This is a genomic window from Rubritalea tangerina (assembly GCF_042683245.1).
GTDB classification, from domain to species: Bacteria; Verrucomicrobiota; Verrucomicrobiia; order Verrucomicrobiales; family Akkermansiaceae; genus Rubritalea; species Rubritalea tangerina.
This window is the reverse complement of sequence record NZ_JBHUJB010000080.1, coordinates 1-57671: the sequence shown is the minus strand read 5'-3', so window position 1 is coordinate 57671 and position 57671 is coordinate 1. Positions and strand designations below refer to the sequence as shown.

Here is a 57671-nt window from a genome sequence, read left to right as displayed (position 1 = left end):
CATGACACCCGCCCTCACCGGCATGCTCTCCATCGGACAAGGAGATTCCGAAGCCACCCCACTACAAATGGCCGCTGTCGTCTCCGCCGTCGCCAATGGCGGCAAACTCTACCAGCCCCGAATCGTCCGCAAAGTCAGCCACCCAGACCTCGGAATCCAAATCTCCAATAAACCAAAACTAAAAGCCAACCTCATCCAGCAAGGCCTCGCCCCCAATCACCTCGAATCTATCAGAAAAGGGATGTTCCTCGCCGCTAACAAAGTCGGCGGCACCGCCCGCCGCGCCGCCCCAGATGAAGTCGAAATCGGCGCAAAAACAGGCACCGCTCAAACCTCCGACCTCGGTATCAAAACCCACGTCGCATGGACCGTCGCCTTCGCCCCATACGATAACCCTCGCTACGTCGTCGCCGTCGCCGTCAAACGAGGCGGCAGCGGTGGTAAAGTCGCAGGCCCTCTCGTCAAACTTATCCTCACCGGACTCTTCGCCCAAGAAGCCGGGGACACCCTCCCACTCAAAAAACAAACCCCCTATGTCGGAAATACCGACCTCATCGAAGAAATATCACTCCCTGATGACAACCCACTCGCCGCAGCTTTCATGGCCGACGGCGAAACGGGAGACGAAGCTTCATCCATCGTCATCATCCACCCAGAACCCGAAGAACCTGAAGAACTTCCACAACCCACCATCCGCGCAGAAATCGACTCCCGAGGCTCAGTCATCCCCCGCGCAATTCCCATCCAAGAATAAATCTCACATTTTGGGCTATCAAGAGCCCCTAACTCCACCTAATTACTAATCATTCAAAAGATTTCAAACACCCAACAAAACACTTCTAACCAATTTAATCGAACTATTTATCATGATCAAAAAAATCAAAAAAGCACTAGGCATCGGTGAGCCAAACCCTCGTGAGGGTGTCTCACTCGTCATTAATGCAGAAAAACTTGAACGCCGTGTCGCTCTCATCGAAAACGGCAGCCTCGAAGAATACGAGGTCGAGCGTGAAGGCGATGCCAATATCGTCGGCGGTATCTTCAAAGGTACCGTCAAAAATATCGAACCTGGCCTCAAAGCCATGTTCGTTGATATCGGCATGGAGAAAAATGCCTTCCTCCACTTCTGGGACGCCATCCCTGCCGCCCTCGACGGTGGACTCGAAGAAATTGAACGCGAAGGACGCCCAAAGAAAAAACAAAAGAAAATCACTTCTAAGGACATCCCTAATATCTACCCAATCGGATCTGAAATCATGATCCAGGTCTCAAAAGGCCCCATCGGCAATAAGGGCCCACGCGTCACCACCAACGTCTCACTCGCTGGCCGCTACCTCGTCCTCATGCCCTTCTCCGAACAATTCGGCATCTCACGCAAAGTAGACGACCCGAAAGAGCGCCAGCGCCTCCGCCGCATCATGCAAAAGCTCAAGGTCCCAGATGGCATGGGCATCATCATGCGCACCGTCGCTCAAGGCCAGCGCGCCCGCCACTTCGTCCGCGACCTTGCCATGCTCCTCGAGCAATGGGAAGAAGTCGAACGTAAGCGCGACGCCAAGCCTGCCCCTGTCTGCACCTTCCAAGAACCCGGCCTCATCGAGCGCACCGCGCGCGACTTCCTCACCGATGAAGTCGACCAAATCATCTGTGATGACCTCGAAACTACCGAGTTCATGCGTGAAGTCGCCGGCAAAATCTCCCGCCGCGCAAAACGTCGCATCCACCACTACCCGTCACGTCGCTCGATCTTTAATAAAATCGGCGTCCAAAAACAAATTGATGAAGCCTTCCACCGCCAAGTCTGGCTCCCCTGTGGCGGCTACCTCGTCATCGATGAAACCGAGGCCCTCATCGCCGTTGACGTCAATACCGGCCGCAATAAAGGCGCCAAAGATGTCGATAAAATGATTCTCCAAACCAACGTCGAAGCCGCTGAAGAAGTCGCCCGCCAATTGCGCCTGCGTAATATCGGTGGACTCGTCGTCGTCGACTTCATCGACATGCGCCACCGCCGTGACCAAATGGCCGTCTACCGCGCCATGAAAGAACGCCTCAAGCGCGATAAGGCAAAAACTCAAGTCATGCAAATCTCGCCAGTCGGCTTGATGGAAATGACCCGCCAGCGCCTCAATGAGTCACTCCGCGACACCATGTACGAACCCTGCCCATACTGCCAGGGCCGTGGCCGCGTCAAAACCACCATGACCATGTCCGTGGAAATCCAACGCCGACTCAATACCGTCATCCAACGCAACAGCGAACAACTCGGCGACCTCATCGTCATGGTCAACCCTGACGTCCTCAACCGCTTCAAGAAAGAAGACTCTAAGCTCCTCATGGAACTCGAGCGCACACACAGCGGACGACTCATCTTCCGCACCGACGCCACCCTCCACCGCGAGCGATTCGTCGTCATCGACGCCCAAACCGAGAAAACCATCTTCCAGAGTAACTAAACCATGGCTATGGATCGTAAAGTCGTTGAGGCGAAGGTCGACGAGGTCCTCAGCGCCAACAACAAGAAATCTGCCGCAACGCGTCAGGCCAAAACTCCTGGCCCGACACCGAGCGATATGCCAAACATCGACCCGAATAACCCCTTTGCCGCTTTCGGGGCCATGGGCGGGATGGGAGGCATGCCAGATATGTCAGCCATGGCTGGGATGCAGGGGGGCAAGCTCCCCCTCAAAATGCGCATCATGGCCAAGCTTGCCCAGCTCGCTACCAACCCAAAGTTCGCTCGCTTCCTCCAGAAAAAGTGGTGGCCGCTTTGGGTCGTCGTTGGCATCCTCTTCTCAGGCGTCATTGTCGTCGCAGCATTGCTCTTCCTCATCTATAAGTTGGTGATGAGCATCGTCTCCGCCTACACCGACATCTTTAAAAAATAATGAAACCCCTTCTCCTCATCGCAAGCCTTGCTTGCTGGCTGCTCACTCTCGCAGCCAGCCAAGCACAGGCTTTGCTCTCCCCACCCTTCGGGCTCAAGTGGGGAGATACCCCCGAAAAACTCTTCGACTGGGCCGAACGCCATAAGCTCGACGTTACCCTCAGCCTCCCCGGCCACCAGATCGATGAACGCCACGTCATTATCAGTAACTCCAAGGGCAACCTCCCTTCCCACCAAGCCTCCTCACTCGAGGCCCGCTTCAATAAAGGTAAACTCTATGAAGTCACCCTCAACTTCGCAGATCCCAAAATGAGCTTCGACCTCGCAGAACTCAGATTCAGCGAAGCCAAACGCGCCCTCACCGCCCAACACGGCCAATTCAAGCTCACCAAGAAAAAGCGCAATACCGATAAAGATAATTTCACCACCGACTCGATATCTTACCACATCGAACCAGTCTCCGGTCTCTTCCTCATGATCACCAAAACCGAAGTCCGCGATGGACTCCGCAACCAACGCCGCTCGACCTTCTCGATCATCTACCACAATGATAATGTCATCCAGCGTTGAGTCCCTCACCAATTTCTGAGTAATAGAATCCCTGCCCCAGCCATAGTAGGGATATGCAAACTCGGCTTCTATTTCTCCTCGCTACCGCCATCGGCATCGTTCTCGCTCACGCTGCTCCCCAAAAGCCGAATATCCTCTGGATCTACACCGAAGACCTCTCCCCCTGGATCGGTTGCTACGGTGATAAGGTCAATGCCAAGCACACGCCACACATTGACGCACTCGCGGCGCGTGGCACATTGTTAGAACGCTGCTATACCCCCGCACCAGTCTGCTCAGCTACCCGCTCAGCCCTCATCACCGGAGCCATGCAAACCACCAGTGGCACCCACAACCACCGTTCCTCACGCAGCCCTGACGCCTACATCAATCTGCCCAAAGGCTGGAAAACTCTGCCCGAAATCATGCGCGATAATGGCTACGCCACCATGAACCGCGGGAAAGATGACTATAACTTCCACTACAACCGCAGCACACTCTACACCATCGGCTCCACAGAAGCAGGAAACAAACGCATCGCCAAACCCGGCGGTGGTAAACTTGCTGACCTCCCCAAGGACAAACCCTTCTTTGCCCAAATCCAGCTCCGCGGCGGAAAGTCCAATCCTAAAGCGGCCCCTTCCAAAGTAGATCCCACCACCCTCACGGTTCCCGGATATTACCCGAACACCCCCATCTTTAAACAAATCTGGGCTAACCACTACAACACCGTCCGAGTCACCGACAACGATGTTAAAAAAGTCCTCGACGAACTCGAAGCCACCGGCCGCGCCGATAACACCATCGTCTTCTTCTTCTCAGACCACGGAAATAACCTCTCGGTCCGCCATAAACAATTTTGCTACGAAGGCGGCGTCCATGTGCCCTGCATTATCGCAGGCCCCGGTATCCCCCAAGCCAAACGCCGCTCCGACCTCGTCAATGCCCTCGACCTCAGCGCCACAACCCTCGCTCTCGCCAACATCCCCCAACCCACCTGGTTCGAAGGTCAAAACCTCTTCGCACCAAACTTCTCCCCGCGCAAATTTGTGATCTCCGCCCGTGATCGCTGCGACTTCACTATCGATGTCACGCGCACCGTACGCACCGAATCATTCCGCTACCTCAGAAACTATAAAACCGACCGCATCTTCCTCCAACCCCAATACCGCGACGGTAAAGGCGTCGTCAAAGAACTCCATAAAATGCATAAGGAGGGCTCTCTCGATCCCAAAATCGACCACATCTACTTCGGACCACGCCCAGCTCACGAACTCTATGACCTCAATAATGACCCACATGAGCTCAATAATCTAGCAGAGGATCCAAACTATGCCGACGTCCTCCTACAACACATCGCAATCCTCGAACAGTGGCAAAAAGAAACCGGAGACAAAGGCATGCAGCCAGAGCCCGAAGCCAGCCTAAAAGCCATCTACAAACGTTGGAAAAAACGCTGCGTCAACCCAGAGTTTGATGCGTTCAAGAACTAATACCATTGATCGAAGCGGAATGGACGAATGGTCGGAATGAGCTTGCAGAATATCAAGGCAGAGTGAAGGCGTCCCGCACGCGCGGGACAATTGAATGACAACGATGAGATTATGCTAGATAATCCGATGCTCTCTGAAATCGCGCAGCGCAAAATCACAAGACTTTACCACACCTCATTCGTCTATTGCGAGTCGAGAGATGGTATCCCCCCCTAACACATCGATCGCCCCCACAGCTCTCCCCCTCTAATTCAACCAACATAGAACCAATCTCTTTTTGCCTGTCATACATCTGCGCAATCCGTCCCAAAATTAACGTAGCCTCCCCTTCTCATCGTTCCCGAGCATCCCCTACAATCCATGCTCCTTGAACCCCAACATAAATAAACAACGATGAAACAAACTAAAATCCCAGCTTTCCTTATCGGAGGGCTACTCGCTGCACTCAGCTCAAGTCACGCGGCCACACTCACTTGGACTGATACAGCTTTCACGAACGCCAACCAAATCGTCAAAGGCACAACCTTGCTCGCATACAACTTTGGCAGCTCCACCGACGTCACTATCAACGGTGTCACCTTCAGCGGAGACCCAGGCGCCGCTCAGGCTATCGCAGGAAACATCAAGTGGGGCAGTAGCGATGTCTCCTCCGGAGACTCCGCTGCCGGCTACTCCGAACTCGGCCTCGCAGGCTTCCAAACAGGAGACGAACTCGCCTTGCTCAATTCCTTTACCTATGGAAATTCTCAAGGTGATGGCTTCGCTATCGAGGGCCTATCCATCGGCACCACCTATACCATCCAAGCCCTCGTCGTCGATAACCGAGGTAGTTTTACCGGCCGCTTCCTCCACTTCTCACGCGATGGATCCACCTGGGATGACCTCCTCGTAGACTATACTTCGTTCAGCGACGGAGGACAGAACTATGCTCGACTCGTCGAAACTACCTTCGTCGCCAACGCAACGACCCAAGCATTCCGCCAAGGAATCCAAGGGACAGGCGAAATCCATTTCAACGCCCTTCAGGTCACCGCCGTTCCTGAACCCAGTTCTCTCGCGCTCAGCGCACTCGGCAGCCTAAGCTTACTAGGACTCCGCAGAAGGAAGTAACCCTCACTCTGCGAGTGGAGGACATGCACCTCCGTCCTCCACTCCTCTCTCACTCAGCGCTTCGGATCAAAATACGGGTACAGCTTCACCCGTTTTGCCCATTGTTCCCACTCACCTAACAATTCACGAGCCTTCTCAGGATGCGCATCTATGAGGTCCTTTGTCTCGCAACGATCTCTATCAATGTTGTAGAGCTCCCACTTCCCACCATTGTATCGCCTGTTTCCCCTAACAAGCTTCCACCCACCTTTGCGCAATGCGCTCGAGCCGAAGTGATCAAAACCTAACACCCTCTCAGAAAAGCCGCCCACGTCTCCCGAAAAGAGTGGCACTAAACTCATCCCCTCCACCTCTTGAACTTCCCTGCCCTCGTACTGACTCGGATAATTAACTCCAGCCACCTCACACACTGTGGGCATAATGTCGATCAAGTGACTGGGCTCACGCACCCACCTGTTAGCCCTTTTTATCCCCTTCGGCCAATGCACCACCATTGGACTACAATTGCCACCCTCGTGGTTGAAGTGCTTGTACATTCTCAGTGGGGTATTGGATAGGCATGACCAACCACTCCCCACCGAGTGATAACTGCCCCTTCCCCCCATTTGTTCTAGCTCTTCCCCGCGGTGCAACCGCGTCACCCCTCTGCGGCTCGGCCCGTCAAAACCATACGGCCCCCACTCATAACACGCACCATTGTCGCTGGTGAAAAATATCAAGGTGTTCTCTAAGGCCCCTGTCTTCTCCAAATGAGCAATGATTTGGCCAACCCCTTGATCCACATGATCCACCATCGCAGCAAAGGTGGCCATCCTATACGCTAAATCTTCCCGCCGGTCCTCAGCTAAACTAGACCACGCTGGATTGGCCTCTCCCGCATAACCATTGGCAATCTCTGACTTGTCCTTTGGAACTTCTGATATCTCGGTATAGCTCCACGCTCCTGTTACTAAACCACTCTGCACCTGCCTTTGGTAACGTGCCTCTCGCAGCTTATCCCACCCCTGCCGATAGCGCTCAACATACTTGTCGCGCAGCCCTGGCCTCGCCTGCAGTGGAAAGTGGGGTGAGGAATGCGCCAAATAGAGAAAGAATGGCTTCTCCCGAGCCTGGCCTTGCTTGATGAACTCTACAGCGTAGTCGCTAAATGCATCAGTCGCATAATAGGGTTGCCGGTGACGCACCTCTTCTTTCCTCCCCCTTGGCAATCTGTAATGCTTTTTTGCCGACCACTGGTCCGCCTCATACCCCTTCAAATACCCATAATATTCATCAAAACCACGCTCTGTAGGCAGCACCTTCTCACCCACATGCCACTTGCCTACCCCATAAGTAGCATAACCCGCCGACCGCAATACCTCTGCCAAAGTCACACAATCACTCCCCAGATGATTGCGATACGCTGGCCCCTTCTTGGCCTCCTCAGAATGAGGTTTCGTGAAGTCCGCAATCCCCGCCTGCTGCGAATACAATCCCGTCAACAACGCCGCTCTCGATGGACAACAGCGTGCCGCATTGTAGTTCTGCGTGAAACGCAAACCATCCTTCGCCAGCCGGTCGAGATGAGGCGTCTCAATCTCCCCCCCATACGCCCCGAGGTCGGAATACCCCATGTCATCTACCAATATGAAAATGATGTTTGGCTTCTGAGCCGCCCACCCCGAAAGGCACAAGGCCCCTGCTAAAATCCATTGCTTTATCCATTGCATACCCAACTCTACGCAATACCGCCCAATCATTCTCTCCAATGTGCATTCTGCTACATCGCATGTGGAATGCACGCACCTCCCGTTCCTAATCTGAACAGAAGTTTGACGATTTTTCGGAATTCAACCTATAGATTTCGCGATTTATTGGTAACTAATGATGAAATATAGGTATGTATCCTGTATCATTTGCTACCCACCATGAACCGATCCATCAAACTTACCCTTCTCACGACCACTGGTCTCAGCCTCTGTGCGGCACAAGCCGAGGATACCTACCTCACCTTCCAAGGTGATCCATCCAAGCCTGGCAAAAACAAACACATCGTCCTCCTCGCAGGTGACGAAGAATACCGCTCAGAAGAGGCCATGCCCATGCTCGCCCAAATTCTCTCCAGCCAGGGTTTTCGTTGCACCGTCCTCTTCTCAATGGACGCCAACAATAAGTTTGTGGACCCCACTAACCAAGCCTCACTCTCCAACCCCAACGCCATGAAAGATGCCGACCTCTTCCTCATGGGCCTGCGCTTCAGAAACTGGGATGAGAAAACCATGGCCAAGTTCGACTACAAATTTAAACAAGGTCTGCCAATCGTCGCCCTTCGCACCTCCACTCACGCCTTCAATATTAAGGACAAGAACAACAAGTTCCATAAGTACCATTGGCAGGCAGCCGTAGATACGGGCTGGAAAGGTGGCTTCGGAAAGCAAGTACTCGGAGAAACTTGGGTCAATCACCACGGCCGCCACGCAGTCGAAGGAACCCGCACCGTCGTCGAAGAACCCAATAAGCTCCACCCCATCCTCAACGGCGTCGACACAATCTTCGGCAAAACCGACGTCTACGGCGTCAATGTCACCCAACCCGCAACCATTCTCCTCCGCGGCCAAGTCACCAAGACCCTCGCCCCCAACTCTCCCGCTGTCGCAGGCAAAAAGAACAACCCCATGATGCCGGTCGCTTGGACCCGCAACTTTAAACAAGCGAATGGGAAGACCAACAAGATCTTCACCACCACCATGGGATCGGCCGACGATTTACTCGACGAAAACCTCCGCCGCCTCGTCATCAATGGCGTCTACTGGGGGCTGGGAATGCAAGTCCCCAAAAAGGCAGATGCCAGCCTCAAGAACCCATACGAACCACTCATGTATGGCTTCAATACCTTCCGAAAAAATAGGCAACCCGAGGACTTCATCTCCCTCGAATCGCCTGAAACCATCCGCAAACGAAAACTCAGCAAAATCAAAGGTAAGCCAGGTAACGTCCAATTCGTCCGCATCGAACTCCCCGGCCAAGGACGTATCCTCACCCTCACCGAAGTAGAAATCATCTCCGGTGGCAATAACATCGCCCCCAAAGGTACCGCCACCCAATCCAGCCTCCTAAAGCCTGGAACACCCGAGAAAGCGATCGACGGTAACACCGCTGCGCACTGGGGCGCCAAATCAATGACCCACACTGCCGAGGTCACCGATAACCCATGGTGGGAGCTTAACCTCGGTGCCAGCTACGAAGTCGATGCTGTCAAAATTTTTAACCGCGTAGAGAACAACTTCGGCGAGCGACTCAATGGCCTCAGCGTCCTCCTCCTCGATAAGGACCGTAAGCCCATCCTCGAAAAGAAATACCTCGGAGCTCCCAAAAACAGCATGACCATTACCAAGTCTGGTTCTCTGAGCTACGATAATGGGTCCTACCCAGCTCCCGAACCTCCAGCTCCCAAAGTCGAAGGCCCAAAACACCCAGCTGTCGTCAAAGGTGCACCACCAAAATCGCTGCAACTCACAAAAAATGCACGTCTCGCCCTCATCGGTGGTGGACTCGGTTCTCGCATGAACATGCACCACGAGTTCGAAACCGAACTCCAACGCCGCTACCCTAACCACACCCTCTTTATCCGCAACCTCTGTAAGGAAGGTGACACCCCAGCCTTCCGTCCACATCCATCACGCAATAACCACTTCGTCATCCCTAACGGCCGTGACCTGGTCAAAGAAGAATTCCGCAAACAAGGTGGTGGTGCCGGTCACTATGAAATGCCAGACCAGTGGCTCGAACGCCTACAGATTGATACCGTCATCGGATTCTTCGGCTACTCAGAATCCTTCGATGGCCTCGAGCGAATCGATGGATTTAAAGAGGAACTCCGCGCCTGGATTCGCCACACCCTTGCCCAAAAATACACCCTCAATGGCCCCCAACTCGCAGTCGTTGGCCCAGCCGCATTCGAGGACCTCTCAGCCACTCGCCACCTTCCCGATGGCGTCGCAGAGAACCAACGCATCAAGGCCTACTCACAAGCAATGGCAAAAGTCTGTATGGAAGAAGGAGTCCTCTACTTCGATACCTTCGACTTTACCAAAAAACTCTACGACTCAAGTGAGGATGATCAGACCCAAAATGGCCACAACCTCACAGCAGCATCCTACAAAGCACTCGCTCCTGCACTCGCCAATGGTATCTTCGGCAAAACCACACCCACTGCGGACTACGAAAAAGTCAAAGCCGCAGTCGCCGAAAAAAACCGCCTCTGGTTGCTCGACTATAAAATTCCTAACGGTGTCCACGTCCATGGCCGCCGCCATAAACCATTCGGTAACCATAACTACCCAGATGAACTGAAAAAAACGCGCCAGATGACTGCCATCCGCGATCAAGCTCTCTGGGCCACCCTCCAAAACAAACCCTTCGATATCCCAGCCGCCGATGCCAAAACCATCACACTCAAAGATATCGAGCCCGATGGCGTCAGTAGACAACGCGGCAACAAATACCTCTCCGGTGAAGACACCCTCTCGCACATCAAACTCCCAGAGGGCTATAAACTCCAACTCTTCGCCGACGAAAAACGCTTCCCCGACCTCGCAAATCCATCACAAATGGCTTTCGATAACCAAGGTCGCCTCTGGGTCGGATGCATGGGTTCCTACCCACATTACCGTATCGGTGACCCACTGCCGAATGACAAGATCCTCATCTTTGAAGATACCAATGGCGACGGTAAAGCGGATAAACAAACCGCCTTTGTCGAAAATATCCACATCCCAATGGGCTTTGAAATCACCCCTCAAGGCGGTGCATACGTCTCACTCGGCAACGACCTCGTCCTCCTCGAAGACACCAATGGCGACAGCAAAGCCGATAAAAAAACCATCGTCCTCAGCGGCTTCGATGACCACGACACCCACCACGCTATCTCCGCATTCTGTGCCGATCCCTCAGGTGCCATCTACATGGGAGAAGGCGTCTTTTCCTTCTCAAATGTTGAAACCCCCTATGGTACAGTCCGCGGTACCAATGGTGGCTTCTACCGATTTGACCCCACCAAAGGTAAACTCGAACGCACCGCCCAATATGGTATCCCCAACCCATGGGGAATCGCCTTCGATGACTGGGGCCAAAACTTCTTCCTCCACACCTCTGGCCCAGCACTCAGTTGGATGCAACAAGGTGCCGTAAAACCTCTCTATCACCATAACCTTAAGGCTCCTAACATCCTAGGAGGACACAATGTCCGACCAACCTCCGGTCTTGAATTCGTCTCCTCCCGCCACTTCCCTGACGAAGTCCAGGGCGATGTCATCATCTGCAATAACATCGGCTTCCTCGGAGCCAAACAACATTCCGTCAAAGCGGACCCCAATACCGGCTTCTTTAAAGTCCAGTACCGACAAGACCTCTTCGTCTGCGATGGCGCCTATAAAGACCGCTTCCGCCCAGTCGACCTCGAGTTCGCGCCAGATGGCTCCCTCTATTTCATCGACTGGAGTAACGCTCTCATCGGCCACATGCAACACAACGCCCGTGACCCACACCGCGACCACGTGCACGGCCGTATCTACCGCATTACCTACCCGTCCCGTCCACTCGTCAAACCAGCCAAAATCGCAGGTGCCTCCATCGAAACCTTGCTCGACAACCTGAAACTTCACGAGTCTCGCAGCCGCTATCGCACCCGCAGAGAACTCCGTGGCCGCGATGTCACAGAGGTCACCCTCGCTCTCAAAAAATGGGTCGCTTCACTCGATAAAAACGACCCTAAGTTCGAACACCACCTGCTCGAAGCACTCTGGGTCTCATGGGGCCTCGGCAACATCAACACAGACCTCACCCACCAGCTACTCAAGGCCTCTGACTACAGAGCGCGCACCGCAGCTGTCAGGGCTGTCCGCTATAACCCTGAAGCCTTCTCGGACCTCGACGCCATCATGCTCAAGGCAATTGCTGACACCCACCCGCAGGTGCGTCATGAAGCACTCGTCTCCGCCACCTGGCTCGGAGGCTCACTCGCAAAGCAAATGCTCGTCGAATTCGAGAAACAACCAGTCAGCTCGTGGTCACAAACCGCCTACAACCATGCAAAGTTCATCATCAACCAAATCAAAGTCGAAGAGAAGAAGCCTGAAGTCCCAGTGCCTGCTCACATCGCCAAAGATAGAACTGCCAGCGAACTCTACCGCAAAGGCTTCGAACACTTCGGCCACGGTGAAAGCTGCGCAAGCTGCCACCAAATGAAAGGGGAAGGCGTACCCAATGCGTTCCCACCACTTGCTGGCTCAAAATGGGTCACTTCAGATAAGGACCTCCTCATCAAAATCACCCTCCACGGCATCATGGGCGAAATCGATGTGAAAGGTAAAAAGTACAATGGCGTCATGCCAGGATTCGCTTTCCGCACCCCTAACAAAGAGCTCGCTGAAGTCCTCACTTTCGTCCGAAACGCCTTCGGCAACAAAGCTCCAGACGGTGACTTCGTTATCACAGAAAAAGATATCGAACGCGTGCTCAAAGCCACCGAAAACCAAAAGGGAATGATGCCTGCCAACGAATTACTCAAAGCGCATCCCCTCAAAAATTAATACCATTGATCGAAACGGAATGGTCAGAATGAGCTTGCTGAATATCAAGGCGGAGTGAAGGCGTCCCGCACACGCGGGACAACCGAATGACCACCCAATTTCAGAAAGCCTGAGCGCCCCCAAAAGCTCAGGCTTTTTTTTTGCCCCAAACCCACAGCGTGGAGCCACTTTTCATGCTTCACACCCAACTTTCGGTCTCATAAAAGACCACTCAAACACATTAGTAGCAATAGTGCAGCATCCCCTAGCATTCCCTTCCGTCATAATACCCAGACCGATGAGAACCTTCTATCTAGCACTACTCACCTACTGGCTGAATATCTCCCTCACCTCAGCTACCCAACCCAACGTTCTATTTCTTGTTGTCGATGACCTCCGCGCCTGGACTGGTTGCCTCAATAAAGGGTACCCAGGAGAAATCTTCACTCCCAATATAGACCAATTAGCCAAACAAGGGCGGCTCTTTACCAATGCCCATGTGCCTTCACCAAAATGCGGCCCATGCCGCGCCTCCGTTCTCACAGGCCAACTCCCCTCACAACTCGGAATCTACGGTAATGGCCAATGGCTTCACCCCAACCACCCCAATCTAACAAGCCTGCCAAAACACTTTAAACAAAACGGCTACCACACCGTCGGCGCGGGAAAAATCACCCACCATACCGCTGGCTTCAACCCTCCCAATGAATGGCACGACTTTCAAGAAATTGAATGGGAGGACCCCTGGGACCGCCCAAAGTCCACCTACCCAAATAAAACCCAACGTCCCGCACCTGAAATCTATCCCATCTCGGGCCTAAACCAACGCCACCACGAGCTAGACTGGGGCTCACTTCCTCACACATACGAATACCACGACCCCAAAACCACCAACTACGCTAAGCATTTCCTTTCTAACTATCAGGGAAATAAACCCTTCTTCCTAGCCTGTGGCATCTTCCGTCCACACCTCCCGTGGTATGCCCCTAAAGAATATTTTGACCTCTACCCACTCGATAAAATACGCATTCCTCTGGGACTGAAACCTAACGACCGTGACGACCTACCACCCTCCGCAAAACGCATCACTCACTCCAAACACTTCGACCTCATTTCTCAGTCAGCCAAGTATAAACAAGCCATACAAGCATACCTCGCCTCGATAAGCTTTGCTGACGCACAAATCGGCCGCGTCCTAACAGCGCTGAAAGCATCCAAACACCACAAGAACACCATCATTGTGCTCTGGAGCGACCATGGATGGCACCACGGAGAAAAGAACCATTGGCACAAATGGACACTCTGGGAGAATGCTACACAGATTCCTCTCATCATTGCTGCCCCTGAGCTTCCTCAACCCGGTATCAGCACAGATGCTCCCGTCTCGGCCCTCTCCCTCTACCCAACCCTCGTCGACCTTTGCCGACTCCCAATGCCTAACCAAAGCTTTGACGAAGAATCCCTCCGGCCGCTGCTAGAAAACCCATCAGCCCCATGGAAACATGCCGTCGTCATTCAGCACGCTCGAGGCTCCTGTGCCGTCCGCAGTAGAAACCACCGCTATATCCTCTATGCCAATGGTGACGAAGAACTCTATGACCATACAAAGGATCCCTACGAATGGACAAACAAAGCCCACGAACCATCCAGTAAACCAGTCATCAATAAACTGAAAAAATTTGCCACTACCCAATGGCATGACAACGTCCCATCAAAAAACGCATTCCATTTCGACCCTCACTCCTACACCTGGAAACGAAAAACAAACTAATCGCCTTCCTCCCACTTTTAGCCTCAGCCCCACAATCCCCACATCTAACTCTGTGGTAAAACCCATTCCTGCCACGGTCCCACTGGCACATCCTCAGCTTCCACAAACTTCCAAGAAACGCGCTGTCCGCTCTTCACTCCCAAAAAATCGCGTACCGCCGGACTGATGTCTAAGCCAGCATTGCCATTCCGATTCGGCTTTGGCTGCTTGTTCTGAAACACATACTCGTAATCGTCGGTGTAAAATGGACCACAGTCCTCCCACTGCGCGTAACACACCTTCTTACCGCTGTGAATCGCTAACCAGCGCCCCTTGCATACCGACTTTCCAGGTGCCTTCGCTGCGCGCCAAAACCACTTGATCACATGGGACGCCTCAGGCTTAAACCGCCCACCACCACGCGCCACATCATTATAGGGTAAAGCAATGTAAAATGGATTCATCTTCGGCCGAAACTTTGCCGGAAAATAACCATTCCTATTCACCGGGTCGTCTACCCCACCATAACTGTGAATCCACTTCGGATCCCAAGAACTCGCATGATTGTGCGTCGGGTTGTTCGCCGATGAATCCTCACCAACCCAAAAAATCGTCACCGGAATGTCTCGCTTCCAAGTATAGCGATACCGCTCAGACACCCCATCAAAATCCTCAACCACAATCTTCCCCTTCGGCGGTATACGATACGGGTCCCTCAATGAATGAAAACTCACCCTTACCTGCTCCAGCTGCTCCTCGTGCGCCAACTTCAACCTCTGCTGTAATGACATCTGCGCCGTAGCACCTCCAGCTACCGCCATCCAGATCATCCCTAATGCCACCAGTTTTTGCCTCATTGCAGCACCTTACTACCACGACCCATTCCCCCACGCAACCCAACATTCCCCCCACTCCAGACTCACCCTCAAACACTTTAAACAAACGTACAAAATTTACCTTGCAAACGACCTAACAGACCACTAGTTAGTCTAACATTCTTAATGTTACTCAGATGAAAAATTGCTATCTCACATGGTTCTCGCGGATCGGATTTCTCGGAATCCTCATTAATCTAGGCTTTGTCATACCATCATTTCTGATGCCTGGCATGCTCCAAAGCATGATGGGGCTACCTTTTGATGCCTCCCACGAGTGGATGCAAAACGCGGGCATGCTCGTAGCCGCTGTGAGTCTGTTTTATATCCCAGCATTGGTGAATCCCGCCAAATACCCAATCTATGCATGGCTGGTAGCGATCTCTCGCCTCATCGCTGGCGTCTTCTGGATTTATCTCGTCAATACCTCCGCTTTCCCAGACGCATTCAAACCGATGATGTGGGTAGACTCCAGTCTCGGTATTATCTTGAGCACCCTACTCATTCTAGGCCTAGGCAATGAGCGCGGTGCCTTCTTCAAAGCCCTCGGCACATTCTTGACCGCCCCCTTCAGATGGTTTGCCAGCCGTTGGCAACAATCCCTCGGATTCAAAATCACCAGCTCCCTCAGTATTCTCATCCTCAGCTTCCTCGGCTTTGAAACCTGGAATAACCTCCTGCGCAAACACCCAGATACCGTCTATCAAGACGATGCCGACCAATACAAATACGGCGCTATCGGACTCGGCATGCAAGCGCGTATACCCCTCTACCTCTTCCAAGCTCTCCCTAACATCTTCGGAGATAAATTGCCCGACCCAGAAAAAGGCTATGCCTCCCTCGGCCTAATCTATGAAGAAGGTAAAGACCTCCCTATCGGCCTCGCTGAGAGACATATCGGCTACAAAAGTGTCGAACCTAACTGCGCTCTCTGCCATACAGGATCCTATGTCGACGAAAACACGAACAAACGCATCCCCATTCTCGGAGGCCCCGCTCATGAGTTCGACCTAGAAAAATTCCAATGGTTCCTCTACGACTGCGCAAATGATGAACGCTTCACAGCAGACATCCTCATGCCTGAAATCGAGAAAATTGCCGACCTCACAGCCTCGGAAAAACTCTACTACCGCTACGCAATCATTCCCTTCGCAAAAGAAGCCCTGCGCCAACAAGGCAAAGACTACGCCTGGCAAAAAAGCCGACCAGAGCAAGGACGCGGACGTACAGACACCTTTAACCCAACAAAAATTAACGTCTTTAAATTCCCCGATGACCACACCATCGGCACTGTCGACCTCCCACAAGTCTGGAACCAAAAACCCCGTGAAGGCATGTGGCTCCACTGGGATGGGAACAACGATGAAATCAGAGAAAGAAACTACGCCGCCGCCATGGCCGTCGGTGCGACCCAAACCTCCGTCATCCCAGATAACTTCAAACGCGTCACAGACTACCTCCTCACTCTCCAACCACCTGCATTCCCAGGCTCAGTCGATGCCGAACTCGCCAAAACAGGACAAACCATCTACGAGAAAAACTGTGCCAGCTGCCATGCCTTTGGCGCTGAAAAAGTCGGTCAAGTCACCCCACTTGAAGAAATTCTAACTGACCCACACAGACTGGATTCTTTCACCACCATGTTGGTTGATAAGTTCCACACCTTCCAAAAACCTCCATTTGACTTCGAGGCATACCGCAAAACCTATGGATACGCTAACACGCCTCTCGATGGCGTCTGGGCACGTGCTCCCTACCTGCACAACGGCTCCGTACCAACCCTCTGGCACCTCCTCCAAAAACCTGAAGACCGCCCCACCCAGTTCTACAAAGGCTTCAATAAATACGACTACCAAAAACTCGGCTGGATTAGCTCAGGACCAGATGCCGAAAGCATGGGCTTCCTCCTGAAAACTTCAGACCCAGGTAACGGAAACCAAGGCCATACTTACGGCACAGAGCTCAGTGAAGACGAAAAGCGCGCCCTCCTCGAATACCTCAAAACAATCTAATCATTTCATATGAAAATCTTACCTAAACACTTCTCAGACGCTAAACGATCACTCTTCCAGTCCGCTGTCAGAGAAGCTCGACAAGCTCTTGGCGCCACCAAACAAAAAGGTCTTGTTAGAGACGACCCACATGTCCAAGCCGCAGCCAATGTCCTAGCGGACGAAAATGCAGAACAAAAAGACGGCACACTGGAAGTCTGCGCGAAACTCGCATGGGACCTCGTCAAAGCCCACCTCTCTGGTGATAAAGACAGAATTGAAGCTCTCGAAAACCAACTTAAGTACAGTACCTGTGACGCCGTAGGCTGGGCAAAAGTCGTCGAGATCTACCTCTCCTACTACCACGGAGGAAAAGAACCAGAATACCGAACTTATAACCCTAGCGACATCTCCACTGCCTCAGTCTACTCCATGCCTGACACCCCGCTCACAGTCGGCGTTATCGGGGACTGGGGCACTGGCGAAGAAGTCGCCTCCGTCGTCCTCGAAGAGGTATTCAAGCACGAACCCGATATCCTCATCCACGTCGGAGATATCTACTACGCTGGCACTCCTAACGAAGCCCAAACAAACTTTCTCGACATCATCAATGCCGCAAGACTCAAGCCTAGCCAGGGCAAGTCACGCGCCATTCCCGTCTATAACCTACCAGGAAACCACGACTACTACAGTGGCGGCCAAGGCTTCTTCCATACCCTCGACCAACTCAACCTCCCCCCATACGTCGCCGAAGGTACTGAACTCCAACAAACCAGCTTCTTCTGCCTCCGCAATAATCACTGGCAGCTCCAAGGAATGGATACCGGCTACTACGACCATGACCTCTTCAAAGTTGGTGAGGACGTCACCCACCTCCACGATAGCGAAATCCAATGGCATAAAGACAAAATCCAATCTGCCGATGGGAGAAAAATTATCCTCTTCTCCCACCACCAACTCTTCTCCTCCTTCCTAGCAATCAACAAACAAACCTACAACCCCGCCCTGTTGAGCCCATTCCAAAACGCCATCGATTCCGGACAAGTTGCCGCGTGGCTCTGGGGCCACGAACACCTACTCGAACTCTACGGCCCACACCTCAACCTCAAAGCCGGACGCTGCGTCGGTAACGGTGCCTTCCCTGAACTCGCCAGCGGCAGCCCCTATACCGAACTCGATCCCACCAAATACCAAGACATCCCACCACTCCTCCAAGATCCCAATACCGGCACGTTCTACCAAACTGGAATCTCCGAAGAAGTCATCAACCACGGCTACGCTATCCTTAACCTTAACGAAACATCCGCCGAAGCAGCCTATTACCAAGTGCCCGGTGATGGCATGTCGCAGTCCAGCTCACTCGTCTTTAAGGAATCACTCTAACACAACCTAACACTCTCTCAGAAAAAATCTCATGAACAGAATCTCCACACCCGTAGAACTTATCGAGGAAAGCTACGACGTCGTTGTCGTTGGATCCGGTTATGGCGGCGGTATTGCCGCATCCCGTCTCTCAAGAGCTGGAAAAAAAGTTTGCCTACTTGAACGCGGCAAAGAATGGATACCTGGCGAGTTCCCTAACACCGACGTCAAAGCTGCTGAAAACATGCAGCTCGACCTCCCCGAAAAAAAGGTCGGATCCTCAGTAGGTCTCTACAATTTTCACCTCCACAAAGATGTGCAGGTACTCGTCGGTTGCGGACTGGGTGGCACCTCCCTTATCAATGCCAACGTCTCCCTCCATGCTGATCCGCGCGTCTTTACCCCAGAGCTCTGGCCAAAAGGCTTACTCGATGATCGCGACACCCGCCTCGCTGATGGCTTCAAGCGGGCAGAAGAAATGCTCAAGCCCAATCCCTACCCAGAAAACTTCCCACCTCTCAAAAAGTTAGAAGCTGCCAAAGTCGCCGCCGAAGCGACCCAACAGCCCTTCTCTCTCCCCCCGATCAACGTCACCTTCCAAGATGGCGTCAACCACGTCGGAGTGGAACAAAAAGCATGTAATAACTGCGGTGACTGCGTCTCAGGTTGTAATAACCTCGCAAAAAATACCACCCAGATGAACTACCTTCCAGATGCTTGGAACCACGGTGCAAAAATCTTCACAGAATGCTCCGTCAAGTATCTCGAAAAAACAGAGGGCAGTTGGCTCGTGCACTTCCAACCACTGCAATCCGGCAGAGGCCGATTCGATGCCCCCACCCAGTTCGTAAAAGCCGAAACCGTCATCCTCTCCGCAGGAACCCTAGGTTCCACCGAAATCATGCTGCGCACAAAAGCCCATGGTCTCGATTGCTCCCCAATGGTTGGAAAACGCTTCTCAGGTAATGGCGATGTCCTCGGCTTCTCCTATAACGGAAAAGATCGCGTCAACGGCGTCGGATACGGCACCCACAAAGTAGATCCCAAAAACCCATGTGGCCCTTGTATCACCACCCTAACAGACACTCGAAAAACTGCTGAAAACTACCTCGATGGCATGGTCGTAGAAGAAGGCTCCATCCCCGGCGCCCTGGCCCCAGGCCTCCCATCCATTTTCTCCGCTCTCGCTAAAACGATCGGTGAGGACGAAAATGAATCCTTCCCTAACGAACTCAAAGAAGAAGCACGCAAACTCGACAGCCTTCTCCGCGGTGCCCACCACGGAGCTATGGCACACACCCAAACCTATCTCGTCATGTCCCATGACGATGGTGACGGCCAAATGACTCTCGACAACGACCGCATGGTACTCAACTGGCCCGGCTATGGAAGAGAAGACGTCTTCAAACGCGTCAATGACTTCCTCAAACGCTGCGCCCTTGCCCTCGATGGCACCTTCATCAAAAACCCAATCTGGACCAAACTCTTCGATAAAGCCCTCATCTCAGTCCACCCGCTCGGTGGCTGTATCATGGGCGAAGACGCCTCAAAAGGTGTCGTCAATGACCGCGGACAAGTCTTTGCTGGAGCCTCAGGAACTGACCTCCACGAGGGACTCTATATCACCGATGGATCAGTCATCCCGACCTCCCTCGGCGTGAACCCACTCTTCACCATTTCGGCCATTTCTGAGCGGAACATGCGTTACCTATGCGAAGCTCAGGGATGGCCACTCTCTTACCAACTCCCCTCAGCTCCTACCCAACAAAGCTATGTGCCAAAACTCGGTATCGAATTCACCGAAACCATGAAAGGGTTCTGGAACCCCGGGAGCACCGAATTCCAAGAGGGCTACAACATCGGCAAAGAAGGTGATACCCGCATCGAGTTTACCTTACAAATTGACTCCGACGACCTCGATACTCTGATCGATACGCCCGCACACCCAGCTCGTATCTCTGGCACCCTCACCGCTCCCGCGCTATCACCTGAACCCCTCACCGTCACCGACGGCGTCTTCCAACTCTTCAATGAAGTCAAAAATGAAGTCGAAACCCGCCACATGACCTACTCCATGTGCGCCACTTCCGAAACCGGCCATACCTACTTCTTCCATGGCTATAAGGAAATCCGCGCCGACGGCTTCCTCGATATCTGGCACGATACCTCCACGCTCTATTCCTCCATCTATGAAGGGGAAAATGCCAACGGCAACCTCCTAGGACGCGGAATCCTCCATATCGCTCCAAAAGACTTCATGGTCCAAATGACCACCATGAAAGTCACCCACGCCGACTCCCTCGAACAACGCCTTGAAGCACTCACGCGCTTCGGAAAATTCTTCGCAGGCACACTCTGGGATATTTACGGTGGCGTTGCCGCTCCTCTCGAGTACTTCAACCCCGATGCCCCACCGCGTCAAAAACGCCCCCTCCGAGCACCCGCTCCTGAGGTCTACCCCTTCCAAACCGCCGACGGTAAAACCCTCCGCCTCACCCGCTACAATGCAGGTAATAAAAATACCGTCATGTGCTCACATGGCCTCGGAGTCGCCTCATCCATCTTCTCCACAGACCTAATCGATACAAACCTCCTAGAATACCTCTGCGCTCACGAATATGATGTCTGGCTCCTAGATTTCCGCTGCAGTATCGAACTCCCACAGCTCGCTGCCGAGGAATCTACTGGAGATGATGTCGCTAAATACGACTACCCAGCAGCAGTCGCAAAAGTCAGAGAACTCACCGAGAAAGAAAGTATCCAAGTTGTCGTCCATTGCTACGGAGCCGCCACTTGGACCATGTCTATGCTCAACGGCCTCGAAGGGGTGAACTCAGCGGTCATCTCCCAAGTCTCCGCCCACATGAAGGCCCCCTTCATGACCAACCTCAAAACCGGACTCCACACCGCAGAAGTGCTCAACCTCCTCGGGGTCGACACCCTCACCGCCTACACCAGTAGCGATGCAAATTGGAAAAATAAACTCATTGATCAGGCACTCAAACTCTACCCAGTGGGCAGCAGCCAACATTGCCATAACCCAGTGTGCCACCGCATCACCTTCCTCTACAGCCTCCTCTACGAACACCAACAACTCAACGAGACGCTGCACGAAAACCTCCATGAACTCTTCGGAGTCGGAAATATCGAACAATTCGAACACCTATCAACCATGGTCAGAAAAGGCTATGTCACCGCCTTCAATGGTGATGACATCTACCTCCCACACCCTGAACGTATGGCCATCCCCATTACCTTCATCAGTGGCGCCAAAAATCAATGCTACCTCCCTGAAAGTACCGAACTCACCTTCGAATACCTCAGAAATGCCAATGATCCAGACCTCTACGAACGCCACGTTATCCCAGAATACGGCCACATCGATTGTATCTTCGGTAAAAATGCCGTCCACGATGTCTACCCAACAATCCTAGCGGGACTCGAACGTGGCGCAAAACTCGCTAACAGATCACTCACTGCCACCACTTAAACCACCATCAATCTAACGTATTCACCATTTCTTTATCCCATTTCAGAAATGGTGATAGTTAGGTTTTGTTTAGAAAAAATCTCCGCAAGACCCACAAACCATTCAAAAATATAGGATTCCTTTATTTCTGGACTAACAGCAAATACTGGACTACTAACACACCAAGCCTAACAAATCATCGTGACAATTCTTGCACAACATGATGGAAACGGTGCAGCTCAGCCCGCTCACAACACACTGTGAGTGGGCTGAGTTTTTTCTAATACTTCTACTTCTGCCCCTCTCGGCCAACCACAAACTCCACATGCTTACTCGGCACAGGCGTCACGAGAGCAAACTCAATGACCTGCCCAGTTTTTAATTCCCCCTCATAGTACCAATGCTGATTTGCTTCGACATTGTAGCCTGAACTTGAAGACCCACCACCTTGGGAGCGTACCTCACCAGAAGCATGAGTTGATCCATCAATAAAGACACAGGCCACAGCCTCTTCCCAGTCACCTACTCCCAAAGCCTTCCTTGTCCGCTGCATGCTCGCCGCATTCTTCCAGTGAAAATCTACCTCGAATTGATACCCGTCAGACTGACGCGCTGTCGAAAACTTCGTCACAGGTAGAATGGAGCTGTTCGTCTTCACTGACTGTAGCGCCCCCTTAGCTCCGACTTCCGCCCGAGCAAGCACTACCGCTCCTGTACGACTGTATGGATAACTATCAGAAGGGTCTAATCGATAGGATAAACGAAATACCCTATTCGCTGGATCCGCATACTCCCCCAAACTCCCAACATTCCCTTCCACCTTCTCAAGCGTCGATGTGTAAGCATCTAACACACTTTTACCACCTACCATAATCTTCGATTGCTGACTAAAGTCGGCAATCAGCTTCACTCCTTTTCCCACAACATCACGGTATTCTACAGACTCTAACACACATTCACATTCGGCATCACTATACTTAGCTGGCACACTCTGAGCACTCCAGGTCTTCACAGTGCTCGGAGTAGGATTCGAATGAGAAAACTCTCTCACTTCACCACCACTCTTCAAAACCCGAAAATCTAGCAACTTCTGCCCTCGAGGCCATGATCGAAAAATCACCGCGAATCTACGCTCGGGATCCTCGTCACTCCACTCCGATTGATAGCCGTCGAGCCACTCGCCATTGCTAGCACGCACCTGAAAAACATAGTCAGGAACTCCTGGCCCAGTGGCTCCAGCCATCACAGCTTCGGCCCCGACAAATTTCTCAAGCCGACTTCCTCCCCCCGACATCTCATACACATAGTCATTATAGTGGAGGTAGGGCATCTGTAACCTGGGTCGCCCCCTCTGCACCTCCATGACCAAGGCCCCCGGATTAGACGCCCGAAATGTGAGCTCCTCCAGAACACCATCCCTTTTCGCATACGCCACAGTGCTCCCCCCATTACCACTACTGCCACTCGAGCTGCCTCCACCAAAAAATCCACCACCCACACTCGCCTTCCCATCGACCACCTCACCCAACCCAAACTGCAAAACCTCAATGCTCTCACCATCAGAAAAATGGAGTGACTTCTGCGACTTCACAAATCCCGCCCCCCCCTTTGCACTACCAAACTGATAGCCTTCACTGACAAATAACATCGCCACACAAATAAGCACAAATACACCACACCCCGCTAACCAAGTCCAATGTCCTCTCATGCCTTCAAATTACTCCCTCAAACTCACATAGCCAGCCTCGTTTACGGACAAATCATCCACCCACGCCTCTAAAAGAATCCACTCCTTGCTGCGAGCTTTACTGACAAATCATAATTATTATGTCAGCATTCCTCGATCTGCGGACTGTGCCAGATGCGATTCCCAATTCATGCCACACTCACACTCCATCCCTCCTCCCTCTTCCACCCTCAAAGTGGTCGACCCGCATGACCCAGAAACCTTGCTGGAACAATCCCAAGCCTCACTCCGGGCTTACATCACCTCCCTCATGAGCAACCGCTCAGATGTCGATGATATCCTCCAAGAAACCAACCACTCGATTATCCAAAAAAAATCCGACTTCCAACTCGGCTCAAATTTTAAAGCTTGGGCATTCAAGATCGCCTACTTCTCCGTCATGAGCCACGTCCGAGACCGCCAACGCCGTGGCTTTGTCAATCTCTCCGAAGAAACACTCGAGCAACTCTCCCTCGATGCCAGCTCCTTACTTGAGAGCTCCAATGACCGCATGCAATCCCTCACGCATTGCATCCAAAAACTCAACGCCAAAGAACGACTCCTCCTACGCCAACATTACGTCGAAGGAAAATCTCTCACCGCCATCGCTAAAGCCGTCAGTCGAGAACCCAGTGCCCTACACAAGGCTATCTCCCGTGTCAGAGCCACCCTCAAGGCCTGTATCGAAAAACACCTCGCGCAACACCTAGCATGAATGCCAAACAACGCACGCAACTTCAGCACCTCGTCGACCTCATCCTAACCGACACGCCATTGAGCTCCCAACAAACCCAACAGCTCGACCACCTCCTCCAGGACCCCGAAGCCCGCTCCCATTACCTCAACCTCGTCGAACTCGATAGCCACCTCCCCTCTGCCCTCGAACAAGCTGACATCCTGGACCTGTTAGAAGAGCCTAAACCACCCCTCTCCCTATGGCTACCTATCAGCGCAGCTGCCATAGCCATCCTCACCTTTATCCTAGGCTTCAAAATCGGCCAACACCCAACTCCAACACTAGCCACCACTCCCCCTCCCTCCGTCGACTCTCACTCTCCAGCCCCCAACGCCTCCATCACCAGCATTCTCGGAGTGCGCTGGGCCCAACCAGCCGACTCACTCCACAATATCCGAAAAATTGTCTTCGAATCCGGCCTTATCGAACTCACCCACCAATCTGGGGTGCAAGTCACCATCGAAGGGCCCGCGAGCTACCAAGTCACTGGTCCAAATGCTGGCAAACTCGATTATGGCAAATGTGTCGCTAACGTCCCCAGAGGGGCCGAAGGCTACACTGTCGATTACTCCATGGGGAAAGTCGTCGACTTAGGCACCGAATTTGGCATGGAACTCACCCAAAATGGTGAACTCTCAGTCGGAGTTTTCAAAGGACTCGTTGAACTACACCCAGAGGGCAGTCAAACCGTCTCCACCATCACCCAAGACCACGCCCTCCGACAGCATATCTCAAACCCAACGCAAATCGATTCAATCCCCTTTGAGCGCTCCAAGTTCATCCGCCATGTCCCCTCCCGCGAATTCTCATGGCACATCACCTCACACACACCGGTCACAAAAACTTTCGATATCAGCCACCTTGTTTGGAAGCCCGGTGACTTCCGAACCGTCATCAAGTGGATGCAGGGGCAAGATGCCATCAAAATTACTTCAGCCAGCATCTGGCGAGATGGCGTACTCATCAGCCAAGACAACCACCTCGCTACCGTCGGCACACTCAACCGCACATCCAACAACATCTACAACTTCAGCATCCCAGAGGACCAATACCAACGCGGCTATTGGCAACTAAAAATAGATTTCAGCCCCCTAGATAAATCCAATTCCTCTATCTCAACCGAGGGCATTCTGCTCCTCGAGGAAGGATTAGCCTTCAATGCCAGCAAGAACGATTTCATCGGCACCTGGCGCTACGATCACAATGGCTCATCATGGGAACGCACCCTCCACCCCGATGGGTCGATTGAACTCTTTGAAAATGGCCGACTCAAACCTGGCTTTAAAAAATCCCATTGGATCGTAGAAGATGGCGTCATGAAAGTATGGATCCCCCACCGCAATGCCTTTGAAGACCACATCCTACGAGACCCTAATACCCTTATCTTTGTCAATGAACCCTACCGAAACGCCCATAAAGTTCCCTAATTTTGTGGCATTTTTTCGGTCAGCATTTCCCCACTATCGGACTGCTCCTCCTGAAGATGATTCCATCTCTAGCATCCGATAACTATGAAAAAAACATTCCTCTACTCACTTGGTACCGCCCTCTGTTTCCAACCACTCACAGCTGCCACTCTAACCCTCGCCGATAGCGATTTCGAAACCAACACCGGCGCGTGGACCTACTTCGAAGCTCAACATTTCTCCAACTGGTACACCCATAATGATGGCAACTCCCAAGCTCTTGGACTAGACACCGTGCTTGCCTCTCAATCTCGTGGTGCCGGCAGTACCATCCAGCAATCCTTCCTCACCACTGAAGCTACTGCCGACAGCTACGGTTCTTTCACCGTACTTTTTGATGCTGGCTTTCGCTCCTACGCCGCCAGCACACTCTTTCAAATCACTTTCTCCATCGAGAACCTAAGCGACAATACCACACTCGCAACCAGCACCTTCGATTTCTCTAACCCAAGCTCCACTGGCATCGACATCTGGAGCGCTGATGACCATTCCAGCCAAGTGAACCTCACCTACGATAACACAGCTGCTAGCCTCGCTGGAGACACCATCGCTCTGCGTGTCACCCAAACCGCCAATAGTGGCAACAACTGGCTCACTACAAGCTATATCGATAACATCTCAGTCACAGCCACCGCGGTACCCGAACCTAGCATCAGCTCACTCATCGGCATCGCAGGACTAAGCCTCCTCCTTCGCCGACGGAGATAATCCCCCCCGAGGCTGCTGGCAGCCCACATCATGATCCAAAACTAAAAAAGCGGGAGCAGTGCACAGCTCCCGCTTTTTTGTCCTTACCGTTCCCTTCCTCCCAACAAGTAGGAAGGGCCCTATTTATTCTCGCTGGCGGCGTTCCTACACACGATGGCGGTGCCAGCTCGAAATCTTACTTGCGGCGACGCATAATCAACGCCAAGCCACCTAGGCCTAACAAAGCTGTCGTGCTTGGCTCTGGTACAGCCTGAGCAGAAAACGTGACGTCAAACTTAGTCAAACTAAAGCTCGTGGAGCTCTGGTTCGGCCCATCAACATGACTGCTCGTAGGCGGCGTAACGGTAGTTAACGTGAACGATGGACCAGCCAATGGACCCGCAATCGAATTCGTTGGGTAAACGACCCCATTAACATCAGCCTGATCCGCAGCTCGGCTGCCTTGATTCGATTGAAAATTACCTAATGCCAAACCTCCAAAGGAATCCAGGTTGACTTTGAAATTGGAATCAAGCGACGTGATGTTGCTGATCGTTACAATAACTCCATCCCCGTTGCCATTGAATGTGGCAGAACCTCCTGAAGAAATTTTCTCGTTCGACGCCGTACTCGTGTTTCCCGAATAATTCAAATTCTCGCTACTATTTGCACTCGTAAGAGTGATTGAAAACGTGAATGCCACACCATCCGCCGATGCCGAGATATCGTCGACCGTCGTCTCGTTCACCGAGTTGTTCAACTGAAAACCCAGATCGAGATAACTGTAGTTCTCTGTGGCTTCAGCCGTTCGCCCAATAGTATAAAGTGTGGCCCCTTGTGCCCCTATGACAGGCGCAATACAGGCCAACAATGTGAGTGTTTTTTTCATAATTGAGGTATTTTTGAATGCTTGTGCACAGCCATTCTCCAAACGCCTCCTACCTTCAACTGGTAGCCCACATCCATGGAACGCTCAGAAAAATGATGCTGTCACCGTCTAAGTCACTCGCCCAATCACAGTTGATCAAAAAAAGTGCATTTTTTTCCACCCGCTACTAAATCCCCTCAATTCAACGATAAAAAAAGCCCTGTGATTTCTCTGAAAATCACAGGGCTTTAGAAAAATGAGAACGCGATTTACTCTTCTGACGCTTCTTCAGATGCAGATGCTTCCGCACCCTCCTCGCCTTCTTCGAGCTCCTCTTCATCATCAGGTACAACGCGAGCAATGTCCTGCAGTTTCACGCCTTCACCCATGGTCACAAGCTTCACACCAGAGGTGTTACGGCCCGCTTCGCGGATGTCCGCACAGCGTATACGGATCGACTGGCCATCAGAAGTCATGAGCATCAACTCGTCTTCTGGTAGTACCATCACAGCGCCAGCAACTTCACCGGTTTTCTCATTACACTTCATGGTAATGATACCCTTACCACCACGAGACTGAGAACGGTAGTCTGCGAACGGTGAACGCTTACCGATACCATTTTCGGAGGCTACAAGGAGTGTCCCCTCGTCATTGACGATCGCCATGCCGACCACGTAGTCGTCGCCCACTGGCTTGATTCCTGCCACACCAGCTGTCGCACGACCTTGCGCACGCGCCTGGTCTTCAGTGAAGCGGAGTGAGAGACCTTTGCGAGTCACCAGAATCACTTCGTCGTCGCCGGTGGTCACGCGCACATCAATGAGGGAGTTTCCTTCATCAAGTTTGATCGCGATAATACCGTCCTTGCGGTAGTTCTTGAAGTCAGCCAATGCTGTCTTCTTCACCTTGCCAGAGCGAGTCGCGAAGAGGACAAACTTGTCTTCGACTGCGAGAGTGATGTCGTTGCCATCTTCGTCGAGCTGACGCTCAAGTCGAAGTGTGGCCGCCACAGTTTCGTCAGGCTGCAAGTTGAGCACGTTCTTGATAGAGCGACCTTTGGATGCACGAGAGCCTTCTGGAAGTCCATACACGCGCTCGACAAATACCCGACCGGTGTTCGTGAAGAACATGAGGTAATCGTGTGCCTGCGCAGAGAAGAGATGTTCGACGAAATCCATTTCATCGTCGTTCTTATTCTTCGTCTCCATGCCTTTCACTCCCTTACCACCACGTGCCTGCACCCGGTACTCAGCACTCGGGGTACGCTTGATGTAACCTTTGTTTGACAGGGTCACGATCATGCCTTCATTGGCAATAAGATCTTCGATCGCGATCTCACCTTCGTCAGGAAGGATTGGGCAACGGCGTGGAGTCGCATGCTTTTCTTTAATCTCGAGAAGCTCAGTCTTGATGATGTCGAGAACACGCGCTTCAGAACCGAGGATGTCGAGGAAGTCTTTAATCTCTTCGAGAAGCTTATCGTACTCCACCTTCACCTTGTCCTGCTCCATACCTGTAAGCTGGTAGAGGCGAAGTTCAAGAATCGCATTCACCTGACGCTCAGTGAAAATGTAGCGGTCATTGACGATACTTGCCTGGTTGCGAATGAGAATACCTAGCTGCTCCGCTGTGGAGGCTGGGAAGTCGTACGCCTTGAGGCGCGTCTTCGCATCTTCACGGTTCTTAGAATCACGGATGATCTTGATGAAGTCATCGAGGTGACCAAGAGCGAGCAAGAAGGCTTCGAGGTTTTCTGCGCGAGCTTCTGCTTTCTTGAGCAAATAACGCGTACGACGCATCACCACATCACGGCGGTGCTCGATGAAGGCATCGAGTGCATCAATCACAGAAAGCTGCTTCGGACGACGCTCGTGAATCGCAAGCATGTTCACACCAAAGGATGTCTCCATTGAGGTGAGCTTGTAGATCTGGTTCATCACCACCTGCGGGCGCGCTTCACGCTTCAGAGTGATCTCAATGCGTGTTTCCTCATCAGAGAGGTCACGCATCCCTGAAATGTCAGTGAGGATTTTTTCCCTAACAAGCTCAGCAATACGCTGCTGGAGTACCGCACGGTTCACACCATGAGGAACCTGAGTGATGGTAATCACAGAAGTGCCAGAAGCCTTTTCTTCGACTTCCATTGTGCCGCGCATTTTCACGCTGCCTCGACCAGTGCGGAAGTAGGAATCAATGCCCTTGAAGCCGCGAATCTCACAGGCAGACGCAAAGTCTGGACCTTTGATGTACTGCTTCATTTCCTCGATCGTGATCTGAGGATTGTCGATACGCGCACAGACACCATCAATCACCTCGCCCATGTTGTGAGCAGGGATGTTAGTCGCCATACCCACCGCAATACCCGTACCACCATTGATCAGGAGGTTAGGAATCGCTGCCGGTAGCACTACTGGTTCGTCTCGCGTCTCATCGTAAGTCGGAGTGAGGTCGACTGTTTCCTTCTCAAGGTCAGTCATCATCGCCGTACCCATGTGCGTAAGGCGGGCCTCAGTGTATCGCATCGCCGCAGCGGCATCGCCTTCCACCGAACCAAAGTTACCCTGACCATCGACCAGAGTCTCACGCATCGTCCATGGCTGAGCCATGTTCACCAGTGTCGTGTAGATCGAGCTATCACCGTGCGGGTGGTACTTACCCATCGTGTCACCAACAATACGCGCACACTTCAAGTGAGCCTTGTTAGGTGAAAGCGATAGATCGTTGAGCATCGCGTAAAGAATGCGTCGCTGCGATGGCTTGAGACCGTCGCGTGCATCTGGCAATGCACGAGAAATGATCACGGACATGGAGTACTCCAAGAAGGAGTTAGACATCTCCTCCGCCACGTTGATCGGCTTAATTGAATCGTTCATCGTTAAAAAATTAAGTTGTTAGTAGCGGTTGTTAGACATCCAAATTACGTACATTCAGCGCGTTATCTTCAATGAAGCGCTTACGCGGCTCAACGATGTCTCCCATGAGAACATCAAACATCTTGTCTGCTTCGATCGCATTTTCTTCATCGAGTCGTACACGGAGGAACTGACGTTTCTCAGGATCCATTGTCGTGTTATAAAGCTCTTTTGCATTCATCTCACCCAGACCCTTGAATCGCTGGATACGCATCCCGCGACGTCCAATCTCAAGCACCGAATCAAGAAGGTCGAAGAGGTTAAAGACAGGAACAGCTTCGCCATCATCGTCGTTACCTTCAACAAGTTGGAACAACGGCTTGTCATCAGAATAGAAAGGATGCGCCGGCACACCAAGCTCTTCAATACGAGCGAGAATCTTCTGGATCGCTGTCGCTTCATGCAACTCGTGCTTCATCGCGCGACGCTGCACACCTTCAAACTTCTCTTTGTATTCAGCTTCTTCTTCCTCCGTGAGTTCTTCACCGAAGAGACGAAGATCGCGGTTCTCTGCGGCGAACTCGAGAAGCTCTTTTTCTGTGTTAAGATAGTGGATGAATTCTTCGTTCCCTTGACGTACACGCACAAGAAATTCAGGCAGATGCCCATCTTGCTCAGCTTCTAACAAATCACGGAAACTTCCACCATGTCCTTCGAGTGTGCTGGTGAAACGCTTGAGTTGTGCGAGTGAATCCAGCACAGAACGCAGCACTTCTGCATCATTCACAGCTTCCACACCGTCTTTCACAAGCTTCACATCCTCGGAGCCAAGCTCAATGAGAATGGTATTCAGGGCCGCATCGTCAGCAATGTATTCTTCACGCTTCTTACGTGTGATCTTATACAAGGGTGGCTGCGCAATGTAGAGGTAACCCGCCTTCACAAGCTCAGGCATGTGACGACAGAAGAAAGTGAGAAGCAGTGTTCGAATGTGAGATCCATCCACATCAGCATCCGTCATGATCACGATTTTCTGGTAGCGAACTTTCTCGATATTGAAGGCACCTTCTTGGTCTCCTTCACCGATACCCGCACCGATCGCTGTGATCATCGCTTGAATTTCCTTATTCTGCAGCGCCTTGTGCAGACGCGCCTTCTCAACGTTGATCACCTTACCACGCAATGGTAGGATCGCTTGGTTGATACGATTTCGGCCAGACTTGGCAGAACCACCCGCGGAGTCACCCTCCACAATGTAGAGCTCAGACTTTGCCGGATCGCGCTCAGAACAATCGGCGAGCTTACCGGGAAGACCACCGCCAGACATCACAGACTTGCGCACAGTCTCACGTGCCTTACGTGCCGCTTCACGCGCACGTGCTGCGTTGACTGCCTTATCAATAATCTGCTTTGCGAGATTGGGGTTCTCGTCGAAGTACGCCTGAAGTCCTTCGTAAACAATGGAAGATACCACACCTTCGATCTCCGCATTCACCAACTTGTCCTTGGTCTGAGAGCTGAAGCGAGGATTCGGCATTTTTACCGAAATCACACAGATAATCCCCTCACGCACATCATCGCCAGAAAGGGAAGGATCCTTGTCCTTAAGAATCTTGTTCGCCTTAGCATATTGGTTGATAGAACGCGTTAACGCTCCACGGAAACCAGTCAGGTGAGTACCTCCGTCGGCGTTAGGGATCGAGTTTGCGTAACAAAGTATGTTGTCCTGATAGCTGTCGTTGTACTGGAACACCACGTCCGCAAAAACGTCATCTTCCATAACCTTGCCGTCGTAGTCGATTTCAACCTGACGCTTCCCTGTGAGAACTACAGGTTCCTCATGCACAGTGGTTTTGTTCTCACCAAGCTGAACAACAAACTCTTCAATCCCTTTAGCATAATAAAAAGTCTCCTTCTTCTCACTCTCAGGACGCTCGTCCTCAAGAATAATCGTCAGACCTGGGTTAAGGAATGTCAGCTCGCGTAGTCGAGTCGCAAGACGCTCAAATTCAAATACAATCGTGTCGACAAAGATCGTCGCATCTGGATAGAAAGTCACCTTCGTGCCAGTCTTGTCAGATGGAGCTTCGCCAACCACTTCGAGCGGGTTCACCGTCTTGCCGCGTTCAAATGTGATCTGATGTACCTTGCCATCACGTGTGACTTCCGCTTTGAACCAATCAGAAAGAGCGTTCACACACTTTGCACCCACACCGTGAAGACCACCAGAGTACTTGTACGCCCCCTGGCCAAACTTACCACCTGCGTGAAGACTTGTCAGTACCAGCTCAACCGCTGGAATCCCAAACTTAGGGTGAACGTCTACCGGAATACCTCGACCATCATCTGCAATCGAAATCGATCCATCCACATGCAGTGAAACGTGAATGGTAGAACAATATCCAGCAAGATGCTCATCAATCGAGTTATCTAATACTTCAAAAACACAGTGGTGGAGGCCTCTAACATCGGGGTCACCGATATACATACCGGGACGTTTACGGACGGCCTCAAGGCCCTCCAACTTATCGATTTGAGAGGCGCCATATTCCTGATCTCCGGAAACATTTGTTTCAGCCTCTTCGGGCTCAATAGGCGTATCTGACATGAGTGTGAAGAAGGTATAATTTCCACCTCACAACACAAGGAAGAAGCGCCCAATTCTGACACTTTTTTTAGCTCCCAATTTCGCTAAAAAAATGCCCAAAAAAATCCACTCAATGCACCCGACCTTCAGCCTGCACTCAGGACTAAAGATCAAGCAATTGGCACTGCCAAGCCATCAATATTTCAGCGGGCTCGACTTCCTTGGCCGCGATCGATTCAATGGCTGCCTTTGAAATGATTAAAGCACTATCAATATCAAGGTCTGTAGCCACCTGATCACGCTTCGCTGCTAACTCAGCACAACGATTTTCAAATACCTCATCCTTGATCCGGCGTTTCGCCGCACGCTGCCTTTTCGGCCAGAGGTTCTCAGGAACCTGCTTCGCCTTCTCAACAGCCGCATAAAAGTTCTTCCTACGAGAACTTCTAAAATGCTTCGGCAGCTCAATATCGCGCCCATTGCAAATGTCATTGACCCACCCAAGTAATTGCTTGTTCCCACATACCATGAATGGTGGCTTGTCCCAATCACTCGCCTCAGCATCACGCCAATACCAAAGTGCACGTAGAAATAGTAAACCTTTCGGGTTAAGCTTGCCTGCCCCCTGAATCCTCCAAGGATCTTCCTTACTCTGTGGCCGATCCAATACCTTAGCACGTGCCTGCTCACAGCTTTCTACAAACCATTCGTAACGCCCCTTCTCCCGAAGTTGCTTCAATAAAAGCTCCACCATCGGCTTGAGATAAAATACATCATTGATTGCGTACTCCATCATCTTCTCCGTCAATGGTCGCTTCGACCAGTCAGCCTTCTGCGAACCCTTCGATAATTCAACCCCCAAAAAATGCTCAACCAAATTCGCGTAACCAAACTTACGCACCCCTAACAATCTCGCAGCAATCTGCGTATCCCACACCACCGGCGGTACAGCATCCAAATCACGCCGCATCAACATGATGTCGTAATCCGCACCATGCATCCATATCTCAGAACTACGAATCAATTGCTTCAAAGGCTCCAAATCCTCTATCGCTAATGGATCGATTAGAGTGTGCCGCTCTCCATCACTGTATTGAATCAGACAAAGCTTCTCGTGATAGCAATGCAAACTGTCCGCCTCAGTATCCAAGGCGTGAAATTCCCCATTACTGCCATCCAAAAATTCGGCTAGTTCTTGAGTTGTTTGAATCATTTGTGCTTCTTTGATTTTAAGGGGGTGAGACTCAATCTAGCAGATTAGAGCCCCTTCAACAACAACTCAGTGTTATTCTGCGTCTTCTCCAGTGCCTTTAGCAAAGTCGTTATAGAGTCACCCACAGGTAAAGCAGCCACCACACGGCGAATCTCTAGCACCGCACGCATCTCATCTGGATGATACAGTCGGTCATCATTCCGCGTTCCACTCTGCGGAATATGAATGGCAGGGAAGATACGACGTTCCGCTAAATCCTGATCAAGTCGGATTTCCATATTTCCCGTACCCTTAAATTCTTCAAAAATCACCTCATCCATGCGGCTTTCCGTTTCGATCAAAGCTGTCGCTAAAATCGTAAGCGATCCCCCCTCTTGGACGTTGCGCGCAGCTCCAAAAAACTTACGAGATTTCTGCAATGCTGCAGGATTCACTCCGCCACTTCCAATAGGTCCGTTGCTTTGCGCATTGTTGTGACCCCGAGCTAAGCGCGTCAGAGAATCCAACAGTAACACCACATCCTTACCTAACTCCACGAGTCGCTTTGCACGCTCTAATACCAAATCAGAAACCTGTGCGTGACGACGTGCTGGCTCATCAAAGGTGGAGCTGAAAATATGTGCATCCACACTTTCTTCAAAATCTGTGACTTCCTCAGGACGTTCATCAAGTAACAAAACAATCAACTCGACTTCTGGATGATTTGCGCGAATCGACTTTGCAATCTGCTTCAACAAAATGGTCTTTCCTCCACGCGGTGGGGCCACAATTAAGCCCCTTTGCCCCTTGCCCAGCGGCGCAATCAAATCGACGAGACGCACACCTAGCCCCCCCTCTTTCCCATTCTCAAGAATGATACGCTCATTCGGGAACATAGGAGTCAATTTATCGAAATCTTTCGGCTTCGTGTACTCAGACAATGGCAAACCTTCGACCTCCAGAACCTCCATCGCAGACAAGTACTTATCACGCCCACGCGGTGCACGCATCCTGACTTTCACCTTTTGCCCGACAAGTAATCCGTGATTGCGGATTAACTCACCACCTATGTACAGATCGTCTGGTGACGTCTTAAATGAACGCTTCGGGTCACGTAGCATCGCATAGTTGTCCTTCGCCTGCTCCATGTAGCCTTCGCCTTCCAAAACCGTGCCGTGCTTTGCGTAAAAACTTAAAATATCAAAAACCAACTGTGATTTTGTCGCCGTCGCTTGTGACCGTATCGGTAAAGACTCAACAATCTCATGCAAGTCCGCCAAGGGCTTGTCTCGGAATGCATTGACTGAAACAAACTCTGGCACCTCAATCACTGGCTCCTTTGCTGGCTCAGCTGCAGCCTCTGCCACTTCTTCTACTGTGGCCTCATTGTCTAACTTAAGCTCTTCTTGCTCAGCGTCTGGAGTTTCGTTTTCTTCACTCATCGGTACTTATTTTCTATAAATCTTTGGATCTGAGACCGTAACACCACCTCGGAACCTTCGTTCCAAAACACAACATCGGCACACTTCTGCTTCTCAGAAATGGGAAGTTGTGCCTCAAGAATGGCCTGAACAGTCACATCATCGAATCCGTTCCGCATTATCAGCCGCTGCACCTGCGTCTCGCGCCGCACAGCAACCACCAGATTTGCATCCTGACCGAAGTCAAAGCCACCTTCAAACAAAAGGGGCACGTCCGCAATAAACGATGACGTCCCCACACTCATAGCGGATCTCTCCAAACTAGCAAGACATTCTTTTCTCACCAATGGGTGCACAATCGACTGAATCTGCTCACGTAAACCAGACTCTGCAAACAATCGCCCCCTAAGAACATCACGATCTAACCGACCGTCCCCACCTACGCATTCCCCACCTGCCAACGCAGAAATAGCCTCTATCACCTCCCGCCTCTCATACAATTCCTTCACACAAGCATCTGCATCAAACACAACCACCTCTGGATCCAATTGCTTGAAATATTTCACAGCCGTCGACTTCCCAGTCGCAATACCTCCCGTTAGTCCAAATACTCGCATGCTAGATAAAAATGAAAGCGGGGTAGCCGCATCGTGCTACCCCGCTTGTAAATCAATCAATGGAATTTGTGAACCTTAGAGTGGTGGGAGAAGGTCACCGCCACCTACTGCACCACCTACTGCGTCAGCTGACTCCAGCTCACCCATTGGGTTACGCACGGACTTACCTGTTGCATCGATGATGTTCACAGAAACGAAGATGATCAAGTTGCTCTTGATGTGGTTCTCCGCCTTAGATTGGAAGAGACGTCCAACAAGTGGAAGATCACCAAGTATAGGCACTTTGTCTTCTACGTTCTGCACGTCTTCACGCATCAATCCACCAACTGCCACTGTGTGACCGTCATAGATGGTGAGACCGGTATTCACACGACGTGTGGAGAATACTGGCATCTCGATGCGGTTCTCAGTAATTGTAATGATCACTGGGTTACCAAGCGCATCAGACGCTGTGGTCTGAATCGGTGAACCGTAGTTGATGAAACCTTCAAAGTCCACAATCTCAGGTGCGAAACGCAGATCGATAGTATAACCATCTTCACCAAGTGTCGGCTCTACTTCGAGAGTCACACCTGTGTTACGAGTCTCGAACGCTGTCGGAGTCGCTGGAGTCACCGGGAATACTGCGCCACCTGTAAGACCACCGTTAGCACCGTTACCAAGCGCAGTAGTTCCTACGTTGTTTGGAAGTTCTGGTGGTTCGTATTCAGTTGGGTAAATAAACTCACGAATAATCTCGATCGTCGCCTTTTCACCAGAACGAGCAACAATGCTCGGAGCTGTCATTACATCAGCACCCTTCTTCTGTGAGAGACCACGCATGATCATCTGTACCTGACCATCAGTGAAGAGACCTGTGAAAGATAAAATACCAGGTGCAACACTGTTGTTCTGAATACCACGGTTAGGGTTGTTGATGAATGCATCAATACTATCACGAGTGATCGCATAGTCACCGGAACGGTTAGCTCCAGTCATGATGTTAGTCACACCCTGAGTCGGGTCAGATGGAATACCTGGGATAGCGAAGCCGTTGACTGGGCTGCGGAAATCACCCCCTGTACGTGGAGATCCGTTACCATTAGTACCACCGCCAAGGAACACGCTGCTTGCGCCGTTCAATGGAGTAGGCGTAAGAATCCAGTCGAAGCTGAGCTCGTCCGTATTCTCTTGGTTGATCTCCACAAACTTTGTGGACATGCGAATCTGCTTTGGCTTCTGGTCCTTGATGTCGTTAACAAGCTTTTCAACAATGTCTAAGTTGTTAGCAGTGTTACGAACAGTAAGCACTGAACGAGCACGTGAGAAACTTGCTGTAGCTCCATCAGGGAACGCTACACCTGAATTCTCAAGCAATTCTTTTACTGGAGGTGTTGGACCTAATGCACTGCCACCTTCTGGTTCGTCGGCAAATGGGTCATCACTCGCTGCACCACCACCGCCACCGCTTCCACTGATCAATGTAATGAAATCAGGTGGAACGTTGAATGTGCGAGTGTAAAGCTCTGCGTCGTCAAAGTCCGTTGCAGGAAGAAGCACCACTGCATAGTCTTCTACTTTGTAACGAAGTCCAGTCACATCACAAATCTGCTGCACTGCAACTTCCAAAGGAACATTGCGTAACTGGAGTGAAGAAATGGTCTTGGATCCCGGCTTGGCTCCACCACCAAATTCAGAGGCTCCATCGTCATCAGCCGCAGCACCAACAACGGTCGGTGTGCGCACAACAAAGTTAACACCCTTCTTCTGTGGGTCTAACTCAAGTGTATCGAGTTCACGTGCACGCTGACGTAAAATGTCAATTGCCTGATCAACAGTCACATCGGAGAAATCCACTACGGGCAGTGTGATGTTCTGCAACTTACGACGGATGTACAATGCACCTGTTACCTCAATATTCTCGTTGCCAGTTGGACCATCATTCCACTGGACACGCGGTGCAACCGCAATCTCCCACGCCTTGTCAACTTCCATCAACAACTCAGCACGTGTCTGGTCGTATGCAGCACGGTAGTAATCGGACTTGATGTTATTAAGTCTCTCCATGCCGCGGCGAGCCGCCTTGTTATAGCGGTCTACACGTAAAATTTCTTTGTACTCTTCTTCCGCTTCATCATACTTACCAAGGTTGTGATAACCTTCTGCACGATAGAGATGCTTTCTTACTTTTTCTGCATCTTGCGTGTGCTCGTATGTGAGAACTGGATTCGTACGAATTGGGTCGTCAAGGTACTCTAACTGTTGCTTGGCTGCCTTGTTAAGCGGGTCTTTAGCCAAAACATCTGATAGGATCTGACGCGCTTCAGCGTAACGTCCTACACGACGGTAAGCGGTGCTGAGTGCGATAGAGCCATCCACAAGATGACCAGTATAAGCATGACGACGATCAGCTACTGCAGGTCCAGTAGGAAGAAGATTTAGCGCTTTGCGATACTCCGCTACAGCTTCTTCGTACTTTCCTTCAGCATATTGCTTTCGGCCTTCAAGTAATGCGGCATCCGCTTCTTGCACCTGTGCAGCACGTCGAGCAATCTCCTGTTGGACTAATGATTGCGCCTGTGCGACATGGGATGCTAGCGGCATAACAGCAGCCGCCGCCATCAGCATGGCTGCGGTGCGACTGGAACGATGCGTAGGTATTTTTTCCATGATTGGTGGGTAGGTTCTTCTAATTTTAGGGGGCTTGTGAAGCACTTTTTTCAGAATTCTGCAAATTTTGAGAATCTTTTTTGTAATTTTTGCTTAAATGATTTTTCAGGGACTAACAGTGAACACTATCAGTTCCTACGTACTGTAAGGGTTTTGGACTCTTTCTTGCCGTCAATCTCACCTTCAAGCTCGACAGTATAAACTTCCTTCTGACCGATGACTGGCGTGATTCTCGCCACACGATAAGGCTTAACTTCGGCCTTAGGATCATAAGGAAGCGAGAATTTTTCGAATTCGCGCACAGTAAATGGCTCCCCCTCCTTGCCCAAAGCATGCAGTGTGAGCTTCACTGAACGATCCTGAACTTCATTATGTCCGCCATCAAATGCCCCCTTTCTGAGCAAAGTAAATGTTTCTCTATCAGTTCCCTTATAGAGCGGGTCTGTATCAGTAACAGTGTAAGCATCTTGCTCACGTCCATTCGGGTCTTGAACTTTCTGAGATCCTGCTCCGAGAACAAAACGTTGTTCTAAGCCCTTGTTCTTAATCTTCGCATTGTCAGCAGAGAAAAACTTCGCACCATGCTGAACACGCTCATTAAATTTTTCCCTATTGTTATCACGGTAATAGAGAGTGATAGAGTCTGCATCAAAGGAACTCCAACGCATTTGCATCTTAAATACCAATGCCTCGTTGCCGACAACCTTCGAGAGTGGTGATGGATACTTCGTGGCATCAGCGGGATTCGTCTGAGCATCATACTCCTCGCGGTTAGTGAACCCATCCTTATCAAAGTCGCGCTCAGGTGCATTCGCAAAACTTGGGTCAATCCCATGCTTGCGCCACCACTCATTGGCAATCCCCTCATGAATGTTCTTACTCTCATAAGGATCAAGCGGGGTCGTTGAACCCTCTGCTACATAAAGCTTCTGCCCTACGAAAAGATCAACCTCACGACCATCGATCACCTTAGGACGAATAATTGCTGTTTTTTCTCGCGCTTCTAACACTGATGAAATTTCAGCCAACTTCTCCGTACCTGGATCATCATTGCGATCAAAGCTCAACTGCTTATCACTCGGCTTATCTCCACCACCAAACACGCTAGTAGCCACCACACCGACTAAGATCGCTGCCGCACCACCTAGTGCAGCCTTCTCATAATTTTCTTTTATCCAAGACATTGTATCAATCTGTGTGTTTAACCAGCATTGCTAGTTTCTTCGATTTTTGCCTCCTTCTTCATCTCATCGAGGGAAGGCATTCCCTTACCTGTCAATAAGATGAGATCTAACTTGAGGAAGACATTCACTTTCTCTGCTCCAAGAATAGGCAAGATAACCCGAGTATCATCGTTGTCATTTGCCACTTCTGGCACATCTTGCTCCTCTACTTCTACTGCCTCTTCAGTCACTTCCGCCCCCTCTTCACCTTCGGCGACATCCTCTTCAATGACAAAGTTTTCAAAACCAAAACTATCATCAGCTGCTGGTGCCGCTGGCGTCTCGAATCTGGCATCACCAGTAGTTGGCGGAGTCATGCGCTCGTTTTGGACACGCACAGCACGAATCACAAAAGGGTACTTTTCTGTATTAGCAATCACAGATAAGAATTCAGAAAGTTCGGCCTCAGTACAACGGAAAGTAAGCTCCATAGGCATCTCAATGAGTGCCTTTTCCTCTTCTTCCACCTCTGCAGCACGTCTGTTATTCTTTCTCGTCGCCGGACGTGCCGGTGCAGACTCAACCTCCAACTTCTTACGAACAACATTTAACAATGCTTCAGGCTTTTGTTTAGCCAATTCACCCAAAAGCCATTCTGTCGCTTGCACTTGATAGTTGAGCTCACCAGTCGCTTCAGGACGTGGAAACTTGCTCGCATACGCCTCGAAACCATAAACACAACGCTCAGGCAACTCTACGTCATTCCCCTTAAAGCTCTCGTCAAGACGCTCGCGAAATTCACTAACAATCTTACTAAACCTATCTGGAGCAAAATCCTCCACCACCTTCGCATCAGGCTTATAAGCCGCAAACTTAGCACCAAGATCCCGTGACGCCTGAGAGTAGTCGTCCACAATATCTGTCTTATTTGCCAAATTTGCCTGATTCGGGTAGGGCTGCACAGCTTGAAGCTCAGCTTCTTGCTTCAAGGCTTTCTTCAACTGCGTCTTTGCTGATTTGAAGTCATCACCTTTCCCCATTGAGAGAGAGATAAGCACTCCTGAACCGACGAGTGTGACCCCTGCTAAAGCGGCCGCAAATTTATTTTCCTGTATCCAGCTCATTTCTTTATTGGAGTGGTAATGGTTGTTTAAGTGGAATGGTAACCGTGAAGGTAGCTGCGTACTCTTCCTCCTTGAGCATGCTCTCAATCTCAGAGTACTCCGCTGGCGTCATGGTTCGAGTAACGGGTCTAGGACCACTCTCGTCAGTGATCTCCAGTGTGAAAAATGGCGATTCAGAGGTCAACTTCTTCACAAGTTCGTTCACTCGTGAGGCCCCACCTGCTCCCCTCCACAACCCCTTGATGCGAACTGCATTGATCATAGGGGCCACGTAATTCGGGTTCGGACGATTGTTCTTACCAATCGTTGCCGGCTCATCTAACTTAGGCTCCACCGCCGCTTCCGCACCATACGCAAGACTCGCAAAATCACTACGCACAGCTTCCTCAGCCGGCTTCTCACTACCCACCTTGAAATTAATCAATGGGCTCATATCCGTGACCCACACATGCGTGGAACCAAATCGTTGCTTTAGATCATCCACTAACTCTAACCAATACCTCTGCCCATTATGAGCCTGAACAAATTGATCCGCAAATGCTTGAATCACCTCCTCACGCTTTACCTGCTTTTCTATTGGTCTCGAGTATTGCTCTAAGCCCTTAATACGCTTTTGCACACTTGCAAGCTTGCGCTCAGCGTCACCCGCCTTCGAAGAACTACCTGCGTACATGACACCAAAGGCTGCTAAAGTCACGGCAGCTGCTCCAATCAAAAATGGTCTGCGACGCTTCTCATCACGTTCAGCCTGCACAACCTCTGGCACCAAATCAATCTGGATGGGCGCACGGTCAACAGAACGCAACGCCACACCAACTAACTCACCTAACTGATGGGCTTGCGTGGAAACCTTATCCACGTCCACTTCCTGCCCCACTGAAATGCGCTTCAGCGGATTAAAGAATTCAACAGGCAAACGTAACTTTTCTTGGAAGAAATCCCCAATGCGCGGCAAGTTCGCACCACCACCAGCTAGATAAACGCGTGTCGGAGCACTGCCACCATGCTGGCTTCGGTAGAAATTCGTCGTACGCGCAATCTCCGCAGGCATGCGATTTAATGCCGTACGAATACATGTCGCTAACGCACCAGTGAGTTCATCAAGCTGTGAAGTGTGGCGCGTATCTAAGGCCACCATTCCATTACTTACCTTCTGGGACTCAGCCTCCATGTAGGAAACATTGTATTCCTTCGAAATCGCACTGGTAATCGCTGCACCACCAATCGCAATACTGCGGGTAAATACACGCTTACCTTCAATGTAGATCAAGTTACTGGTACGAGCTCCAATATCAATTAACAAACTCGTCTCTTCGCTGTCACCATAGTTGTAACGAAATGCATTCGCCAATGCCATGGGTGAGGTGTCCACATCGCCAGTCTTCAGACCTGCTTCACTCACACAATCATTCAGCTCATCCAAGGCGTCACCTTTGATAGCTACTAGAACCACCTCACGTTCAGAACCAGGTGATTCAAGTAACTGCCAATCCCATATAACTTCATTGATCGGGAATGGAACATGCTGCTGCGCTTCAAACGCCACCAACTGCTCGAGATCGTCGTCCTCTAACATAGGCAACTTCACAAAGCGCGTGAAAACAGATTGCCCAGAAATTGCATAATCGATCTTATCCTTAGAAAGCCCAATCTTGTTAGCGAGCTCTCCAACAGCTAACTTCACCTGAGGAAGGCGAGTCATCTCTGCTGCTGGATCTGCTAGTATCGCTGTCGATTCGTAGCTTTTGAGGATTAACCCACCGTCCTTAGAGCGGGAAAATCGGCCCATACTCACGGTCTGCGAGCCAATATTAAGTGTGATAATGGACTGCGGTTCAGCCATAATATTGTGTAGTGTTTAACAAATGATCAAATGAGGCTCGCACTCGTACAAAATGAGTCGCGAGCCGTTCTGCGGAACTTAACTAACCGAACTAGCGACGCTCTGGCTTGATTTCAGCATAGCGGTCCCACCACAAAAACTTGAAGGGTGTCTCGTTCTTATTCAGCAACGGAACACGATCAAGCCTAGACGCCTTAGTCTTAGTCCACCAACCAACTTTTTCACCGTATGCAAAATAGCGCTTCTTATTCGATTCTCTGGTTGTCCCATTAACTATCACCTCACCTCCAATAGCTTCGATAACTCCTTTACTCGCTCTATCACTTCCACTGATGCGTTTAATTGCTGAGGGCGACAAGTATACCGAGGAATACACATCCTCACCCACAGGTACATTCACGTGCTCAACTTCCTTCTCTAGAATGTATACATCCCTGGACCCTTCCGGCTTGACAGCCACATACCATTTTACTGTGACACTATCGACAAAACTCTGCCTATAAGTCTTCGGCATCTCAACCTTAAACTTCACCTCAGCCTCAAGCCAATCCTTTGGTTTCCAGCTCTTACGCTCTGTATTCCCCCCAACTACTGGAGACTGCAATGTATCAAATTTTGGATCTGACGCTTCGGCATTTCCTGCCTGACCATATAGTGGAGCAGCCATTGATAGTGCCGCTACGAGCGCTGTAGAACACAGCATTTTGAGTTTGGATTTTTTCATAGGTAATAGGACTTCCCATAGAACTAACGAAGCCTAACCCCACTTGGCGAGTATAAATATACAAAAAAATGAAAGATCTCAAATCCTGTAATATAAGCATCGAAATCGGCAAAAACGATTTCACAACCATCCACCCTTGCCCAAAGCGATTCCAGACGCTAAACCCCGTCTCCTATGGCCAAGCAAGCGAAAACAGCAATCCAACCTACACGCTCAGAAGACTTCCCTGAATGGTACCAACAAGTCGTCAAAGGAGCGGACCTTGCAGAAAACTCTGAAACACGTGGCTGCATGGTCATCAAGCCGTGGGGATACGCACTCTGGGAAAATATCCAACAACAGCTAGATAAGTACTTTAAACAAACTGGCCACCAGAACGCTTACTTCCCACTCCTCATCCCTCTCTCCTACTTTGAAAAGGAAGCTGAATGCGCCGAAGGCTTCGCCACAGAATGCGCCGTCGTCACACACCACCGTCTCGAAGCAACAAAGCAAGAAGATGGCAGCACAAAAATGGAACCAGCCGGCGAACTTAACGAACCCTACGTTATCCGCCCAACTTCCGAAACAATTATCGGGGCAGCTTTCTCGCGTTGGACTGAATCCTATCGCGACCTCCCTCTCCTGATTAACCAATGGGCCAACGTCATGCGCTGGGAAATGCGCACCCGCATGTTCCTTCGCACCGCAGAATTCCTCTGGCAAGAAGGCCACACAGCTCACGAAACAAAAGAAGAAGCCATTGAAGAAACACGCCAGATGCACAGCATCTACGAAAAGTTCCTTCGCGAGCACCTCGCCATCCCAACCATTCCCGGAGAAAAATCAGAAGCCGAACGCTTCCCCGGTGCCGACATGACCCTCACTGTCGAAGCGATGGTCCAAGACAAAAAAGCAATCCAAGCGGGAACCTCTCACTTCTTAGGCCAAAATTTCTCCAAAGCTCAAGATATCTCATTCACTGCGCGTGATGGCTCCACACAACACGCATGGACCACATCATGGGGAGTCTCTACCCGCCTGATCGGCACACTGATCATGGCACACTCAGATGACGATGGCCTCATCATGCCTCCACGCGTTGCCTCCCAACAAATCGTCATTATCCCAGTCACCCCCAAAGAAGACACCCGCGACGCAGTTATCGACGCCTGCCTCGCACTCGCTCAAACATTACGTAGTAAAGACTTCCACGGTGAACCAATCCGCGCCCACGTCGATAAGCGCGACCTGCGTGGCGGTGAGAAAAAATGGGAATGGGTGAAAAAAGGCGCCCCACTCAGAATCGAAATCGGCCCCCGTGACCTCGAATCCCGCAAAGTCTGCCTCCAACGCCGCGACCAAGCCGCTAACGAGAAAACCTTCCTCGATAAGGAAGAATTCCTTCAAAATGTAGAAAACACACTCCAAGAAGTGCAGGATGCACTCCTAGAACGTGCCACCAACTTCCGTGACGCAAACACGCACACATGCTCCGACCTCGCCGAATTCGAAAAACACTGGCAATCCGACCAACCTGGCTGGCTCGTCACCCCTTGGGCCGGCACTACCGAGGAAGAAGAGACCTTGAGTAAAAAACACAAAATCTCCATCCGCTGCCTCCCACTCGACCAACAAGACGGAGACGAAGCCCCCTGCATCCTCACAGGCAAAACCACGAAAGCCCGCGCCATCTGGGGACGTAGCTATTAGATCGCTGCGCTCTCGTCATGGGTCATTGATCAATGAGTTAATGGCCCAGCACACTCAAACCCATCCACACAACTAACCAAATCAGCTTTAGTCAGCAACTAGCCAAGCCTAATGACACTTGACTTATAACCCCTGACTTCGGCGTAGCCAAAATATTATGCTAGAACTCAAAGACGTCAAAACTCACTTCCCAGTGAAAAAAGGCCTCATCTTCACTAAACAAGTCGACACCGTGAAGGCCGTCAACGGGATTACTCTGAGTATCAAGCAAGGTGAAATCCTCGGGTTGGTCGGTGAATCTGGCTGCGGAAAATCCACCCTCTCCCGTACTATCATGCAACTCATCCCCTCCACAGAAGGGGATATCACCCTAGAGGGACTCAACCTCACCAAACTCCCCCGAAGCGAAGTGCGTAAACACCGTCTGGATTTTCAAATGATTTTCCAAGACCCCTATGCCTCACTCAATCCACGCATGACCATCTTCTCCACACTCGCAGAAGCACTCACCCAACGCCACCCAAACTTAAAGAAAAATAAATCTAAACTCACCGAAGCTGTAGTCGCCCTCATGGAACGCTGCGGACTCAATCCCTCATTCATGCAAAAATACCCGCATGAATTCTCCGGCGGTCAACGCCAACGTATCGCTATCGCGCGCGCCCTCGCTCCTGAACCAAAACTCATCATTGCTGACGAACCAGTTTCAGCACTAGACGTCTCCATTCAGTCACAGATCCTCAACCTCCTCCTCGACCTGCGTAGAGACCTCAACCTCACCATGATCTTCATCTCTCACGACCTCTCCGTCGTTCGCTACCTAGCAGACAATATTGCTGTCATGTATAAAGGTGAAATCGTCGAATATGGTGACTCCGAGCGCGTCTTCAACGAGCCAGAACACAGCTATACAAAACGCCTACTAGACGCCATCCCCCACCTCGAATCCTAAGCTCCCCCTGGATTCGATCATTGACACAACTCTCTCCCACTAAATACAAATAGGATACTCCAACTCCATAGTTGTGAGCCTCCCCTATTTGTTATGATAGATAGAACTTCAACTCTAGCCACACTCGTCACACTCTCCCTACTGAGCGCCTCCCAAGCAGCCACCACCCTCTTTTCCATTAATGCTGAAGGTCGCTACGGACCAAACCTTACCAATGCCTCCTCAAACGTTACCAGCATCACCTCCTCTGGCCTAGGTACTCAAACTCTCACCATCACACACACTCTATCCGAAAACGACTATGACGGTGACCTCGTCAACGACACCCTAGAAGTCACATTCACAGCCATTGTCGACAGACCCACTGGCAACACTACCGGCGTCATCCGCCAAAATGGCCACAAACTCGGCGTCGACCTATCTGGCGCTAGTAACAATACAATCAACGCCGCTGACGAAAAAATTGATATCCTCATCACCGGCGCCACACTCACTCTCACTGGCGCCGCCATGGGCTCATCAGGCTCCGTCACCGACTTTGACATCACGGGCTTCACAATGGGGGACTTCAACGATGCCTCTGAACTCTACATCCTCAACGGCACCCCGGGCCAAAATGCTAACGACGTCAACTTTGGCACTGAAGTCTCAGGCTTCGACATCGAATTCGACACCAATAGCAGCGCTGGTTACCGACTCCGAACCGTCAAATACAACGTCGACATCAGCGTCACCGCCATTCCCGAGCCCTCCAGCGCAGCCCTCCTCCTCATCGGCGCACCCCTATGCTTGATGCGCCGAATGAGAAAGTCCTGAGTACGTGATTTGAGAAAAACTTATCCACCCCTCACACAGGAAGACTGGATACCTCTACCAAGTAGAAATAGCTTTGAGCTTCTCCATACGCGCATCCAAATCGGCCCGCTCAATAGACTGAAGCTTCTGGGTGGAAAATGCCTCGCAGGTATAGCTTGCTGCCACCGTCCCGCGAACCATCGCCTGACGTAAATCATCAAAACTAAAGGCCACACTGTCCAAACTCGCTAGATAACCAGCCATCCCTCCTAAGAAGGAATCACCAGCACCAGTCGGGTCTGCAACCTCACGCAATGGCCACGCCGGACAACGAAATACCTCTCCGCCCTTCGCAAACAACATCGCCCCAAATTCCCCTAACTTGATGATCACATGCTCAGGCCCCTTCGCTAACAACCTCTCGCCAGCCAATACCAAATTTGATGTCTGCGCAAACTCGCGCGCCTCAGATTCATTGATCACCAACAAATCAATCTTCTCCAACACCTCATGCAATTTCTCAGTCGCGATCGCTATCCACAAATCCATCGTGTCCGCTATCACATAGCGCTCAGCACTTTCACAACCCTCTAGCATCTGCAGTTGGTTCTCCGGTGACATATTCGCTAAGACCACAATCTGACTCTCTGAAATCTCACTCGGCACCTTCACCTCCCACCCTTCTAACACATTCAACGCAACCGCATGCGTCTCGCGATCGTTCATGTTCTCCATGTACTCGCCAGACCAAGTAAAGGAAGCACTGTCAGAACGCTCAACTCCCGCCAAGTTCACCCCATGGCTTGAAAGCATGTCCAAATGTTCTTGCGGATAGTCATGCCCAATAATTCCAACCAAATTCACAGAGTCATGGTAAAAACTTGTCGCCAATGACGCATATGCCGCAGAACCACCTAACAAATTGCTAGCTTCAGCACTCGGCGTTTTCACGTTATCAATGGCAATAGTGCCACCCACAATTACAGATTTCTTTTTCATAAATTTTATTCGTTTAGCTTTCTAACCACCTCAGAAGACGCTTCGCATACCGAGTCGGCCAATAATACATCAGACACTACCACCACGCGCTTTGCCCCCGCAGCAACAACCTCTGATAAATTATCGCGTCGCACCCCACCAATACAAAACACCGGAATCTTCCCACCAACCAACGACTGCACCCTTGCCACATCCTGCATGCCAATCCCCGGCCTCCCCTGCTTCGTGGGGGTCGGAAATAATGGCCCAAACCCTATGTAGTCAAAACCTTCTAACATCGCCTCCTCAGCCTGCGCCGGCGAATGCGTTGAACGCCCCACAATCATCTCATCTCCAACCACTTCACGCACCCCCGCCAAACTCCCATCATCTTGCCCGATGTGCACCCCATCCGCACCCACTCTCAAAGCGATCTCAGGATAGTCGTTCACGATGAACGGGACACCTCCTTCACGACAAACCTCCTGTAATTCCTTCGCCAGCTCTTCTACTTCCTCTTTTGCAACACCCTTCGCCCTCAGCTGAACCACTCCCGCACCACCCTCTATCAAACCTCGCGCAACCTCAGCTACTCTCTCTGGCTTCACATAACCAAGATCAACAATCCCATAGAAAGTCGCACATTTTAGTTTAGATTTCATAAATACCTACCAGCCAGAGCTTGTGCTAGTTGGATACGATCTAGACCATTGCTCCAGCATTTCAATCCAAAACAAAGCCCAGCCAACAGAACGCACACCAAACTCAGTGATTTTCCTCCGCCAATCGGGCTTTCTTTCTTGCAAGATGCCCCTCAGATTCTTACCACCACGCAGAACAAATGGACGATACACCAACACCAATTGCCGAAATCGATCACGGCCCATCAAAATTTGAAGTTTTCCTCGAGGAAAACCAGAAACTCCTCATGACTCTCGCCATCGTCATCTTTCTCGGCGTGCTCGGCTATGTCGGCTACACCGGCTACAGTGACATGATCAAAGCTCAGGCAGGTGAAGCACTCACTGCCGCAGTAGAACCCAGTGAACTCGAAGCTGTCATCAGCCAACACGGAAATACAGCCTCCGCGGGCGCAGCATCTCTCCTCCTCGCATCCACGAAAGCGGAAGAGTCTAACGAAAAGGCAATTGCTGAATTGCAAAACTTCATCAGCACCTATCCGAACCATCCCGCCATACCAACCGCAACCACAAGCCTAGGTCTGCGCCTCCTCAACGAAGGCAAACTCCCCGAAGCGGAAGCCCAACTCGCCTCCGTTCTCGATATGGACAATGCTGAATTCATCACCCCAGCCGCTCAAATCGGCCTCGGCGATATCGCTCAACAAAATAACGACATCGCTCGCGCTAAAGAATACTACACAGCCGTCACCGACCTCATCACGGACTCTGACGCCGCTACCAATAACGACACCATCAACAAGTTCTCGGCCTACAAGTCCATCGCTAGCGACCGCCTCCGCTTCCTCGGCGCCAATGCCCCTAAAGAAGTTGAGAAAAAGGTCACACCAGCCCCCGCTGAAACTCCTCAGCCACAAGATGGCAACCCCAGCGATGCAAGCACTCCAAACACTCCCGCTGAACCCGCCGCAGAAGAATCTGCAACAAGCGAAGAAAAAGACGAAAAAAATTCACAAGTCGCTGAGTAAGCTATAGGGTAGCCCCAAAATATTCCTCATCACTCTTCGCCACAAACGAAGAACCCATTCATAACCATCAGAAATTAAATACCAGCCGTGTCTGTATTCAAAAAATATATCAGCAACCAAAACGAAGGCACTCCAAATCAGGGCGCTCCATCACCATCCAGCAGCTCCCAAAGCGCAAGCTCCCAAACAGCTCCATCTGCGAGCTCCCCAGCTGCCTCTGAAACCCGCCCACAGTCCTCACAAAAGCCAATCGCCGAGCAACGCCCAAAACAACAATCCAATACTTCCCAAATCGCCGCAGGAAGTGGACGCAATATGCTCAGCTCCGATGTCGAAATCAAAGGTCAAGTCCGCTTCACCAATGACCTCGTCGTCGATGGCAAAATTGAAGGTGAAATCGATTCTGATGGCTCACTCACTGTAGGTGAAAACGCTCGCGTTCGCGCTGAAATCCGCACCCGCTCCGTCGTCATCTACGGTAAAGTTCACGGCAACATCACCGTAGCAGACCGCGTCGAACTTAAAGCAAATGCAGAACTCGTCGGTGACATCAAGGCTGCCACCCTCTCCATCGAAGCGGGTGCAATCTTCGTCGGCAAGTCCACTGTCGGTGCGCCTAGCTCAGTGCCTGCTCAGACAACACCTAACAAGCCCGCTGCATCCGCTCCTGCAAAAAAGGAGAAGACGGCCGCAGCATCCTAAACTCTCAGCAGCCCACTGCTAAGAAACCGGTGCATAAACCCACCCAGAATGCTGATTCACCGGGCTCTCGGCCAAATAAGCAACTAGATCTAGATATCTAAATATTTCAAACGGACACCCTCACCAGGGTTGTCCGTTTTCCTTTACCACTACCCCTCAGAACACTTGTAATTTCCTCCCCCCCGCACTACAGCACAAGTCATCTGAACCCGCCTACCGAATTCTATACATCCATGGCCACTACCGCTATCGACCTCAAAGAAGAAATTCTCCAACTCAAGAAAGAACGCAACGCCGTCATTCTTGCCCATAACTACCAAGTCGGAGAAATCCAAGATATCGCTGACTACGTCGGTGACTCGCTCGGCCTCGCCTATAAAGCTCAAGAGACCGACTGCGACGTCATTGCTTTCTGCGGTGTCCACTTCATGGCCGAAACCGCTAAAATCCTCAACCCTAACAAAACTGTCGTTCTCCCAGACCGCGACGCGGGTTGCTCACTTGAGGAATCCTGCCCAGCCGAGGACCTCGCGGCATTCCTCGAAGCGAATAAAGAAAAGAACTACTACGTCATCGCCTATATCAATTGCTCAGGCGGCGTAAAAGCTCTCTGCGATGTCATTGTCACCTCAGGTAACGCTATCGATATCGTCAATAAAGCCCCCGCTGACCGCCCTATCCTCTTCGTCCCCGATGCCAACCTCGGCGCCTGGGTCATGGAACAAACTGGTCGTAAAATGGACCTCTGGCAAGGCGCCTGCTACGTGCACGTCGAGTTCACCCAGAACTCCATCAACAAAATCAAGGAAGAATACCCAGAGGCGCTCGTCGTTGCACACCCCGAGTGCACCACCGCCGTTCGCATGCTCGCCGACGAAGTCTGCTCAACCGAAAAAATGATCGGCTTCTGCAAAAATGCACCAGTCAAAGACATCATCGTTGTCACCGAATCTGGCATGCTCCACCGCCTTCAGAAAGAAGCCCCGGATAAAAACCTCATCGCTGGCCCAACAGATAAATGCGCCTGCAATGACTGCCACTTCATGAAAATGAATACCATGGAGAAACTCCGCGATTGCCTCCTCAACCTCACCCCCACAGTTGAAATGCCCGAGGAGATCCGCCAACGCGCAGAAGCCCCCATCATCCGCATGCTCGAACAATCGAAGTAAAAAACACTTCCCGCACCTCTTCTAGCACACCACCTCCTCAGGTGGTGTGCTTTTTTTGTGTCCGCCCCCATCCTTTTAGATACTCCAGCGGAATAATGGTTGAAGCCTGATAGACAACCAGCCAAGATACCTTCCACATGACAGCGGAATCCACAGGTACCGACACTCAAGTACAATCCAAAACCCAGACCACCCCTCCTTGGTCTGTTGTCATCTTTGACGACCCAGTCAACCTCATGGCTTACGTCACCCTCGTCCTCAAACGCGTCTTCGGATACCCTAAAGAAAAATCAGAAAAACTGATGCTGGAAATCCATAACGCTGGCAAATCTATCGTCTGGACCGGCGAAAAAGAACAAGCCGAACTCTACGTCCAACAACTCCATTCCCACCAACTTAAAGCCACGATTCAAAAAGCAAAATGAGAGTCGCACCCACACTCGATCGCAGCCTCAGAATCGATGCTGAAAACCCCACTGACTGGCTTGTGTTAGAAATGATCTGCACAGATGCCAGCCAAATGCCTGACGAGCCACTCGCGGAACAACTCTCCCTCTACATGTGCGCCGATGACGACTGGGCTGATCTCATGACCCCAGAACTCAGCGAACAATTTAACGAGCAAGTCCTCCACGTCTCACGTGCCATCAGCACCGCAGAGAAAAACCCCGACCTCACCGGCTCTCTCTTTATCAAAGCAGATGAAGCCGATATCTGGTTCGGCGCTATCAACCAAGCACGCCTCTCACTAGAAGAGCGCTTCGAAGTCAGCCAATACGATGACTCCGATGACCAAGACGCTCTAGAGTTCGAAAACCCGAACCTCAAAGCCGCCCTCATCCGCTACCACTTCTACACTAGCCTCCAGTCCATCATGCTGGAATACATCCTCGACTAAGTATGCCTGCTAGCAACATCTACGCGTTCTATGGTACCGACGATGGAGCCTGCGCTGAAGCCGCCCTCCGCCTCTTCAATAAACTCAAACCTGAAGAGGGTGACGACTTCGCCAATGACCTCATCGATGGCAATGCCGATAACGCCGAGCACGCCTACGAAATCTCCCAAGAAACCATCCAGGCCATCCAAACACTCCCCTTCTTCGGTGGCGGAAAAATCGTCTGGCTCAAGCGCGCCACCTTCATGGGCTCCGACCGTACCAGCGAAGCTGAACGTGCCAAACTCGGTGTAGAAGCCCTTAAAGATACCCTCGCAGCTGGCCTCGGTGAAGGCATCACCTTCATCCTCTCTGCCACTGGTATCGATAAACGTAGAAGCTTCTATAAATGGCTCAAAGATAACGCCACCCTCGAAGAACACAATAAACTCGATACCTCCAAAGACGGCTGGGAAGAACAAGTCGCACACATGGTCCGTAAACGCGGTAAGGAACTCGAACTCCAATTCACCAATGATGCACTCGAGCTCTTCGTCATGCTCGCCGGAGAAGACACCCGCCAAATTAATGTCGAAATCAATAAGCTCGACCTCTTCCTTGGCAAAGACCGACGCACCGTCGAACTCGATGATATCCGCCAGATGGTCCCACTCTCCCGTGCAGGACTCGTCTTCGAAGTCGGCCGCGCACTCCAACGCCGTGACGGCGCCCGTGCTCTCGAACTCATCGACCAACAACTCGACCGCGGTGAATCCGCCATCGCCATCTTGCGCGCCTCACTCATCCCTACCATCCGAAACCTTTTCATGGCTCGTGCCGCAGGAGAAAATAAAAAGCTCCCCACCCATAACTATAACGCATTTGCCGGCGCACTCGATAAGCTCCCAGAAATGGATCGCGCCTGGCTCCCCCAAAAAAAAGCAGGCGGCGTCAATGCCTACCCACTCTTTCTAGCAGCTAAAGATGCTCAAGCCTTTCCCTTCCCAGCTCTCAAGAAAGCCATGGAGTCATGTCTAGAAGCCGACCGCTCACTTGTCACCACGAGCCTCGACCACCGCATGGTCCTCCACAGACTCGTCGTCGAACTCATGAGCTCAGCTAAACAACGACGACGCTAACCCCAAGCTCGAAACCTTCACCCGAACCTAGTGAGCAAAAAAATTGCTCACTAGACCTTGAGCTCTTCTTATCCCCTTTCTCTTGCTCCAGTAACCACTCGATAAACTTCCGGTCGCTGTATACACGTGGCGCAAAGCCGTGCCCGACTCCCTCATATTCAGTATACTTCACCTGACCACCAGCTTGCTTTAAAGCCTGCACCAAATCTTGAGCAAGATCACTTGGACTCACCCTATCTCTCTCTCCCTGAAAAATCCACACTCCCATCTTCGATAAAGCTGGTACATCTTCCATCACCACAGCTGCAGTCCCTGCCGCAGGTGCCACTGCAGCAAATAAATCCCCATGCATCCCGGCATAGCGCAGCGCTCCCTCCCCACCCATTGAAAAACCCGTAATCGTAATCTTCTGTGTGTTCACCGAATATGCCTTACACACTGCACGAATCGCTTTGCCCAATGCCTCAGCATTATCCGGCGTCTTTCCCTCCACTCCATGCCGGCGCGCCCTCCACGCAGATTGCTTCGCCGATGCTGGAACTGGTGCCCATAACTTCCCACGTGGACATCTTGGCACCAATATCAAACACTCATAAAGCTCCGGTTTCTTCAGCGCCTCCTTGATAATTGGCATCGAATTCAACCACCGCCCCAAGGCATCTCCACCATTATCCCCAGCTCCACCAGACCCATGTAGGTACACCACCAATGGATAACTGTCCTTCCCGTTATACCCAGCCGGCAAATACAAACCCGCCGCCTTCTCCCCCTCTCCAGTCGCATACAAAAAATTGACACAACGCGCCTCCCCACCCCTAACAAGCAGTGGGTAGCTCACTACTAACCACAGCAAAAATCCACCTACTATTGAGCGCCCTCTCATGCCTCACCATTGTGCAACACAGCTTCAGCCATCCGCATCGCCTCATAGTTCCTCCTGATCTCATGCACCCGATGCAGCTGCGCACCCGCAAGACGCCCCATACTCGTCAGGGCTACCGTCCCAGTATCCCTGTCTTCTGCGTCCTCTAATCCCAAGACTTTCCCGATCATCGACTTCCGAGAAACCCCTAACATAACAGGTCTGTTGTTCACTTGTAAGGTCGAAAGCCCATGCAGTAACTGCAAGTTGTGATCGAGAGTCTTTCCAAAACCAATACCTGGATCGAAACACAAGCATTGTGGATTCACCCCTAATTTCGTCAGCGTCCGGTAGCGTTCCTCAAAATACTTGCGCACCTCGCGTAAAACATCTTCATACACTGGCTGATCCTGCATCGTGTCGGGACTCCCCTGCATGTGCATCACGATCACTCCCACATCCGTCTGCGCACAGACCTTCGCCATATTCACGTCCCCCTTCAAACCTGTCACATCATTGACAATGTCAGCACCTGCCTCAATCGCCTGACGCGCCACTTCTGCCTTGCTCGTATCTATGGAAATCAAGCAATTACTCGCCTCGCGCAAGGCTCGTATCACTGGCAACACCCTAGCCAACTCTTCCTCCTCAGTCACTTTAGCAGCCCCAGGCCGAGTCGACTCACCACCAATGTCGATAATCTCAGCCCCCTCCTGTAACATCCCAATCGCATGCTGCACTGCCAATGGAATATCAAGATACTGCCCACCATCAGAAAAAGAATCGGGTGTCACATTCAAAATCCCCACAATCAGTCCCTTCTCAGTGAGATCGACAACTCGACGTCTTGTTTTCCAGCGCATGCCGTTAGTAAGACATTCTGCCCGTATCTGGCAAACTGAAAACTTGAAAGCTGACGAAATTGTCGCTTAGCTCATCCTCATGACCACGATCCCTCGCCTCTTGCTCATCGCAGTCGCGCTCATCACCTGCGCCCCTGCCAACCTTCTAGCCCAAGGAAAATCAACGAGTAAGTCCAAACACCTCGCCCGCATCTCAAGAAACCGTGATGGCTCAACCACTGAATTTAAACGCGATGCCGGAAACACCACCCTCCAAAAGCGTACCTACGTTGAGAAAGCCAACGGGGAACAAGTCACACGCTCCCGCACCATCTACCGCCGTGATAAATTCGGTAACCTCCGCAGCGGTATCGTCTACGATGGCAAAAATAAAAAACTCTTCCGCATCGTCTACGGCTACCACAAAGACACCGGTCGCCTCATCGCCGAAAATATGTTCGATGCCCGAGTCAAACGCACCTTCGCACACAACCCCAGCAAGGAAGAGCCTGTCCGCGCTACCCGATACTACTATAACGCCCAAGGCGAGCGCTCCGCCCCCATCACCTTTACCTCACAAGCTGGAAAAACCTCCGAAGAACTCATGAACTGGCTCGATAAAAATAAACCCGGCTCCGATCACGACGCCGACCCATTCAAACGCGTCCCCGTCAACCCCAACTCCAGACCACTCGGCCGCTAAACCCATGCGCCCAGAAGCTCTTCTCACCCTCCTGGGCTTTGGTGCCCTCATCGTTGGCACCAAGCTCTACGTCGAACGCCAACTCGAATCACAACCTCGACAAGACAATACCATTCACCCTGGCGACTCGAAATATATCGCCCAACTCGAAGAAGAACTCGACCGCCTGCGCAACGATAATGCCGCCCTCAGAAACCTCCTCTCCGCAGAAGCCACCACCGAAATCGATCCCGCCCTCATCGACTTTGTTGAAAAGGATGTCGGCCTGAGCTTCCGTACCCCTCCCCCCGTCTTCAAACGCTCCGAAGATATGCTCCACGAAGCTGCCAGCCAACTCTGGCTCGGTACCTTCAATGAAGTTGGACTAGAAATGAGAAGCTATGCCTACGATGTCCTCGGTCTTCTCCCTCCCAACCAAAACTTCATCGGCCAAGTCATCGCCGCAGAAACCACCGGCGCCATTGGCACCTACGACTATATCTCAGGAGAACTCCTCCTAGCACCTCACTTTGACCCAGAAAATACCCACCACCAAGCCGGACTCATCAGACTCCTCGCCATCTCGTTGTTAGACCAGTACTACCCGCTTTCTAACACACTCACCGACGACCAATTCTACTGCCACATCGGCCTCCAGCGTGGACGCGCGTCCCTGCTGCAAGATCGCTTCTACGCCATCCAAGCCAGACGCAATGGCTTCATTGACCCGGTAGATAACACCGAAGCTCGTGAAATCTTTGCCGCCCTCAGCCCACTTCCAAAAGCCATCACCACCTTTGCCAACACCCACGCCAAAGCCTATCTAGCCACCTTCCCTAGTGCCGAAGCCCAACTTAGCACCCTCAAATCTGACCGAGCATCCACGCAGGCAATCATGCTCAAACGCCCGCTTTCCACGCCCCCATTCACCCCCGCAGAAGGCGAAACCATCCAGCTCTCCACCCAGCTCGGAGCCCTCACTCTCGATGCCTACCTCCAACAACTCGAACTCCCAGATAACACCATTCGAGACCTCGTCGAAAACCTCCATTCAGACACCCTGAGCATCACCACTGCCACTCCCAATTCCGCCACAACTTCTTGGTCCTTGAAGTTCACAAATGCTGACGCAGCCACCAACTTCTACCAACATGGCCAAAAAATAAGCTCAACACTCCCAAGGCCACCTCAAATCCATCAAGATGGCCCCCTCGTCGTGTTGAGCATTTCTGAAGCCCTCGAAACGAACTAGGCTGTAGCTGTGAATTCCGTCACCACACTAGGCGGTGTGGACAAAATGGTTTGCCGCCCGCTGAGAGTAGATTTTGCATCTGCCAAGGCGGAGTTCATGGCGTGGATAAACATCCTCGCCATGGAAGACAACGAAGCCAGATACAAAAGATGCCTCAGCCTCCCAAATCCCTTTGCCGCATGGCAACTGACTCCAATCACCTTATCTAAAAACGGGTGGTGAAGCAATTTGTCCACACCGCCTAGTGTGCTGTCAGCGAAGTCCTGTGCAAAATGATTCGATTTTTTCAAAGATCTGGTCAGCCGAGGCAGTCCACTTGAAAGGTTTGGATGCACGGTTACTTTCTTCAATATAATTCATGATGGCTC

At 51.4% G+C, this 57671-nt stretch carries 43 protein-coding genes (1 of these 43 running past the window's edge); 25 read left to right on the top strand and 18 right to left on the bottom strand.

What is annotated here, in order from left to right; genetic code table 11:
* The 6 genes from mrdA to ACFSW8_RS16230 all read left to right on the top strand — a co-directional run.
* A protein-coding gene (mrdA, locus tag ACFSW8_RS16255; protein WP_377088744.1) for a penicillin-binding protein 2 crosses the window boundary here: on the top strand, window positions 1-754 show its final stretch. The gene continues 1340 nt to the left of window position 1, outside the view; the window shows 754 of its 2094 coding nt (coding positions 1341-2094); its start codon lies beyond the left edge, outside the window; its stop codon occupies window positions 752-754.
* A gap of 112 nt (window positions 755-866) precedes the next feature.
* Window positions 867-2456: an Rne/Rng family ribonuclease gene (locus ACFSW8_RS16250; protein ID WP_377088743.1), complete on the top strand. Its 1590-nt coding sequence runs from the start codon at window positions 867-869 to the stop codon at window positions 2454-2456.
* A 3-nt stretch (window positions 2457-2459) separates the two neighbouring features.
* Complete coding sequence (locus ACFSW8_RS16245; protein ID WP_377088742.1) at window positions 2460-2888, top strand: hypothetical protein; 429 nt, start codon at window positions 2460-2462, stop codon at window positions 2886-2888.
* Window positions 2888-3457 (top strand): hypothetical protein, encoded by a 570-nt coding sequence (locus tag ACFSW8_RS16240; RefSeq protein ID WP_377088741.1) that lies wholly within the window; start codon window positions 2888-2890, stop codon window positions 3455-3457. The genes ACFSW8_RS16245 and ACFSW8_RS16240 overlap by 1 nt, the downstream gene beginning before the upstream one ends.
* Before the next feature lie 53 nt (window positions 3458-3510).
* Entirely contained in the window at window positions 3511-4929 is a 1419-nt protein-coding gene (locus ACFSW8_RS16235) for a sulfatase family protein (protein ID WP_377088740.1), read from the top strand.
* Window positions 4930-5322: 393 nt separating this feature from the next.
* A complete protein-coding gene (locus ACFSW8_RS16230) occupies window positions 5323-6039 on the top strand; it encodes a PEP-CTERM sorting domain-containing protein (RefSeq protein ID WP_377088738.1) in 717 nt (238 codons plus the stop codon).
* Window positions 6040-6092: 53 nt separating this feature from the next.
* Here the strand turns inward: ACFSW8_RS16230 and ACFSW8_RS16225 are convergent, their stop codons facing one another.
* On the bottom strand, window positions 6093-7748 hold the full coding sequence (locus tag ACFSW8_RS16225) for an arylsulfatase (RefSeq protein WP_377088737.1): 1656 nt from the start codon (window positions 7746-7748) through the stop codon (window positions 6093-6095).
* A 198-nt stretch (window positions 7749-7946) separates the two neighbouring features.
* Between ACFSW8_RS16225 and ACFSW8_RS16220 the strand changes: the two genes are divergently transcribed.
* Entirely contained in the window at window positions 7947-12608 is a 4662-nt protein-coding gene (locus ACFSW8_RS16220) for a PVC-type heme-binding CxxCH protein (protein ID WP_377088735.1), read from the top strand.
* Between the two features lie 277 nt (window positions 12609-12885).
* Entirely contained in the window at window positions 12886-14358 is a 1473-nt protein-coding gene (locus tag ACFSW8_RS16215) for a sulfatase (protein ID WP_377178780.1), read from the top strand.
* A gap of 44 nt (window positions 14359-14402) precedes the next feature.
* On the opposite strand, the gene ACFSW8_RS16210 is transcribed toward ACFSW8_RS16215, so the two are convergent.
* A complete protein-coding gene (locus ACFSW8_RS16210) occupies window positions 14403-15194 on the bottom strand; it encodes a hypothetical protein (RefSeq protein ID WP_377178778.1) in 792 nt (263 codons plus the stop codon).
* Between the two features lie 155 nt (window positions 15195-15349).
* Between ACFSW8_RS16210 and ACFSW8_RS16205 the strand changes: the two genes are divergently transcribed.
* Genes ACFSW8_RS16205 through ACFSW8_RS16195 form a run of 3 tightly spaced genes read left to right on the top strand, consistent with a single transcriptional unit; the run spans window position 15350 to window position 22055 of the window.
* On the top strand, window positions 15350-17224 hold the full coding sequence (locus ACFSW8_RS16205; protein ID WP_377088732.1) for a c-type cytochrome: 1875 nt from the start codon (window positions 15350-15352) through the stop codon (window positions 17222-17224).
* Window positions 17225-17233: 9 nt separating this feature from the next.
* Window positions 17234-18586, top strand: a complete 1353-nt coding sequence (locus tag ACFSW8_RS16200; RefSeq protein ID WP_377088731.1) for a metallophosphoesterase family protein — start codon at window positions 17234-17236, stop codon at window positions 18584-18586.
* Between the two features lie 31 nt (window positions 18587-18617).
* Window positions 18618-22055 carry a GMC oxidoreductase gene (locus ACFSW8_RS16195; RefSeq protein ID WP_377088730.1) on the top strand — a complete coding sequence of 1146 codons (3438 nt, stop codon included), beginning with the start codon at window positions 18618-18620 and terminating at the stop codon, window positions 22053-22055.
* 268 nt (window positions 22056-22323) lie between these two features.
* On the opposite strand, the gene ACFSW8_RS16190 is transcribed toward ACFSW8_RS16195, so the two are convergent.
* Complete coding sequence (locus ACFSW8_RS16190; RefSeq protein WP_377088728.1) at window positions 22324-23742, bottom strand: hypothetical protein; 1419 nt, start codon at window positions 23740-23742, stop codon at window positions 22324-22326.
* Window positions 23743-23911: 169 nt separating this feature from the next.
* Between ACFSW8_RS16190 and ACFSW8_RS16185 the strand changes: the two genes are divergently transcribed.
* The 3 genes from ACFSW8_RS16185 (at window position 23912) to ACFSW8_RS16175 (ending at window position 26670) form a co-directional block, all read left to right on the top strand.
* Window positions 23912-24475 carry a sigma-70 family RNA polymerase sigma factor gene (locus tag ACFSW8_RS16185; protein ID WP_377178776.1) on the top strand — a complete coding sequence of 188 codons (564 nt, stop codon included), beginning with the start codon at window positions 23912-23914 and terminating at the stop codon, window positions 24473-24475.
* On the top strand, window positions 24472-25923 hold the full coding sequence (locus ACFSW8_RS16180) for a hypothetical protein (protein ID WP_377088726.1): 1452 nt from the start codon (window positions 24472-24474) through the stop codon (window positions 25921-25923). The genes ACFSW8_RS16185 and ACFSW8_RS16180 overlap by 4 nt, the downstream gene beginning before the upstream one ends.
* Window positions 25924-26007: 84 nt before the next feature.
* On the top strand, window positions 26008-26670 hold the full coding sequence (locus ACFSW8_RS16175; RefSeq protein ID WP_377088725.1) for a PEP-CTERM sorting domain-containing protein: 663 nt from the start codon (window positions 26008-26010) through the stop codon (window positions 26668-26670).
* Window positions 26671-26845: 175 nt separating this feature from the next.
* Here ACFSW8_RS16175 and ACFSW8_RS16170 read toward each other — a convergent pair whose 3' ends face one another.
* From ACFSW8_RS16170 to ACFSW8_RS16120, 11 genes are all read right to left on the bottom strand, one after another.
* A complete protein-coding gene (locus tag ACFSW8_RS16170) occupies window positions 26846-27538 on the bottom strand; it encodes a PEP-CTERM sorting domain-containing protein (RefSeq protein ID WP_377178774.1) in 693 nt (230 codons plus the stop codon).
* Window positions 27539-27786: 248 nt separating this feature from the next.
* Complete coding sequence (gene gyrA / locus ACFSW8_RS16165; protein WP_377088721.1) at window positions 27787-30390, bottom strand: DNA gyrase subunit A; 2604 nt, start codon at window positions 30388-30390, stop codon at window positions 27787-27789.
* A 31-nt stretch (window positions 30391-30421) separates the two neighbouring features.
* On the bottom strand, window positions 30422-32977 hold the full coding sequence (gene gyrB / locus ACFSW8_RS16160) for a DNA topoisomerase (ATP-hydrolyzing) subunit B (protein WP_377088720.1): 2556 nt from the start codon (window positions 32975-32977) through the stop codon (window positions 30422-30424).
* Window positions 32978-33119: 142 nt separating this feature from the next.
* Entirely contained in the window at window positions 33120-34169 is a 1050-nt protein-coding gene (locus tag ACFSW8_RS16155) for a ribonuclease D (RefSeq protein WP_377088719.1), read from the bottom strand.
* 44 nt (window positions 34170-34213) lie between these two features.
* Complete coding sequence (gene rho, locus ACFSW8_RS16150) at window positions 34214-35590, bottom strand: transcription termination factor Rho (RefSeq protein WP_377088718.1); 1377 nt, start codon at window positions 35588-35590, stop codon at window positions 34214-34216.
* Window positions 35587-36186, bottom strand: coding sequence for a dephospho-CoA kinase (gene coaE, locus ACFSW8_RS16145; protein ID WP_377088717.1), 600 nt, complete (start codon window positions 36184-36186; stop codon window positions 35587-35589). The genes rho and coaE overlap by 4 nt, the downstream gene beginning before the upstream one ends.
* Before the next feature lie 75 nt (window positions 36187-36261).
* Window positions 36262-38835, bottom strand: coding sequence for an Amuc_1098 family type IV pilus outer membrane protein (locus ACFSW8_RS16140; protein ID WP_377178772.1), 2574 nt, complete (start codon window positions 38833-38835; stop codon window positions 36262-36264).
* A 128-nt stretch (window positions 38836-38963) separates the two neighbouring features.
* Window positions 38964-40019, bottom strand: coding sequence for an Amuc_1099 family pilus-like system protein (locus ACFSW8_RS16135; RefSeq protein ID WP_377088715.1), 1056 nt, complete (start codon window positions 40017-40019; stop codon window positions 38964-38966).
* A 17-nt stretch (window positions 40020-40036) separates the two neighbouring features.
* A complete protein-coding gene (locus tag ACFSW8_RS16130) occupies window positions 40037-41122 on the bottom strand; it encodes an Amuc_1100 family pilus-like protein (protein WP_377178770.1) in 1086 nt (361 codons plus the stop codon).
* A 4-nt stretch (window positions 41123-41126) separates the two neighbouring features.
* Window positions 41127-42965 carry an Amuc_1101 family PilM-like pilus complex protein gene (mul2B, locus tag ACFSW8_RS16125; protein ID WP_377088713.1) on the bottom strand — a complete coding sequence of 613 codons (1839 nt, stop codon included), beginning with the start codon at window positions 42963-42965 and terminating at the stop codon, window positions 41127-41129.
* A gap of 91 nt (window positions 42966-43056) precedes the next feature.
* Entirely contained in the window at window positions 43057-43689 is a 633-nt protein-coding gene (locus tag ACFSW8_RS16120; RefSeq protein WP_377178768.1) for an Amuc_1102 family pilus-like protein, read from the bottom strand.
* 174 nt (window positions 43690-43863) lie between these two features.
* Here ACFSW8_RS16120 and proS point away from each other — a divergent pair, with 174 nt between their 5' ends.
* The 3 genes from proS (at window position 43864) to ACFSW8_RS16105 (ending at window position 47149) form a co-directional block, all read left to right on the top strand.
* On the top strand, window positions 43864-45381 hold the full coding sequence (proS, locus tag ACFSW8_RS16115; protein WP_377088709.1) for a proline--tRNA ligase: 1518 nt from the start codon (window positions 43864-43866) through the stop codon (window positions 45379-45381).
* Between the two features lie 157 nt (window positions 45382-45538).
* Window positions 45539-46333 carry an ATP-binding cassette domain-containing protein gene (locus ACFSW8_RS16110; RefSeq protein ID WP_377088708.1) on the top strand — a complete coding sequence of 265 codons (795 nt, stop codon included), beginning with the start codon at window positions 45539-45541 and terminating at the stop codon, window positions 46331-46333.
* Between the two features lie 93 nt (window positions 46334-46426).
* Complete coding sequence (locus ACFSW8_RS16105) at window positions 46427-47149, top strand: PEP-CTERM sorting domain-containing protein (protein WP_377088707.1); 723 nt, start codon at window positions 46427-46429, stop codon at window positions 47147-47149.
* 54 nt (window positions 47150-47203) lie between these two features.
* Here the strand turns inward: ACFSW8_RS16105 and ACFSW8_RS16100 are convergent, their stop codons facing one another.
* Complete coding sequence (locus ACFSW8_RS16100; protein ID WP_377088706.1) at window positions 47204-48127, bottom strand: PfkB family carbohydrate kinase; 924 nt, start codon at window positions 48125-48127, stop codon at window positions 47204-47206.
* 5 nt (window positions 48128-48132) lie between these two features.
* Complete coding sequence (gene thiE, locus ACFSW8_RS16095; protein ID WP_377088705.1) at window positions 48133-48768, bottom strand: thiamine phosphate synthase; 636 nt, start codon at window positions 48766-48768, stop codon at window positions 48133-48135.
* A 179-nt stretch (window positions 48769-48947) separates the two neighbouring features.
* On the opposite strand from thiE, the gene ACFSW8_RS16090 reads away from it, so the two are divergent.
* The 6 genes from ACFSW8_RS16090 to holA all read left to right on the top strand — a co-directional run bounded on the left by ACFSW8_RS16090 (window position 48948) and on the right by holA (window position 53665).
* The gene (locus tag ACFSW8_RS16090; protein ID WP_377088703.1) at window positions 48948-49775 is read left to right on the top strand and encodes a tetratricopeptide repeat protein; all 828 of its coding nucleotides are present in this window, start codon (window positions 48948-48950) and stop codon (window positions 49773-49775) included.
* Between the two features lie 87 nt (window positions 49776-49862).
* Window positions 49863-50477 (top strand): bactofilin family protein, encoded by a 615-nt coding sequence (locus ACFSW8_RS16085; RefSeq protein WP_377088702.1) that lies wholly within the window; start codon window positions 49863-49865, stop codon window positions 50475-50477.
* A 233-nt stretch (window positions 50478-50710) separates the two neighbouring features.
* Window positions 50711-51649 (top strand): quinolinate synthase NadA, encoded by a 939-nt coding sequence (gene nadA / locus ACFSW8_RS16080; protein ID WP_377088701.1) that lies wholly within the window; start codon window positions 50711-50713, stop codon window positions 51647-51649.
* Window positions 51650-51786: 137 nt separating this feature from the next.
* Entirely contained in the window at window positions 51787-52074 is a 288-nt protein-coding gene (clpS, locus tag ACFSW8_RS16075) for an ATP-dependent Clp protease adapter ClpS (protein WP_377088700.1), read from the top strand.
* Window positions 52071-52547, top strand: coding sequence for a DUF2017 family protein (locus ACFSW8_RS16070; protein WP_377088699.1), 477 nt, complete (start codon window positions 52071-52073; stop codon window positions 52545-52547). The genes clpS and ACFSW8_RS16070 overlap by 4 nt, the downstream gene beginning before the upstream one ends.
* 2 nt (window positions 52548-52549) lie before the next feature.
* Window positions 52550-53665: a DNA polymerase III subunit delta gene (gene holA, locus ACFSW8_RS16065; RefSeq protein WP_377088698.1), complete on the top strand. Its 1116-nt coding sequence runs from the start codon at window positions 52550-52552 to the stop codon at window positions 53663-53665.
* On the opposite strand, the gene ACFSW8_RS16060 is transcribed toward holA, so the two are convergent.
* Together ACFSW8_RS16060 and folP are read right to left on the bottom strand one after the other, a co-directional pair.
* Window positions 53646-54548: a carboxylesterase family protein gene (locus tag ACFSW8_RS16060; RefSeq protein ID WP_377088697.1), complete on the bottom strand. Its 903-nt coding sequence runs from the start codon at window positions 54546-54548 to the stop codon at window positions 53646-53648. The two genes, holA and ACFSW8_RS16060, sit on opposite strands and share 20 nt — an antisense overlap.
* A complete protein-coding gene (gene folP, locus ACFSW8_RS16055; protein WP_377088696.1) occupies window positions 54545-55390 on the bottom strand; it encodes a dihydropteroate synthase in 846 nt (281 codons plus the stop codon). Before folP ends, ACFSW8_RS16060 begins: the two co-directional genes overlap by 4 nt.
* Before the next feature lie 79 nt (window positions 55391-55469).
* Here folP and ACFSW8_RS16050 point away from each other — a divergent pair, with 79 nt between their 5' ends.
* The gene (locus tag ACFSW8_RS16050; RefSeq protein ID WP_377088695.1) at window positions 55470-56072 is read left to right on the top strand and encodes a hypothetical protein; all 603 of its coding nucleotides are present in this window, start codon (window positions 55470-55472) and stop codon (window positions 56070-56072) included.
* Window positions 56073-56076: 4 nt separating this feature from the next.
* A complete protein-coding gene (locus ACFSW8_RS16045; protein WP_377088694.1) occupies window positions 56077-57303 on the top strand; it encodes a hypothetical protein in 1227 nt (408 codons plus the stop codon).
* The last annotated feature ends 368 nt before the right edge of the window (window positions 57304-57671 follow it).

Coding starts and splice junctions, on each gene's coding strand:
- ACFSW8_RS16225 (WP_377088737.1), bottom strand. CDS start 7,748: ATGCAATGGATAAAGCAATGGATTTTAGCAGGGGCCTTGTGCCTTTCG.
- folP (WP_377088696.1), bottom strand. CDS start 55,390: ATGCGCTGGAAAACAAGACGTCGAGTTGTCGATCTCACTGAGAAGGGA.
- thiE (WP_377088705.1), bottom strand. CDS start 48,768: ATGAAATCTAAACTAAAATGTGCGACTTTCTATGGGATTGTTGATCTT.
- ACFSW8_RS16110 (WP_377088708.1), top strand. CDS start 45,539: ATGCTAGAACTCAAAGACGTCAAAACTCACTTCCCAGTGAAAAAAGGC.
- ACFSW8_RS16210 (WP_377178778.1), bottom strand. CDS start 15,194: ATGAGGCAAAAACTGGTGGCATTAGGGATGATCTGGATGGCGGTAGCT.
- ACFSW8_RS16220 (WP_377088735.1), top strand. CDS start 7,947: ATGAACCGATCCATCAAACTTACCCTTCTCACGACCACTGGTCTCAGC.
- ACFSW8_RS16215 (WP_377178780.1), top strand. CDS start 12,886: ATGAGAACCTTCTATCTAGCACTACTCACCTACTGGCTGAATATCTCC.
- ACFSW8_RS16175 (WP_377088725.1), top strand. CDS start 26,008: ATGAAAAAAACATTCCTCTACTCACTTGGTACCGCCCTCTGTTTCCAA.
- ACFSW8_RS16205 (WP_377088732.1), top strand. CDS start 15,350: ATGAAAAATTGCTATCTCACATGGTTCTCGCGGATCGGATTTCTCGGA.
- proS (WP_377088709.1), top strand. CDS start 43,864: ATGGCCAAGCAAGCGAAAACAGCAATCCAACCTACACGCTCAGAAGAC.
- gyrB (WP_377088720.1), bottom strand. CDS start 32,977: ATGTCAGATACGCCTATTGAGCCCGAAGAGGCTGAAACAAATGTTTCC.
- rho (WP_377088718.1), bottom strand. CDS start 35,590: ATGAGTGAAGAAAACGAAACTCCAGACGCTGAGCAAGAAGAGCTTAAG.
- ACFSW8_RS16140 (WP_377178772.1), bottom strand. CDS start 38,835: ATGGAAAAAATACCTACGCATCGTTCCAGTCGCACCGCAGCCATGCTG.
- ACFSW8_RS16230 (WP_377088738.1), top strand. CDS start 5,323: ATGAAACAAACTAAAATCCCAGCTTTCCTTATCGGAGGGCTACTCGCT.
- ACFSW8_RS16170 (WP_377178774.1), bottom strand. CDS start 27,538: ATGAAAAAAACACTCACATTGTTGGCCTGTATTGCGCCTGTCATAGGG.
- ACFSW8_RS16180 (WP_377088726.1), top strand. CDS start 24,472: ATGAATGCCAAACAACGCACGCAACTTCAGCACCTCGTCGACCTCATC.
- ACFSW8_RS16235 (WP_377088740.1), top strand. CDS start 3,511: ATGCAAACTCGGCTTCTATTTCTCCTCGCTACCGCCATCGGCATCGTT.
- ACFSW8_RS16250 (WP_377088743.1), top strand. CDS start 867: ATGATCAAAAAAATCAAAAAAGCACTAGGCATCGGTGAGCCAAACCCT.
- ACFSW8_RS16185 (WP_377178776.1), top strand. CDS start 23,912: ATGCCACACTCACACTCCATCCCTCCTCCCTCTTCCACCCTCAAAGTG.
- ACFSW8_RS16120 (WP_377178768.1), bottom strand. CDS start 43,689: ATGAAAAAATCCAAACTCAAAATGCTGTGTTCTACAGCGCTCGTAGCG.
- ACFSW8_RS16190 (WP_377088728.1), bottom strand. CDS start 23,742: ATGAGAGGACATTGGACTTGGTTAGCGGGGTGTGGTGTATTTGTGCTT.
- ACFSW8_RS16045 (WP_377088694.1), top strand. CDS start 56,077: ATGCGCCCAGAAGCTCTTCTCACCCTCCTGGGCTTTGGTGCCCTCATC.
- ACFSW8_RS16060 (WP_377088697.1), bottom strand. CDS start 54,548: ATGAGAGGGCGCTCAATAGTAGGTGGATTTTTGCTGTGGTTAGTAGTG.
- ACFSW8_RS16090 (WP_377088703.1), top strand. CDS start 48,948: ATGGACGATACACCAACACCAATTGCCGAAATCGATCACGGCCCATCA.
- ACFSW8_RS16070 (WP_377088699.1), top strand. CDS start 52,071: ATGAGAGTCGCACCCACACTCGATCGCAGCCTCAGAATCGATGCTGAA.
- ACFSW8_RS16050 (WP_377088695.1), top strand. CDS start 55,470: ATGACCACGATCCCTCGCCTCTTGCTCATCGCAGTCGCGCTCATCACC.
- ACFSW8_RS16105 (WP_377088707.1), top strand. CDS start 46,427: ATGATAGATAGAACTTCAACTCTAGCCACACTCGTCACACTCTCCCTA.
- mul2B (WP_377088713.1), bottom strand. CDS start 42,965: ATGGCTGAACCGCAGTCCATTATCACACTTAATATTGGCTCGCAGACC.
- ACFSW8_RS16195 (WP_377088730.1), top strand. CDS start 18,618: ATGAACAGAATCTCCACACCCGTAGAACTTATCGAGGAAAGCTACGAC.
- nadA (WP_377088701.1), top strand. CDS start 50,711: ATGGCCACTACCGCTATCGACCTCAAAGAAGAAATTCTCCAACTCAAG.
- holA (WP_377088698.1), top strand. CDS start 52,550: ATGCCTGCTAGCAACATCTACGCGTTCTATGGTACCGACGATGGAGCC.
- ACFSW8_RS16200 (WP_377088731.1), top strand. CDS start 17,234: ATGAAAATCTTACCTAAACACTTCTCAGACGCTAAACGATCACTCTTC.
- gyrA (WP_377088721.1), bottom strand. CDS start 30,390: ATGAACGATTCAATTAAGCCGATCAACGTGGCGGAGGAGATGTCTAAC.
- ACFSW8_RS16135 (WP_377088715.1), bottom strand. CDS start 40,019: ATGTCTTGGATAAAAGAAAATTATGAGAAGGCTGCACTAGGTGGTGCG.
- coaE (WP_377088717.1), bottom strand. CDS start 36,186: ATGCGAGTATTTGGACTAACGGGAGGTATTGCGACTGGGAAGTCGACG.
- clpS (WP_377088700.1), top strand. CDS start 51,787: ATGACAGCGGAATCCACAGGTACCGACACTCAAGTACAATCCAAAACC.
- ACFSW8_RS16130 (WP_377178770.1), bottom strand. CDS start 41,122: ATGAGCTGGATACAGGAAAATAAATTTGCGGCCGCTTTAGCAGGGGTC.
- ACFSW8_RS16100 (WP_377088706.1), bottom strand. CDS start 48,127: ATGAAAAAGAAATCTGTAATTGTGGGTGGCACTATTGCCATTGATAAC.
- ACFSW8_RS16245 (WP_377088742.1), top strand. CDS start 2,460: ATGGCTATGGATCGTAAAGTCGTTGAGGCGAAGGTCGACGAGGTCCTC.
- ACFSW8_RS16240 (WP_377088741.1), top strand. CDS start 2,888: ATGAAACCCCTTCTCCTCATCGCAAGCCTTGCTTGCTGGCTGCTCACT.
- ACFSW8_RS16155 (WP_377088719.1), bottom strand. CDS start 34,169: ATGATTCAAACAACTCAAGAACTAGCCGAATTTTTGGATGGCAGTAAT.